Origin of the sequence: Hyphomonas oceanitis, from assembly GCF_036964545.1 — a bacterium.
GTDB classification, from domain to species: domain Bacteria; phylum Pseudomonadota; class Alphaproteobacteria; order Caulobacterales; family Hyphomonadaceae; genus Hyphomonas; species Hyphomonas oceanitis.
In genome coordinates, this window is sequence record NZ_JBALTL010000004.1 from 57,672 (window position 1) to 115,342 (window position 57,671).

Below are 57,671 nucleotides of genomic sequence, written 5' to 3' on the forward strand. Positions count from 1 at the left end.
TGAAACCGGTCTCGCCACCACAGAGCGCCTTGAGCGCAACAGTGCCGCCTGGCGCATGTTGATCGAGGCAGCGCAGGCCGAAGGTCTCATCAATGCCAGCTTCGCGTCCGAGGCGCTGGAGCGCACGCTCTCCTACCTCGCCAATGGCGTCATGCTCTCCTGGGTCATGGGCACGCTCGAGACGCGCCACCTGCGCGCCGCTGGCGCCCTCGGCTATGCCATTGCCCTGCGCGGTGTCGCCACCGGCAAGGGCATCGCCCTGCTGGATGAGCGCATCCGCACCTTTGAATCCCTCCTGCACGACAAAACCGCCCCCGAAGCCCCGATCAAACAGGCCGCCCGCGGCGCCTGAGCCCGCTTTCCGGTCGCCCCGCGCCTGCACAAGCCGAACACACGCATTTCGCTTCACGCCCGCCGCACCCATGCGCTAACGTCGCCCGAGGAAAACCGACCCGGGGGACGACCATGCCACACCGCTGCCGCAGCCTGCTGCTCCTGGCCTGCCTGCTGCTCGCCGCCTGCGTCACGCCCCTCCAGCGCGACCTCGATACCACGCTCAACCCGCCCGAGACCGCCGGCATCCGCTGGGGCCTCCTCGTCACGGATGCGCAGGGCCGCGAGATCGCCGCCATCAACCCCGACCAGCGCTTCCTCCCCGCCTCCAACACCAAGCTCTTCACCACAGCCGCCGCCTTCCGCTGGCAGGACGATCTCGCCGCCATGCTCCCGCGCCTCGCCACCTTCGTCGCCCTCGAGGATGTCGGCGAGACCGGCGCCCCCACGCTCGTCCTCCACGGCCGCGGCGACCCCCACCTCACCGACACGCCAGATTGCGAAACCCGCTGCCTCGCCACGCTGGCCGACGCCGTCGCCGCCATCGGCCTCACCAGCATCACCCATGTCGTCGGCGACGACACATGGTTCCCGGACGCGCGCTGGGGCCCCGGCTGGAGCTGGGATGACCTGCAAACCGCCTACGGCACCGCCACATCCGCCCTCACGATCAATAACAACACCGCCACGCTCACCGTCGCCCCCGCCAGCGAAGGCGCCCCGGCCACCGTCACATGGGCGCCCGGCGACGCGGCCTATACAATCATCAACGTCACCGTCACGGCACGGTGGCCGGGGCAGGGCGGTGAGGCGCCCGAAGACGATCTCATCGTCTCCCATCTGCCCGGTACCGCCATCGTGCACGTCGCCGGCCACGTCCCGCCCGGCAGCGCCCCGCGCGCTTTCCACCTCGGCCTCGACGATCCGGCCCTCGCCGCCGCCACGCGCCTCACCGCCCTGCTGCAGGCACGCGGCATCACAGTCGAAGGCCCGCCTATGGCCCGCCACCGTCCGCCCGGCACACCGCCCGAGGCCGCCTTCACCGGCCTTGACGATGGCGACCCGCCGCTCGCCGCGCTGGCCCCGCCCGCCTTTCCTGAGGCGCTGACCGACATCTCCAAGGACAGCCAGAATCTCTATGCCGAACTCATGCTGCGCCATCTCGGCCACATTGATGAAGACGGCGCCGCCGAGGCCGGCCTCGCCCGGGTCGACGCCCTGCTGGAAGAGGCCGGCGCCGCCCCGAACGGCCACGACCTCTTCGACGGCTCCGGCATGTCGGTCTACAACCGCGTCAGCCCACGGACCATCGTCACCCTGCTCACCTACGCCGCCGCGCAGGACTGGGGCAGGGCATGGAAAGACACATTCCCCATAGGCGGCGTCGACGGCTCACTGCAGCGACGCTTCCGCGGCACAATCCTGGAAGGGAAAATCTTCGCCAAGACCGGCACCCTCAAAGGCACCAACGCCCTCTCCGGCTACCTGACCGCCGCCAGCGGCCAGACCCTCACCTTCGCCATAATCGCCAACGAACGCCCGCTCGCCATCTCATCCGCCACGCCAATGATGGACGCCGCCCTCATCCGCATCGCCGAAACCAACTAGCGCCCCCGCACCGCAGTTCCGGCGAAAGCCGGGACCTCAGGCAATTGAAGAGGGGACCACCCGCATGAGACCCCGGCCTGCGCCGGGGATGCAGCCATGGCTGAACGCTCCGCTTCCAAAGCCACCGGGCCCCCGCAGACCCCTGCGAAGGCAGGGGTCCATGACCCGCCCCCTCCAAACAGCGCCTAGGCAGAGTTCCGTCCATGGATACCTGCCTCCGCAGGTATCCCCGGGAGGAAATCCAGATTCTCGGCAGGCCTCATCCCGAGCGCGCCTCACCCACCCCACATCCACAGTCCCGGCGAAAGCCGGGACCTCATGCAATAAAAGAAAGTCCCGTAGGGTGCATTAAGCGAAGCGCAATGCACCATCCGAACCCGGAATATTGGGAGCTCATGCTGAGCGAAGTCGAGGCGCGGGCGTGGGTGTTGTTGCGTTCATACTTCGACTTCGCTCAGGATGAGGACTGTTTGTGGGGCGAGGGCAAATGGTGGGTATCGCTCGGCGTGGACCCACCCTACGGTTTGCTGAAACGTCCATGCTACATGGGCTTTTTCCAGTACGGTCTGGAATATCTATACCGGCTTTCTTCTATGTCGAGCGCGGGAGTGCTGAATGTATCGTCTTTCCGAACCTCTGCGCGTAGCTGATGACGAACTCTACCTAGAGCTTGAAACGCGGCGATCTCGCTGGCGATACTTCGAAATGCCACGCGGAAGGCACGCCTACTGCTTGCACCCTGGCCAAAGTCAGGCAAGGAAAAGTCCTTCGATATGCTAACGCCGATACCCGCGGGGATGCTCGCAGAAGCTGATATCGAAAAGCGGCTGCCGGATGAGTCCCCAAACTTTGCCACAATACTTGCGCTTTCTTTTTGAAGTGCCGTTTTGAGTCGATTCACTTCTTTCTTTGCTTTGAGCGCGTCCCCTTCGGCGAACAGTGAGTGAATTTCATCGAACTTTTGGCGAATGGCGACAAAGTCGTTGTGTTGTCTACGTTCGTACAGAAGCTCCAATGCGCTCGACACTTTGCCCGTTTTCCCGACTGCCCATGCTGCGAAGGGAGGCAGTTCTAAGCCAATCTCTTGTGCGTCAATCTCGGAGTTAACTTCATTGACTACCTCTGCTAGCTTACCTGAGAAGTAGCGGCGCATCCCATTGGCCCATGTTTTAGATGGTTGAAATAATCCTTTTTGTCCCCCCCAAGCCGCCAAGAAATTGTGCCTGATTGGGTGAAGACAAAGCTGTGCATTCGCTTGACTTGCTACAAGCGCATAGAAGATTGCGCGCCGAGCTAGCCAGTTGATGGAGTTGGAGAACTCGAGAAGATCTTCGCTAACTGCTTCAATTTTACCGTTCCCCATATTCCGTGAGCTTGGGATCGGGTTTCCCTTCGAATCTATAAGAGTTGGGAGAGGCGCGTCTTGAGCATTTTCACGCCCTATGAGCTGTTGGAAGATTGCGGCTGTCAGGGGACTGTATTTATACTTTTCGTTTGAGGCGCCATCCTCTTCTCGTAGTATTTTCAATGTCAGAAAATAGTTGCTCGACTGCATATGCCATGCTGCGGTGAGCATGAGATTCATGTTTTCAAGAAACTCTTGGACAATGCCTTCGGGCATCTCTCCGCCACGAAGATCGAGAGCGAACTCTTTGGATAGTTCGATAGAGTCTACTTCAAGCGCATCATACTTACTGATTCCAATAAACCGTATTGGCGGAAAGGCTGCGGCTCGAGACGCTCTATATTCCGGTTTATAGTCGTCAAGAGCGTAAAATGCGTCGTTGAATAAGATGGTCTGTGCATAGCCTTCTAATGCACTGTAATCGCCTTCCATATCGTAAGAACGCGGCGCCGGCGCCTGTCCCGTCAATCTCTGCACCGATGTCAGAGTGGAATTATCTATTAGCGCAATCGGCATGGTCTTCTGCCCTCCGTGGAGCATTCCCGTTTAAATCGAATTTATCTTGATTGTGTAAACTTCCACAGCATGAGCACCCACCGCTCGCTGGCGGCCTCTCTCCCCCACCTTATCCAACCTGAATCCCGCCCGGCCTATACTGGCCGCCATGACCAATCCGTCCGCCTTCGTCACCCACGGCATCGCCCAGGCGCAACGCGCTTTGAGCGCCGTCGCCGCGATGACGAACGCGCACCTCAATCCCACCACACTGAAGCGAACCCTCGCCCAGCGCGCCCGCGCCGAACTCGCGCGCCTCGAAATCATTATCCGGCGGCTTCTCACTTTGATGGCCCTCGGACTCGTGCTGCCGCCGGTCCCTGTTCGGACATCGTCCGGGCATCATCCGGATACCGAGCGCGTCGAGACGAAAGCCTCGGGCCGCCTCACCGGCCTGTCGCCCCGCGTCTTGGGCCCGGACATGGACAGGGACGGGTTGGCGACGACGGCACGGCCTTCCGGCCCTGTTCAGGCCGCCCCAATCCTCGCCCGGCTCGCGGCGCTGCAAGAACTGCTAGCGGCCCCTGAAGCTCACGCCAAACGCCTCGCCCGCACGCTGGAACGCCAGCGCAAGGCCGGTGAAGCCGCACCCATCGCGCTTCCCATGCCACGCACCCACCGCATGCCGCCAGAGCTTGGCGCCATCGCGACCGCCCTGCCGGAACTCCTCCGCGACGCCTTCAAAAGCTGGGAAACATCCGGCTAAATCTCCACCACAATCAGACCCCCATGCCGGGCGCCCCAAAGGGCGTTTCCGGTCGCACGTGCAACAGGCTGTACAATCTCACCAGACTTTGACAGTCTGACCTTTCCTCCCGGGATTTGCCAGTCGCGACACATGCGACGCGCAGGAATCCAATTCGGCCGCTCGACCGGCCGGCAATCGCAAAGGGGCCTCGCGCCCTGATGCAGGCATAAGGACACGGCGCAGAGCGTCGTGCCAAAAGGGGGAAGAATGAGACAATCTGAGCGGCGCCAGCAGTCGTCGAACAAGCTGATCAATGCCTATCTCGAACTGGCCGCCGAAGAGGGCGTTTCGGCGCTGACCTTCGACAATATCGGCCTCAGGGCCGGCTATAGCCGCAACCTGGCCTTCCACAAGTTCGGCTCCAAGAGCGGCCTTCTGGATGCGGTCATCAACCATCTCCACGATTCGATGGAGGAAGTCCGCCACGAAGCCGACCTTGAGACCCTGACCGGCCTCGATGCGCTGCTGCTCTATTGCGCGATCCATTTCGAATCGCTGGAAGAGCAGGCCGAGATCCGCGCCTATTTCGTGCTGATGAGTGAAGCCATCGCCACGCTGTCGGATGTCCGGCCGCTCTTTGCCCAATCGCACGTCCGCTCGAACACCGAATTGCGCCGCCTTTTTACCCGCGGACTCGCCGATGGATCCCTGCGCAAGGACGTCGATATCGAGATGGCCGTGATGATGATAACGACCCAGCTGATCGGCATGTCGTGCCAGTATCTCATCGATCCCGCCTTTCCGCTGAAGGCGGCGGGCGCCGAATTGCAATCCCTCATCCGCAATGCCTATGGCACAAGCATGCGCATAGGAGTCCGCAATGAAGCGCCTCCCAGGGCTGGCGCAACGGCAACCCGGCTCCGACAAAGATAACACTATACAACTAGATTAATCGATACTAGCTTCCCAACGATGCTGCACCGGAGAGTGCGGTCGATAAAAATATTCTGGGAGGAATAATCGATGAGACAGTCTTTGCTGCTGGCCGCTGCCAGCGTCGTTGCCCTTACTGCCGCTGGGCATGCATGGGCGCAGGAAGCCGACGATACGACGGAAACCCGCCGGCTCGATCAGGTCACGGTAACCGCCGTGAAGCGCGAGCAGGATCTGAACGAAGTTCCGGTGTCCGTCACGGCTTTTACCGCCGATACGCGCCAGGAACTCGGCCTCAACAACTTGTCCGACTTCGCGCGCTTCACGCCAAGCTTGGCCTTCTCCGCCGGTGACGATCGCGTTTTCGTCCGCGGTGTCGGTCGCCAGACCAATACCAACGGTTCCGATCCGGGCGTCGCGACCTATTCAGACGGCATCTATGACGCCTCGACCTCCGCTGTTTCCAAGAGCGACTTCTTTGTCGACCGCGTGGAAGTCCTGCGCGGGCCCCAAGGGACACTTTATGGCCGTAACTCCATCGGCGGCGCGATCAACGTCGTTTCCAAGCGACCGACCGATGTCTTTTCGGCCGACAGCCGCCTGACAATTGGCAATTTCGAAACCACCGCCATCGAAGCGAGCGTTGCCGGTCCTCTGAGCGACAAGGTCCGCGCCAAGCTCGCGGGTTCATTCAGGAATCAGGACGAAGGCTATCTCGAAAACGTCGCCGGCGGCCCCAGCGAGGCTGGCAAGGGAGAGTCCAGTTATCTCGAACTCCAGCTCGAAGCAGACCCAACCGACAATCTCTCCCTCTGGTTCAAGGCGGATACATTCGGCGCAGATACATATAACCGTGCGACGAACTCTTCCGGTTCCTACGATTACTCGCCTTTCCCCACTGGAAACCTGACACCGGGCGCGGCCTTTGGCTATCTCCTGCCGACCTACAATCAGGAAGGCACAGCCACGGAAAACCCTGGCATCAACGATATCCGGAAGTTCAGCACCAACACACCGACCAGGTCCAAGCTCGACGACAGCCTGGGCCTCTCGACCGTGGCGACGTGGAGCCTGCCGACGGTCGATGTCAAATACATGGGCGGCTACCGTACGTATGTTTATGACTCCTACCGGGACGATGACGAGACCAGCATGGTCTCCTACACATACCCGCTTGATCCGGCGAATATTGCTGCAGGCGAAGTCTTCACAGGTGGACCAAACTGCCAGTGGTACTTGGAGAATGTCGGGCCGATCTGTAGCGCTGCCACGATATATCCGTCGCTTACGTTTGGATATATCGAGGACAAGTCCTTCTGGAGCCACGAGCTCAACGTCCAGTCCACGGAAGACTCGGATTTGTGGTGGATCGTCGGCGCCTATTATTTCGAAGAGGATTTCCATCAGGAATCCCACTTCGGCAACAGCGCTCAACCCGAAATCATGGAGCCTTTTGGTGAAGCGCCAAATCCAAGTGGCGACTACATCACAGCGCTTTCGGATTTGACCACCAAGTCCTACGCCCTCTTCGGCCAGGTTGACTATGATCTGACCGATACGCTCACCCTGACGGGTGGCCTGCGCTATTCGTCCGATGAAAAGGCAGGCTCCGAACAGATCCGGGTGATTGGCTATGGCATCGTCCCGGGTTTCACGCTCGGCGGTTCTGGAAATCTCGCGCCAGCGCTTGATTTGACGGCAGCTTCAATCTCGTTTGTTGATGCCCCCGGCGTTGCGAGCGGTGTTACAATCGACCCGGCCACAGGGCTCGCCAGACGTGAGCTCTCGAACGAGTGGAACGCCATTTCCGGTGTTGCCGGAATTCAGTGGCAGCCAAATGCGGATCAGAATTACTTCTTCCGCTATAGCCGTGGTTACAAGTCTGGCGGTTTCAATGCCGGCGGTATCAGCCAGTTCCCGCAGACCGACGAGGAATTGCTGGACTCGTTTGAATTCGGCGCCAAGCGCACGTTCGGCGACGAGCTTCAGCTGAACGCAACAGCCTATTATTATGCCTATGACGGTCTGCAAGTGCCGCTGGATTCCGTTGAAAATGGTCTGACCCTGACGCGCTTCTTCAACATTGAAGACTCACGGGCTATGGGTCTGGAACTGGAAGCCATGTGGACTCCTACGGACGACCTGCGCTTCATGTTCAGCTATGCCTATAATGACTCCGAAGTGCGTAGCGCTTGCTGCTTCGTAGATAATGTCGATCCAACGGCCAGCCAGCCGGGCGCTCAGCCGTCCGGTCCGGTCAATGCCAGCGGCAGCCAGCCCCAAAACCTCAAAGGCGAAATGCTTCCGCGCACCGTGCCTAACAAGGTTGGCCTCAATGTCAGCTATGATGTGCCCCTTGGCGAAAATGGCGACCTGACTCTTTCGGGTAACTATTCCTGGCAGGACGCGACCTATCACGGCATCTTCAACCGGCCATACACGCAGACGCCGACCTTCGATCAGGTTGACTTTATCGGCGTCTGGAGAAGCGCGGATGAGACCTATGTGGTGACGGCCTATGTCAAGAACGCATTTGACGAACAGGGCTATGATGGCGCCCGGGGCGGCTTGCTGTCATTCCCGCCGGGGATTGAGCAGACCTATTATCTGACACCGCCGCGCACAGTCGGCGTTCAGCTCGAACTACACTTCTAACCTGTGGAAAAGGCTGCCAAACTCCCTTGGTCCACGAAGGCCGTATACGGTCTCGGAACGGTCGCTTTCGGCATCAAGGATAACGGGTTCAACGCGCTGCTGATGATCTACTATAACCAGGTCATCGGCTTGCCGGCGGCCTGGGTCGGCGCCGCGATCATGATTGCCATGGTCGCGGATGCTGTACTCGATCCGGTCGTGGGGCAGTGGTCTGACAGTCTGCGGACGCGCTGGGGACGGAGGCATCCATTCATGTATGCTGCCGTGCTCCCGGTGGGTCTTTTCTATCTTCTGCTCTGGATGCCGCCGGCAGTGGAGTCGCATGCCCTGCTGTTCAGTTATCTATTGGTAATGACAAGCCTGACCCGCATAGCCATCGGCGTCTATGAGGTCCCGTCCACCGCTCTGCTTGCGGAGTTCACGCAGGACTATGACGAGCGGACGGAGCTTGTCGCCTATCGCTTTTTCTTTGGCGTGGTCGGCGGCATTCTTATGGGCATCTCTGTATTCGCGTTCATATTCGCGAACGACCCTGCTGCGCCGGGAGGGCTGCTCGATAAGGTTGGTTATATCAAGTACGCGTGGATTGCGGCGCCCTTAATGGCGCTGGCGATATTCATATCCAGCATAGGGACACATAGCCGTGTTTCGTCGCTGGTCCATTCCCCTCCGCCCCCACGGAGAGGTGCGCTGGCCGTGGCGAAGGAAATGTTCTCCACGCTGTTTCACAGGGTCAATGCACCCATCCTGTTCTCGAGCATGCTTGGCGCCATGTCGGGAGGTCTTTACGCGGCGCTGGGTGTTTATATCCAGACGTACTTCTGGGGCCTTTCCGCGAATAATATCGCCACGCTGACTGCGGGTAACCTTGTCGGCGTAATACTCTCCTTTGTCATTGTGCTGCCGCTATCCAAATCGTTTGGCAAGAAATGGACGACGCTCGTCCTCTACATGGTTACGTTGATCGCGATGGTTGCGCCGATACTGTTGAGCCTGGTGGGGCTATTTCCGGCGGTAGGGAATCCCTTGCTCATGCCACTGCTCTTCGTCTTTGCCATGATTGTTGCTGCCGCTGTGATTGCAGCCGCCATTCTGAATGTGTCTATGGTGGCGGATGTGATCGAGCAGATCGAGCTCTCGACAGGACGACAATCCGAAGGGCTGATCTTTTCAGCCACCTCAATGGTCAACAAGACAATTTCGGGTATGGGCGTGCTCGCGTCCGGTTTCCTGTTGGCCCTTGTCGGGTTTCCGGACGATGCCAAGCCGGGCGCTGTTGATATCGCGACGGTCAACCATCTGGCGCTCTATTTCGTTCTGACCATCATATTCTTCACGCTCGCTGCCCTCTTGAGTCTGACGTTCTATCCGGTCACGCGTAGCGACCACCAATCAGCGGTCGACGAACTCGCGCGACGTCGCGCCACGAACGAGTGAGCCATGTTATGAAGTATGCTTGTGAAGTACTCGTCACGCAGCTCGCTGCAAAAATAATATATGAATGGGGTGTGTCAGGCCCCAATCATGGCGAGAGAGGTGACCGCATTTCTTTGACTAGGCCCATGAGGGCCAATAAACGTTCATTTTAGATAAGAGGTCCCTTTTTTGAACGGGGCCGAGAGACTTGCAATGCCAAAACCTCCCCGGTTGGACGAAACATCGAAGTCAGGCGAAAGCCCGGACACTGTTGTTTCCGAAGAGATCAAATATCCAAGACGCACAGCGCGGCGTAAACTGACACGCGAGAAGATCATTCGCGCGGCTGCCCGGCTCTTCAATGATTCTGGATATGCTGCGACGACAATGCAAAATATCGCGGATGCCGCAGACGTTCACGTCACAACATTGTTCATGCATTTCAATTCCAAAGCCGATCTTGCGACTGAATTCGGCATCGCGGCGACGGATGAATTGCGCAAGCGCGCTTTTGCTGCGCGGGACAGTGTGTCTTTTCTGGAATTCTTCCGGGCCGAGCTCGAGAGGGCCGTCATCGTGTCCAAGAAGCAGTCGAGTCAGAGCTTGATGCTCTGGCACGGATTGCGGGAAGAGAAAGACCTCGCTTACGCGCTCGCGGCTTACGAGCAGGCGCTAAGGGATATTTACGCCGAATATGTCTCTCATGTGTACAGTCTTGATCGCGCCACTGATTTCCGTCCGGATATTGTTGCGGCCATTCTCGTTTCGAGCGTCAGTCTGGCCAATGACAAATGGGTTGAAGCGCCAACAGTGGTTGACTTAGGCGCAGAATTGTCCCGAGCGGTGTCGATCGCCGAGACCGCCGTTTTGGCGATTCTGGATAAGATGGACTAGCTCAGGTCTGCGGCGTGCTATCTGTGCAGCATTTCCAATCTATCAAGGGTCACGCGCATGGAAGGTTGCCGATTTCATGCTTTGCTTCATATATGAAACGCGTGATGAATTTTCCGGGGATGCGATGTGATGGCCGATAACACTTACAAGGCGCCAGCTCTGGAGAAGGGGCTCGACATACTTGAATGCCTTGCCAGCTTGAGAACGCCGCAGTCGGTCTCTGATATCGCGCGCAATCTCGGCCGGTCTCGTAGTGAGATTTACCGCATGGTGATCGTGCTCGAGATGCGGGGATATGTCGAACGCACGGATGACCCCGAAAAGCTGCAGCTTTCAAATCGGCTCTTTGAAGTCGGCATGCGGTCGCCGCCCAAGCGGGACCTGCACGAAGCGGCTTTGCCGGAGATGTCTGCCCTGGCGTCGACGATGAAACAGTCGATCCAGCTGGCCGTTGTCAGCTCCGACCAGATCGTTGTCATTGCGCGCACGGAGAGCCCCGATGATGTCGGTTTTAGTGTCAGGCTTGGTTATCGCCGGTCGATCATGAAATCAGCCTCGGGTCTTGTCCTATTTGCCTTTGCCTCGCCCATGCACAAGGCGAAGATGATCGAGGACCTTCACGCAGCTGACGTAGATGATGCCGCTATCGCGCTGCTTGAGACGGAAGCCGCCATTGTACGCGAGAACGGATTTGCGCGTATGCCGTCTCGTATCGTCGATGGCGTAACCGATATCGGCGCTCCGGTCTTTGACTCAACGAGTTCGGGCGCTGTGGCCAGTCTGACCGTCCCGTTTGTTGTTACGCGCGGCTCGCGTGTCTCCCTGGATGAGGCGCCTGGCATGGTTGCGGGCGCAGCCGGCCGCGTTTCATCCGTACTGGGGCACACGCTGCCGCTCGATAACTAGTCGTGATGGAAGACCTCTTCGAGGGGGACCCACCATTCTCCCGGCGCGGCTGATTCAAATGCGGCCTGGCAGGGATCAGTAAGCGCCCACCATTTCTGTGTTTCCGTGTCGTCTGCCATCAGTTTCATGTCAGCGTCGATATCGGTGCCGTGGTATTCATAGATGCCGAACAGGATATTCTCCGGTTCACGCAGGAAGATGCTGTAATTACGAATATTGCAGGCCGTGATCTGCTTCAGGATAGCGGGCCAGGCATTGGCGTGGAGTTCCTTGTATTCGTCTTTCTTTTCGGGCTTCAGATAAATAGCCCAGGCCTTGCGTTGCATTTGGATTTCCTCTCCGTTTTCATTTTCATTCGCCTATGACGCGGACGCTGCGTGCCGATGTCGCGGACTTTCCAGTCCAGATAAAACTGCCGAACCGCGCGCGATCATAGTGGTCGGCATTTGGTTCTGAATTCCGCGCGTCGACAACGATCATCAAAATAATGATGTTCATATGCAATCATAATGCTTGCATATGAAACGTCCATTATCTATCACTTTCTGAAAGCGGCCCATCCAGAGGCTGCGGATTCGGGAGGAAGTAGATGACCTTCAGCGTGAAGCGCTGGTGCGCCATCGTATGGACTGGTCACCAGTCATACGAGGTCTCCGTCAATGACTAAGCAAAAATCAGATTACGCCGCGACAGAGGCGAGCCTCAGCACGCACGCGGTTCCGGAGTGGTTCCGTGATTCCAAGTTCGGAATATTTATCCACTGGGGCCCTTACTCGATTCCCGCGTTCGCGCCGCTTCAGCAGGACAAGCCGGATGGCCCTGCGGACAACATCATGCAGGGATTCAAATACAATCCCTATGCAGAGTGGTATCTCAATACCATGAAGTTTGAGGATGGTCCGACAGCGCAGTTCCATCGCGAGACCTATGGCGAGGACTATTCGTATGATAATTTTGGCGAGGCCTTTAATGCCTCGCTGGAGAACTGGGATCCCGTCGCCTGGGCGAAACTCTTCAAGACGTCTGGCGCGCGTTATATCGTGCTGGTCAGCAAGCACCATGATGGCTTCCTGCTATGGCCGAGCAAAACACCTAATCCGCACAAGCCAAACTGGCAGACGGAGCGCGACGTTGTCGGTGAGCTGGCAGATGCGGTGCGCGCAGAGGGCCTCAAGTTCGGAATCTATTATTCAGGCGGCATCGACTGGACGTTCAAGAGCAAGTGCATTGAAACGATTCAGGATCTGATGGCCATGCCAGGAGAAGCCGAAGGCTATATTGAATATGCCAATGCGCATTATCATGAGTTGATCGAGCGTTATCAGCCCGATTATCTCTGGAACGATATCGGCTATCCGAGCCAACAGGCCTCGTTCGATATTCTCGCCGACTATTACAATACCGTGCCTGAAGGCCTGACCAATGATCGCTGGATATCGCCGGATGGCGACCTGAAGGCTGATGCCTTTGAGCGGCCGGAGGGGATGACGGGAGTCCTGCCTCCGAAGCCCCCAGTGTGGGATATCCGTACACCGGAATATGGCATGTTTGACCACATCCTGCCTTTTCTTTGGGAGACGACGCGCGGCATGGGGCATTCCTTTGCTTACAACCATCGCGAAGTCGATGCGGATTATCTTTCTCCCGGCGCCATCGCCACCATGCTGGCGAGCTCGGCCTGCTTTAATGGCAATGTCCTTCTGAATGTCGGCCCGCGCGGCGATGCGCAACTGGATCCAGCGCAGGCTGGTCGTCTGGAATCAACCGGCGGGTGGCTCAAAGCCAAGGGGCAGGCCATTCAGGATACCCGACCGGTAGCCCTGCCGGACAAAAGCGTCGACGGCATCAATATTGGCGCCACACGCAATGCGGACACGCTTTACCTTCACATATTCGGGAAACCCGGTCTGGGCACTTTGGAAGTACAGCTTCCAGCGGGGCTCGGAACCGTAATGTCCCTTGAGCAGCTTGGCGGAGAGGTGGGTGACTGGTCGATTGATCAGGCCACACTTCGCCTGACGATCAATGAGTGGGCCGATGAGGCCGTGCAAATCTTCAAACTTGGACTTTCTGTATGATAATCGACCGTATCGAGGCGCGTGATATCCGCTTTCCGACATCGCGACAAAAGCATGGTTCCGACGCCATGAATTCGGACCCGGATTATTCATGCGCCTATGCAACGCTGGTCATGAAGGACGGCGAACCGGGTGGTAACGGACTGACATTCACGATTGGACGCGGGAATGACCTCTGCGTCGCTGCAATCCAGGGCCTTGGCGCCCATCTTGTCGGCAGAAGCCTGGATGAATTCGAGGAGGATCTCGGTCTAGCTTCGCGCCTCTTGCTCAATGACAGCCAATACCGCTGGCTTGGGCCCGAGAAGGGCGTTGTGCATCTGGCGGCTGCGGCATTGATCAATGCCGTATGGGATGCCCTTGCAAAGCGGGCTGGCAAACCCCTGTGGAAATACGTGAGTGACATGTCACCAGAGCGTATTATCTCTGCGCTCGACTTCCGCCATATATCGGACTTCCTTTCCAAGGATGAAGCGCTTGCGCGCCTTAAGCAACAAGCTGACGGCAAGGCGAAGCGCATCGCGACGCTCCTTCAGGACGGCTACCCGGCCTACACGACATCGGCGGGCTGGCTGGGATATACCGACGAAGCGATCGTCAGCCTCTTGAAGCAGGCCTATGCGGATGGCTGGCGCCATTTCAAGATCAAGGTCGGTGGCGATATCGCGATGGATGTGCGCCGCTGTGCCCTGTTCCGTGATACACTGGGCAGCGATGTCCGCCTGAGCGTTGACGCCAATCAGGTCTGGAGCGTGGATGAGGCCGTTGCTGCCGTCAAAGCGATGGAGCCCTATGACATCTATTGGGTGGAAGAGCCGACCAGCCCTGATGATGTACTGGGCCATAAGGCAATTGCTGATCGCGTCGCGCCGGTTCTGCTGGCGACCGGCGAGCACGCGCACAACAAGGTCATGTTCAAACAATTCCTGCAGGCCGAGGCAATTGGATTCTGCCAAATCGACTCATGCCGTCTGGCCGGCGTCAATGAAGTCATCGCTGTGATGTTGATGGCGGACAAGGCTGGCATTCCTGTTTGTCCGCATGCGGGCGGTGTTGGCCTTTGCGAATATGTCCAGCATCTCTCGATGATCGACTATATATGCATTTCAGGGACAATGGAGGGCAGGGTGATTGAGCATGCTGCCCACCTTCATGAGCATTTCAAGAACCCGATCGAAATCCGCCAGGGCCGCTATATGGCGCCACTCGCACCTGGCTATTCCGTGGACATTCTACCGAAAAGCCTTGTGGATCACGAATTCCCGAATGGTAGCGTCTGGGCGGAAGAGCCTGTCGCATGATCTGGACCCTTAATCTCAAGCGGAGACCCCTATGACCGCAACTGAAAAAACATATCTTCCCACGCGCGCCAGCCTGAACGAGCACGAAGTGCCGGAATGGTTTCGTGATGCAAAATTCGGGATCTTTATCCACTGGGGGCCATACTCCATTCCGTCTTTTGCGCCGCACAGCAAACAGATTGACCAGCTGGCGGCAGAGTCGGAGGCGACTGCCTTTGCTCACACGCCCTACGCGGCCTGGTACCGGAATACGGTTCTCTTCGAGGATGGCCCGACGGCGCAGTTTCACCGCGAGACCTATGGGGAAGATTATTCCTACGATAATTTCGGCGAGGCCTTTAACGCATCGCTGGAGAACTGGGACCCTGTCGCTTGGGCGAAGCTATTCAAGAAGTCAGGTGCACGCTACGTGGTCCTCGTCAGTAAGCACCATGATGGCTTCCTGCTATGGCCAAGTGCGATACCCAACCCGCACAAGCCAAACTGGCAGACGACCCGCGATGTGGTTGGTGAACTCGCCGATGCTGTCCGTGCAGAAGGGCTCAAGTTCGGCATCTACTATTCAGGTGGCATCGACTGGACGTTCAAGCACGTTCGCATCGAGAGCCTTGGGCACCTCGGCCTGAACATTCCAGGCGAAGCCGAAAATTATACCGAATATGCCAACGCGCACTATTATGAGCTGATTGAGCGCTACAAGCCGGACTATCTCTGGAACGATATTGGTTATCCGAGTCAGCAGGCCACATTCGAAATCCTCGCCAAGTATTACAATTCCATTCCCGAAGGCCTGACCAATGACCGTTGGTTCCCGATCGATGGCGAACTTCTGGCTGACGCCCTGGAACGGCCGGAGGGTATGACAGGCGTACTGCCTCCTAAACCGCCAGTGTGGGATGTACGCACGCCGGAATACGGCATGTTCAATCATATTCTGCCGTTCATCTGGGAGACAACGCGTGGGATGGGGCATTCTTTCGCGTATAACAGGAATGAAACCGAGGCTGATTACATCACCAAAAACGGCATTGCGACCATGCTGGCCAGTTCAGCCTGTTTCAACGGCAACGTTCTCCTGAACGTCGGACCGCGTGGCGACGCGCAAATGCCGCCTGCTCAGGCTGAGCGCCTGGAAGCCGTCGGCGAATGGCTTGAGACGCGAGGCGAAGCGATTAAAGGCACGCGGCCTGTTGAATTGAATCAGAAGAGCGTCGATGGCGTCAGCATAGGCGCGACCCGCAATACGGAAGCACTCTACATTCACATGTTCGGCAAGCCTGCTGAAGGCGTACTGGAAGTCACCCTTCCATCCGAGCTGGAGCGTGTCACATCCGTCGAGCAGATTGGCGGACAGGTTGGAGACTGGTCAATTGAGCAGAACACGCTTCGTCTGACCGTCAATGAATGGGCCGATGAAGCCGTGCAGATATTCAAGCTCGGTCTGGCCAAGTAAGGTTCTGATGAATGACTGATCACGCTGCCCCTCAACTGCCAGAATACGGTCTTGGCGCCGCAGGGCTGGGTAATCTCTATACGGCTATAACCGACGACGAGGCCAGCGCTGTTCTCGCCGCAGCAAAGGATGCTGGCTTCGACTATTTCGATACCGCGCCTTATTACGGGCACGGCCTCAGCGAGCAGCGTATTGGTGCATTCCTTGCTGAGGCCGGATACCGGCCGGCGCTCTCCACCAAGGTCGGACGTCGGCTTGAGCCGGCGGGATCAAATCCTGTCCCGGATAATGGGTTCGCTTCGCCCGCACCCTTCATCCCGTATTTCGACTATTCGGCGCGCGGAATCAGGGAGGGCTTTGCAGGCAGTCAGGCTCGTCTCGGAGTCGACAGCGTTGACATGCTGCTTCTCCACGATGTCGGGGCTATGGTCCACGGCGACGCCCACCCCAAAATTCTCGCGCAAGCCGTTAATGAAGCACTCCCGCAAATGGCCACCTTGAAGGCCGAGGGTAAGACAAAGTGGATAGGGCTGGGCGTAAATGAGATCAGGGTGTGCGAAGAAATCCTCGCTCAGGTCGATCTCGATGTTCTCCTCCTCGCGGGGCGCTACACGCTACTCGAACACGAAGCTGCTTTGCCTTTCCTGAACGCATGCCACAGGCGCGGCGTATGCGTCGTCATCGGTGGCGCTTTCAATTCCGGGCTTCTGGCAGCGTCTGCGGGCGAGCCACTGCGCTATGATTATGATACCGCGCCGGAATGGGCCGTCGAACGGGCTGCCCAGCTCCGGAAAGTCTGCGCCGATTTCGACGTGCCGCTGCCTGCTGCCGCGCTCCAGTTCTGTAAAGCACATCCGACCGTTGTGTCTGTCATTCCGGGTGCCAAGTCAGCGGAACAGGTGCGCCAGATCAGCGAATGGACCCGCCATCCTATCGATAGCGGCCTGTGGGCCGCTCTCAAGGAGCGCCAACTTATTTCAGCCGACGCGCCGGTGTCATGATGGAGAAACTGGATTGCCACATGCATATCTGGCGCCTGCAGCGGGGCGATTATGATTGGCTGACGCCGGATCTCGGAAGCATTTATCGCGACTTTGATATCAAGGATGTGTGGGGCGAAGCGGAAACTTGCGGTGTTCGGCAGGTCATTCTCGTTCAGGCCGCCGCCAGTGCAGCAGAGACAGACTTTTTGCTTGATGTCGCCGACACGGACCCACGCGTTGCCGGTGTTGTTGGCTGGGTCGACTTCGAGGCAGGTGATGCGGCAGAACAAATCGCTCGCCGTGCAAAAAACCCACACTTGCTCGGTCTGAGACCCATGATCGCGGACCTGTCAGACCCGCTCTGGATATTGCAAGACGCCTGTGCGCCCGCCATGGAATCCATCCAGGCCAATGAACTTGTGTTTGATGCCCACGCCCACCCAGACCTTGTACCTGTCATGACGCGTCTGGCGGCCCGCTATCCAAATCTACCTATAGTGCTTAATCACGCAGGCAAGCCGCCCATCGCCTCAGCAGAGCTGGATGTATGGCGGGACGATATCTCAGAGCTTGCCCGGCACGAAAATGTTTCCTGCAAGCTGTCCGGTCTTCTGACGGAGGCTGGCGCACGCACTGATGATTCAGCGATCGGCGAAGTCGCCGAACATATTGGCGCATGCTTCGGTCCGGAGCGGTTGCTTTGGGGCAGCGACTGGCCGGTGCTGACGCTGGCGGGAAACTACAAGGGCTGGGCCGCGCAATGCGAGCGCTTGGTCGATCAATATTATCCTGATCATTCCGACGCGATCTTCAGCGGTAATGCCAAACGGATTTATTCCAGAAATGCAGGAGTTTGATATGGGCAGGCTGGCAGGCAAGACAGCATTGGTGACGGCGGCAGCTGCGGGTATCGGGCGAGCCGCCGTAGAGGCTTTCGCGCGAGAAGGGGCCACGGTCATTGCAACTGACATCGACAAGGCTGGCCTGGCGAACTTAGGCGGGCAGCCCGGCGTCGAAACGGCGGTTCTGGACGTGACCGACCGGGATGCAATTGCGGCCCTTATTGGAGATCATTCTGACCTCGATATCCTCTTCAATGTCGCCGGTTGGGTTCATCATGGCACAATCGAGGAGTGCGAGCGGGTGGACTGGGATCGGTCCCTGCTCATCAACCTGACTTCGATGTACGAACTTTCACGCGCTGCATTGCCGAATATGGTTGCGCGAGGTGGTGGCGTGATCCTGAACATGAGTTCGGTCGCATCAAGTGTCGTCGGCGCGCCCAATCGCTTCGCATATGGCGCCACCAAGGCTGGGATCATCGGGCTGACCAAGGCGATTGCCGCCGACTATGTCGGCAAAAACATCCGTTGCAACGCGATCTGCCCCGGGACAGTGGATACGCCATCACTTCACGGGCGCATGTCAGCTCAGGGAGACTATGAAGCTGCGCGCGAAATGTTCGTCGCACGCCAGCCGATGGGGCGCCTCGGCACGGCAGAAGAGATCGCAAATCTGGCACTCTATCTCGTATCTGACGAAGCAACATTCACCACTGGCGCGATACACGTCGTCGACGGCGGCTGGACAAATTAGGAGCTGAAGACATGAAACTTTTGCGGGTCGGCCCAAAGGGACGGGAAAAACCAGGCGTTCTGGATGCAAACGGTAACATTCGGGATGTAAGCGGGCTGGTTGATGACTGGGACGGTATGGCCCTGGCAGATTCCGTCCTGACGAGACTGAAAAAGACAGATCTCTCTGGCTTGCCCAAGCTTGATGGCAAGAGCCGCATTGGGCCCTGTGTTGCGGGCGTCGGAAAGTTCATTTGTATCGGCCTGAACTATGCGGACCATGCGGCAGAAACGGGCGCCGACGTACCAACCGAGCCTGTCATCTTCTTCAAGGCCACGAGTGCCATTTGCGGTCCAAACGACCATCTTGAGATTCCCCGGCGCTCAAAGAAGACGGATTGGGAAATCGAGCTTGGCGTCGTCATCGGCAAGGAAGCGAAATACGTTTCTGAAGAGGATGCTCTGGACCATGTCGCAGGCTATTGTGTGGTTCATGACGTGTCGGAGCGGGCCTTCCAGCTTGAAGGCACTGGGCAGTGGGTTAAGGGAAAAAGCGCCGACACATTCGGCCCAATCGGTCCCTGGCTTGTGACGCGCGATGAGGTGAGTGATCCGCAGGATCTTGCAATGTGGTTGGATGTGAATGGCGCTGCGAAGCAGCGTGGGTCAACGTCGACAATGGTTTTCGGGGTCGCTCATCTGGTCAGCTATCTCTCTCAATACATGAGCCTTCAGCCAGGTGACGTGATCTCGACCGGTACGCCGCCTGGCGTCGGCCTCTCCATGTCTCCTCAGCAATTCCTGCAAGCAGGAGATGTCGTGACGCTCGGCATCGCTGGGCTTGGTGAGCAGAAACAGATCTGCGTTAACGCCTGATATCCAGCCGAGTCAGATAAGGACCAGATGATGCATGAGGATCGGTCGATTCTGCCGAATCTGTTCCTTTATCTGTCGACGATGCGGTTCGTTTTGCATCTGCGCTGAAGTCTTCTTGTCATCGGCGCGTCACATATCGACGGTATCGCGCCTAGGTAGTGCGAACGTGACGGTTTTACTTGACGCTTGTCCCTTAAATATCCCGTATCCTGTATGATTTGATGCAGGTTCGTGAGGTCGTAAAACATTCATTTGATGCGAATGTGTCCACCTCGTAACGACCCGCCAAGCGTCGAATTGTGCGACGCAGCAATAGGCGGGAAGTCAATGAAAACCAGTTTTCTCTGCGCGACAGCAGTCGCTGCACTCAGCATGTCCGGGCAACTTACAGCACACGCACAAACTGTCGATCAAGAGGACGCGCGCCGGCTTGATGTTGTGACGGTTACAACTCAAAAGCAGACGCAATCTCTTATCGATGTTCCGATCAACATTTCTGTTACCGATCAAACGACGATCGACAAACTCGGCGCTGACGATATCGAAGATCTCGCCAACTTCATTCCGGGCCTTCAGGTCCAGGCCCAAAGCTTGAACGCGCCTAGCTATTCGCTTCGGGGTGTTGTGTCTGATGGTGGTTCGCCACGCGTCGCGCTCTTCCAGAACGGTGTATCGATCGGTACGCCTGGCTACGCCACGAACGTGGCGATCTATGACATGGAGCGCGTGGAGGTGGTTAAAGGTCCACAGGCGACTCTATTCGGTCAGGGCGCTCTCGTTGGCGGTATCAATTTTATTCAGAACCGCGCATCGCTTGAGGGCAATTCAGGCCAAATCACGCTGGAAGGCGGTGACTACAGCTCCGTTCGCGCTGAGGGCTTCTACAACTTTGCCGTCAGCGACACGCTGGCTGTTCGCCTTGCTGGTCAGATAAAGAACATGGACGGCTATGTTCCCAACACGGCCAACTCGCCGGACCTGATGGGCCAGGACACGACGGCCCTGCGCAGCGCCATTCACTGGGAGCCTACTTCCCAGCTTACGGCTGATGTCTTCCTGAATTATCAAAACGATGACTCGACCGGCACGCAGTTCACGTCCGGCTTCTTTGAAGTGAATGGCAAGGTCGATCCCTACGGCGCGACGGCGATGAACATCAACGCCGATCAGGTCCGTGACAAACTTGGTAATGACCGCGAGATCTTCGACGCGACGGTCAACCTCGAATACAGGTTCAATGACGCCTGGACCCTCACATCGCTCACTGACTACCGCGATCTAAGCTCGAACGAAGCGTGGGACTCCGATGGCGCGGCCTTCAACCTGCTGCAATTCTATCAGGCGCGCGAAGGCGAGACCTTCAATCAGGAACTGCGCTTGAACTATGATGACGGTGGTCGCCTAACAGCCTTCTTCGGCGCGAACTATTTCGATTACGAGACGCGGGATTCGCTCATCTTCTCGACCGATGAGCGCTATGCGCAGACACTCTTCCTGCCGCAGATTGCTGCCGGGGCAGGTCTCACAGTAGCTCAGATCCGCGGCTTGCTGATGGCGCAAAACATTCCCGGTGCGGAGAACGTAGGAAGCTTTGACAATCCGTTCGACTACTCTGTGGTGGGTCTGCTGACCCAGGGGGCACTTATTCCTTTGAACCCTGCACACGCCGAACGGTCCAATACGACGGACGCGCGCACGAGCTACGATCTCTTCGGTGACGTTACGTATGATGTTACAGACCGCTTCACCCTTACAGGCGGTCTGCGCTATACGATCAACGAGTTGTCGGCCTCCAGTGAAGCTGAACTCATCAGAGGCAACCCAGCGCTGGGCGGTACCTTGAACGCGGTCACGTTCGCACCGGGCTTCCTGATCAACGCGGCACTTATCGGTAATAGAGCTAGCTACTCGGCTGATCCTGACGGCGCTTTCACGTGGCGTTTGAATGCTTCTTACCGCCTCACAGACAACATCAATACGTGGCTTGCCTATGGCCGTGGTCGTCGCCCGGAAGCACTCACTGCCTCTGGTACGACCTACACTGTGCTGGATTCCGAAAAGCTTGATAACGTGGAAGCTGGTATGTTCGGTCGGTTCTTCGATGATCGGGTCCAGATGACCACATCTGTCTATTACGGACAGTACAAGGACTTCCAGACATCGCGCTTCGATCCCATCAACGGTGTCTTCATTACCGAAAACTCGGGTAACGCAACGCAGTACGGGTTCGAGTTTGATGGTCAGGCGCTTGTGACGGATAACATTCGCCTTCTCGCGACGTATGGCTACAACTTCTCTGAATACGATGACGAGGACGATGACGGAAACGCACTCCAGTTTGCCGGCAATACGTTCCGACTGAGCCCGGAAAACAGCTTCTCGCTGGCAGCTGACATGACGGTGCCGCTTGGTGCGCGTGGCGATATCTCGATCGTGCCGAGCTATATCTGGAAGAGCGGGCACTTCTTCGAGGATGATAACGGTTACGACTATGCCGCTGACGGCAATGGTGGCTTTGTTCGCATCCCTGAAATGTATCCCAACGGCGAAGTCGTTGATGAGCACCAGGATGCTTATGGAGTCGCCAACCTGCGGGTGGCTTTTGATAGCGCGGACCAGCGTTGGGGCGTCTACGTCCTCGGCGAGAATGTGTTCGATGAGGAATACCTGATTGACGTTGGTAACACGGGCGGTGCGTTCGGCCTGCACACCATCATCCGCGGCAAACCGCAGATGCTGAAAGCTGGCCTGTACGTCAAGTTCTAGTTCGGCGTCACCTTCAACAAGGAATTTCTTGTAATGAAACATCTCGTTATCCTGGTGGCAGCCTGCCTTGCCGCCTGTGCGGCACCCAGCCAGAGCCAGTCAGCGAATACGCTGGCTGGTTCGGAAGGGGCACTGGAAGCTGCATCCGCCACTTCGCCGCGCGCACCCACGCTTCACGGAGACAAGCCTATCGTTATCGCCCACCGCGGCGCCAGCGGCCTTTATCCGGAGCACACGGCTCCAGCCTACAAGGCGGCGATCGAGCAGGGGGCCGATTTTATCGAGCCTGACCTGGTCGTCACCTCGGATGGAGTACTCATCGCGCGCCACGACCATTTCCTGGCGGCGACAACCAATATTGCCGATCATCCCGAGTTTGCCGACCGCAAGAAGGTCAAGGTGACGCCCCTCGGCGAGCAGGACGACTGGTGGGTCGAAGACTTCACGCTTGCCGAGATTAAGACCCTAAAGGCGATCCAGCAGTTTGAAGGACGTGAGACAAAGTACGATGGCAAGTACGACATCCTGACGTTCGATGAGGTGATAGATATCGCTCTCGAGGCAGCAAAATCTGGCCATCTTGTCGGCTTGCATGTCGAAGCGAAATGGCCGGGCGAGTTTGCTGCTCTCGGCTTTGACATGCCCGATCTCATGATTGCGGCCATGGACAAGAAGGGCCTCAAGGCGGCTGGAATTCCTGTTTATATTCAGTGCTTTGAGCCGCCATTCCTCGCCGAGTTTGCGACCAAGAGCGACCTGCCGACAATCCAGAACATGGTCGGGCCGCCTTATGCCGCGATGCTTGGGCTTGATTACAAGCTGGAGGATATCCACACGACAGGCGTTGGTGCAGAAAAGTCGATGATCCTGAATAAGGACGGCACAACGTCGGACTTTGTCGATCGTGCACACAAGCTGGGTCTTCTTGTTCACGTTTATACAGTGCGTGACGACCATCCGGGTGAGGGGTTTGCAGATTCCCGCGCCGAATTCCGCGCTTTGTTCGACGCTGGCGTTGATGGCGTCTGGACTGACTATCCAGCAACCGGCCTATCGGTACGCGATGCCGAATAGGTTCAGACGGGCACATCCGCCTGTCTATCTGAGTATTTTCAAGGGGCTTCCGTGGTCATACGGGGGCCCCTTATTGTGTCCCGTGTGTCCCTTTATGGGTATCCGTCGGACCACTCGCGGACCACTCGTGGACCGTTCCTGCGCGGTAGACTGACACGGCGTGCCATATCTGTTAGGCTGTATCCCATATTCCGGTACGTTTAGTGTTCGGAACCACAAGGTGGCATCACAGTCCATCAAGACGGGCAGGAGCGGGCTGACAGTATGAGTTTTCGCACGACCAGTGTCCTCTTCGCCCAGGTCAGGCCGATTCTCGTGTCCGCTGCCGAAAGCGGCGTCGACGTCGAGGGCATTCTCGAACGATTAGGTCTTGTGGACGGCATGCGTGCAACGGATCCTGAGCGCCGGTTGGAGTTGAAGGATTATTACCGGATCCAGCGCGACATTGCCCAGTCGCTGGACGACCTTACGGCGCGCCTCTCCGAGCGAACGCTGACCTACAAGACCGGCAATTTCGTGATCGCCCAGGCGCAGCAATCGCGCACGCTTCAGGATGCGATGGTGAGCCTGGCAGAGCACTTCAACATGATGCACGGCGCACCGTACAACTCGGTACGGGTTGGTGCGGGACACTCGGCCTTCGTGGTGGACGATTCGACGTTTCCCTACCGTTTCCGGCACGATACCGAACTGATGCATTTCGTTGGCGACTGCCTCCTGATCAAAGTGCATTGTCTGCTCGACAGTCTCAGCAACGGCCTTGCGACACAGGCTATCCGGCGTGTTCGTCTGCAGCGCACCCGGTCGGGTACACCGCACACCCAGAACGAATTCTGGGACGTGCCCCTGGAGTTCGGCCGCCCGGCCTATGAACTCGTTTATGACTATGACATCGCCTGTCAGACGATCCCCAATATTGATCGGATTGACCTGAGCACTGACGGGATATTTGCGCGCGTCATCAGTCATCTTGAGCGCAAATCACCCAGTAGGGACAAGCGCAGCTATTCGGCGCGCATTCTCGAGCTCGTAGCAGAGGATTGCGTCGATCAGAGCGAGGTCGCCGAACGTCTTGGCGTCAGCGTGGCGACGCTCAGGCGACGGCTTGAGGATGAAGGCGTGTGTTTCCGTGACCTTGTCCGCCAGTCCCGATTCAACAAGGCCGAGCAGCTTCTGAGCCATGGGCGCTCGGTCAGCCAGGTCTGCGAGACGCTCAATTATTCCGACATCCGGGCTTTCAATCGCGCCTTCAAGAAATGGAAGGGGCTGACACCGGCCGAGTTTGCGAAACAGGCGAAACTGCTGAAGGCCGACTAGCGTGTGAGCGAAAGTGTTCACTCTGCCTGACGATTCCGGTCGTAGTTACATCCCCCTAAATCGATATCTTCCTGCTCAAACAACAAACAATCCGCGGGAGGATAAAATGAAGACTCATATCGCAGGACCAATCCGTCTTGGGCTCGTCTCGGCTCTGGCCATCAATGCCGGGCTGTGCGTGGCTCACGCTCAGGAGAGCACAACGGATGAGGATGGTGCCAAGCGTCTCGGGGCGATCACCGTCACCGCGCAACGCCGCGAACAGAACCTTATTGATGTGCCCCTGTCGGTCACCGCTTTCGATTCCGAACAGCTGGAGCTGACGGGCGCTGTCGATATCACGTCAATCCAGCGGACCACGCCGAACGCGACCATCGAAGTGGCGCGCGGGTCCAACTCCACACTCGTCGCGTTCATTCGCGGTGTTGGCCAGCAGGACCCGCTCTGGGGCTTTGAGCCCGGCGTTGGCCTCTATGTGGACGATGTCTACGTGGCCCGTCCGCAAGGCGCGATCCTCGACATCTTTGATATCGACCGTATCGAAGTCCTGCGCGGCCCGCAGGGAACCCTGTATGGCCGCAATACAATTGGCGGCGCGATCAAATACGTCACCAAGCCACTCAGCAATGAGCCCGAACTCAAGGCCAAAATGAATGTCGGCAGCTATGGGCAGCTGGACGGTATCCTCTCCGGCTCGACGCCAATCGGCGACACGCTCGCGATTGGCGGCGCCATCGCGAAATATACACGTGACGGTTACGGCAAGAACCTCAATACGGGCGCTGAGCACTATAACAAGGATGTGCTGGCCTATCGCCTGAGCGCTGACTGGAGCCCGACAGACGATTTCTCGGTTCGGTTTGCCTATGATCGTTCTGAAGATGATTCCAATGCGAAGCACGGCCATCGGCTGTTGCCAAGCGCGGACGGCACGATCCCTGTTACGGGCGATATTTATGACACGCGCGCAGGCATCGGCGACAAGAACTCCGTGACGACCGAAGGCTACTCACTGACAGCGCAGTGGGACGTCAATGATGCGGTGACCCTGAAGTCGATCACGGCTTATCGCGAAGGCGAAACCGTAACGCCGATCGACTTTGATGCCCTGCCGCAGAACGACTTTGATGTTCCGGCCGTCTATTACGATGACCAGTTCAGCCAGGAATTCCAGCTGCTGCTGGACAATGGTCCATGGTCTGGTGTGATGGGCGTCTATTACCTGGACGGCAATGCAAACGGCGCGTTCGATGTGATCCTGGGCGGCCTCGGCCTGACGGTCTATCAGGCCGGTGACCAGAGCAAGGAAAACCTCTCCGTCTACGGCGATTTCACGTATGAACTGAACGACCAGTGGAGCATTTCGCTCGGCGGCCGTTACACCGAGGACAAGACGACGGCGGACGTGACGCGTGAGTTGTGGCTGGGCGCCGGTTCGGGCTCATTCGATCCCACGAATACGTCCATCTTCTTTGCCACGCAGACGAGCTATAACGACGTCTCCCGCGATGATAACCAGTTCACGCCTCGCCTGTCGGTTTCCTACAAACCAACGGACAACCTGAACCTCTACGCAACCTATTCGCAGGGCTTCAAGGCCGGTGGCTTCGATCCGCGGGCCCGCGAAGACCTTGATCCGACAGGTCTGTCTGAACAAGGTTTCGGACCTGAGACAGTCGATAGCTACGAGATCGGCCTGAAAGGCGTGTTCCTCGATGGTCGCCTGACGATGAACTCCGCGATCTTCCTTGCCGACTATAAGGACCAGCAGATCACGGTGCAGAGTGGCGCGGATTCTGACAATGACGGCGTCAATGACACGTTTGTCTCCTCCGTCTTCAATGCGGGCGAGTCTCAATATACGGGCTTCGAACTCGAAGGCGCGCTGCTGCTGACGGATCAACTCACGCTGTCCGGCAACCTTGGCTATATCGACGCCGAGATTCAGGAAATCCTGTCTGGTGGCGTCAATGTGGCTGCCCAGTTCGTCACCCAGAACACGCCGGAACTGCAGGGGCAGGTTGCGCTGAACTATACCAACAGCCTTGGCGCAGACAAAGGCGAGATCTCCCTGACCGGATCGCTGTCCTATCGTGATGAATACTATCTCTTCAACGTCGCGAACCCCGGCTTCCCGGCGGGACAGAGTGCGATCTTCCCGGCGGGCGGACCGGCACTGGATCCGAAATCCTACAGCCTGCTTGATCTCAGCGCTGTCTGGACATCGCCATCGGGCAAGTACCGGCTTGGCCTGCATGGACGTAACCTGACGGACGAAGAATATCGTGTTGCGGCCTATAACTTCGTGACGCCAAGCCAGCTGGGTGTCGACAGTGCTTACTCGGCTTTCTACGGCCCGCCGCGTACCATTACGGCCTCCTTGTCGGTCGAATTCTGATCGGCTGAAAAGGCCAGCGGGTCTCCAAACCTCCCGGAGACCCGCTGGCTGCCTCTTTAAAACCACAAGGTATATGTCCCGATGGCGCGAGAGATCACAGAGCCACACAGCCCCGCATTGCCGGTGCCCAAACAGTCGCGGACATATGTTCTGGCGCTCCTGACACTGGTCTATACGTTCAATCACATCGACCGTCAGATTCTCGTGATCCTGCTGGAGCCGATCAAGGCCGATCTCCATCTGGATGACTCCCAGCTTGGTCTATTGTCAGGCCTGGCCTTTGCGGCCTTCTACGCCACGCTCGGCATCCCGATCGCCATGTGGGCGGATCGCGGGGATCGTCGCAAGATCATCGCGCTCGCCCTGATGGTCTGGTCTGGCATGACGGCGCTTTCAGGCTTTGCGCAGAACTATTGGCAGCTCTTGCTCGCGCGTATGGGCGTGGGTGTCGGCGAAGCGGGTGGTACGCCGCCGGCGACCTCCATCATTGCCGATCTCTATGGGCCGAAGGAGCGCGCCATGGCGCTCGGCATCTATACGACGGGCATTGGCCTCGGCATCCTGGCGGGCTTTATCATTGGCGGCCTGGTCTACGAGACGCTGGGCTGGCGGGCGGCGTTTTTCATCGCCGGCATTCCGGGACTGCTTCTGGCTGTGCTTGTGCGGTTTACGCTTCGTGAGCCGGTGCGGGGCGCAGTCGAAGAGCGCTCGAGCAAGGCCGAGGCGCCACCGCTTGGCGTGACGTTGAAATTCATCGCTGGGCAGACGTCTTTCCTGTGGCTGTTGGCCGGGTGCTGCCTGATCTGCATTTCGGCGAATGCGTTTCTTGTTTTCACTTCGAGCCATTTGCAGCGGACGTATGGCGTCGGGCCGGGGCAGGTGTCGGCGCCGCTCGGGCTGCTGATCGGTGGCATCGGCGGCATTGGTGCCGTCGCAATCGGGCGCCTGTGCGACCGGCTGTCGGTGAACAGCCAGAAGTGGCGACCGTGGACGATTGCCATCTGCTCGGCTGTTGCACTGCCCTTTGCCTGGATGTTCCTGCAGGCGGACAGCCTGATGGCGGCTTATGCGTGGAATATCGTGCCGAGCTTCGTGGGCCTGATCTATGCCAGTATCGCCTATACGGCAGCGCAGGAACTTGTCGGGCTTCGCATGCGGGCCTTCGCATCGGCCTTCATGCTGTTCTGCCTGACTTTGATCGGCATTGGCGGCGGGCCGACTTTGGCGGGCGTGATGAGCAATGTGTTCCTGCTGCAGGGCCACGCGGATTCGCTGCGCCTCGCTCTGCAAGCCATGCTGGCGTTCAATGCGCTCAGCATAGGATGCCTGCTGATGTCGGCACGTCATTATGATCGGGATGCGCTGCGGGCGGCGGCGATGCCATGACCGGCGACGACATTTTCTACACATCGTCAGACGGTCTCGCGCTTCACGCCAGGAGCTACGGCGCATCCAATGACGGCTCTGCGATTGTTTGCCTTCACGGCCTTACGCGTAATCACAAGGATTTCGAACCGATGATTGCCGGGCTGGGCATGTCGGACCGATTCATTTCCGTTGATATCAGGGGCAGGGGCCAGTCGGAACGCGATCCAGACCCGGCCAACTACAATCCGGCTATTTATGCGGGCGATGTGTTGGTGTTGCTCGATCAGCTCAAGCTGGAACGCGTCCATCTTATCGGGACATCGATGGGCGGCATCATCTCGATGATCCTGATGACCATGATACCGGATCGGATCAGCAGCGTCGTCTTGAACGATGTCGGTCCGGTTGTGGAGCAGGCCGGGCTGCGGCGGATCATGGCGTCGGCTGCGCCCTCGGCAGGATATGGCAGCTGGAGCGCTGCTGCCGAAGCTGTAGCGCGTTCACAGGCGGTGCCGTATCCCCGTCTCACTCCCGAGGACTGGATAGCTTTCGCGCGCCGAACGCATCGCGAAGAGGACAATGGGCAGGTTGTGCCTGACTTCGACCCGGCGATTATCACACCGGTGCCTGACAAGCCCCCCGGCTTGGCGGCGCGTCTCGGCATGTGGCGTCTCTTTGCCAAAATGAAGACTGCGCCATTGCTCGTGATAAGGGGCGAGCAGTCCGACATTCTCTCGGCCAAAACAGCCGACAAAATGGTGAAGCGCCATAAGCGAGCCTCGCTGGCGACCATTCCGGGGGTGGGGCACGCACCGCTCCTGAATGAGCCAGAATCCCTAAGCGCCATTCGGCATTTCCTCGGTGAAACGGCTGCCTGAGGCTGGTTCGCGAGGCAGTTGCCCGCCAATCTGCGCGAATGTCGCGCAGATTGTTCAGCTTTGCTCTTGATATTATTGAGGGGATTGTCCTTGCGCTCCTTGTCAGTTTTGTGTCGACTGAGTTTGGTTTGGGAGCGGGTTGATCGTGGGCGATTATTCCTTGAGAGCACATCTGACGCGATCTGATGGGACCGGTGTCCACACAGATCGCCCCCGTGTGATTGAAGGGACATTTGACGACCTCTATCGCAGCCACTGGAAAGATCTTTGCCAGCAGTTGCGGAAAGCCTTTGGCTCCGGGCCGCCAGAACCCGAAGATGTCGCGCAAGCGGCCTTTGAGCGGCTGGCTGCACTGGAAGACCCGGGTCGGGTGCGCAACCCCAAGGCCTTTCTGCTCGTTACGGCGCGTAATATTGTCTACGATCACAAGCGGCGCTCCGGTCGCCATTTCGAGTATGCGCGCACGGTTCTCGCGGAATATTCGGGTCCGACGCTGGACGATCTTTCACCCGAACGCCTACTTATCGAGAAGCAGCGGTTCCAAAACATTCGCGCTGCGGTGGAAAGTCTGCCATATAAGCAGAAGGTGGTTCTGCGGCTCCATCGAGAACTTGGATACACATACAAGAAGATTGCAGAAGAGACGGGCTGGTCTTACGGGGATGTTTACCGGCAAATGGAATACGCTCTTGCTGCACTTTCCGGCGCACTCAAGCGCTGAAACATATAATTGAAATGGTCAGCGGGACGTGACGAAGAGCACTGTAAAACAGGATCAGATTGAAGCCGTCACGCGCGGTTGGGTTGTCTACCTCCATTCGGGAGAGGCGACGCCCGACAAGGTGGCTGAGTTTGAATCCTGGCTGGTGTCGGATCCTCGCCACTTGCTGGCCTATCGTGACATGGAGCAGCTGATGGGCGATCTCTCGCTCGTCATGGAGACCGATGCAGACGAGCCAGTGGTTGAGGCGCCTGTTGCTGCAAAACCCGCATGGCGGGATGTGCGCCGTCTCAGCGCGGGGCTAGCCGGCGTTGCTGTGGTTGCTATCGGATTCATTCTGGCGCTGTCGCGTGTCGATGGGGCTGCCGGACCGACCGTTCCGATTGCGCCCGTTCAAACACAGATCGCTGAGATAAGGGATATCGAGCTTCCCGATGGTACCCGCGTCACACTTGGCGCCCGGTCCAGAATTGAGTCGCGCTTCACAGATGATTTGCGCATTGTCAGGCTGAGTGAAGGCGAAGCCTTCTTCGATGTCAGTCATGATGCGACCCGGCCCTTTTATGTTGAGGTCGGCGACAAGCTCATTCGTGTCGTGGGCACGCAGTTCGATGTTCGCCAGCGCGCCGATTCCGTGAAGGTGTCAGTTGTCGAAGGCGTGGTTGAGGTGCTGCAGGCGGAAGATCCGGTTCGGGCGGAGAGACATCGTCCCGATGTTTCCAAGGATGTGCTGCGGGCAGGGGATGAAGTCACGGCAAAGATCGGTTCCGTGAAGCGCGAATTCGGAATGGTGGAGCCTGATACGGCAGCAGCCTGGAGACGTGGCTGGCTGGCTTATGAGGACGCCAGCCTCGGTGAGATCGTTTCAGACACAAACCGTTACAACAATCAGCAGATCATTCTTGAATCGCCCGGCATGGAAAATCTGCGGGTCACGGCGGCATTTGGTGTCGATAATGTTGATCAGTTCATCATCGGCCTTGAGGCCTCATATAATATCAAGGCTGATTACACGGCGTCCAACGAGATCATCCTGCGCACCGAGCAATAATCACCAGGTGCAGGCTTGAGGCGGGCGTTTGGCTGGCCGCGCGTGCCCAAACCCCTTGCGTCGGTTGACCAAAATTCGCGCACGCGGGCGCCATCAACTGCCAGAAATTAAAATAAATGATTCTTTTGGATAATCGCGGTGCGTGGGTCGTCAGGGTTATCAGGAGCATTCGTTTGAGGGGCTTCTGTTGAGGCAGGCGTGGACTGCCGAAACCGGATCTGACGACATTAGGGGTTATATAATGCGCAAGAAGTTTCACCCAATCGCAAAGGGCGGGCTCGTTGGAGCCGTTTGCCTGACTGCCTTGCAATATCAAGCCGCACTGGCTCAGGTATCTGAGCCAACGCTCGCGAGCTTTGAAATCGAGTCCCAGCCGCTTGCGAAAGCGCTGATGAAGTATTCCGAGCAGTCGCGCGTTGTGATCGTGGCACCTTCCAACCTGGTCAAGGGAAAGACCTCGTCGGCTGTCGGCGGTTATCTCGAGCCAAGCATGGCGCTTGACCAGTTGCTGAAAGGCACGGGGCTGACCCTTCAGTCGGGCAATAACGGTGCCCTGACGCTGAAAGTGGATGCTTCCGCCACACAGGAGCAAGAGACACAGCGCCCTTTTTTGATGGCACAGCTGGAGACAGAGCCAGCGCCGGCCTCCGCTCCAGCGACTGAAGCGGTTGAAGACGAACGTAGTGTCCAGGACACTGTCATCGTCACCGGTGTTCGCGGCGCGCCTCGCTCGGTGATCGACAGCCCGACGCCGATCGATGTGTTCACTGCCGACGAAATCTCTCAGGGCAGCCCTTCCGGCGTGTTCGAGGCGATCCGTTACCTTGTCCCATCCTTCAACCTGCCAACACGTGCAGGCGGTGGTACTGCAACCGTGATTGCCACGGGCGGCCTGCGCGGCCTCAACCCGGACCAGACGCTTGTTCTGGTCAACGGCAAGCGCCGCCACAAGACGGCCCTGATCAACTCGGTGTCCTCGCTCTATAATGGTGCGGCCGGTGTTGACCTCAACATGATCCCGTCTTCGGCAATCGCACGTATCGAAGTTCTGAGGGACGGCGCAGCAGCGCAATACGGCTCGGATGCCATTGCAGGCGTGATCAACGTCATCCTGAAAGAAGATGCGGAAGGCGGCGAAGCGACCGCTTCCTACGGCCAGAACTTCGACCGGGGTGACGGCGAAGCGCTCACGGCGTCTGCCAACCAGGGCATTGCTCTCGGCGACAAAGGCTTCCTGAACCTGTCCTACAGCTACATGGACCGCGACGAGTCAAACCGTGCCGTGCCGATCTCCGAGAATATCAACCTCTATCCATTGCTCGGTGATGGCAGCCGTGATCCACGCGAAGCCAGCATCGACCGTATGGTCACGCAGAACTATGGCGCTTTCCCGCAGAAGTCTGACATCTTCTCGGCAAATATGGCGTATGATTTTGGTGGTTTTGAAGGCTATGCCTTCGGAACTTACGGCGCTCGTACATCAATCCTCAACTGGTCGTTCCGCGCGCCAAACCGGGATGTTGCGCTTCCGGAAGTCTATCCGAACGGCTTCCGCCCACGTCTCACGATCATCGAGGATGACTATGAAGTTGCGGGTGGTTTCCGTGGTGAAACAGGTTCGGGCTGGGCATGGGATGTCTCGTCCAATTACGGCACAGACATAACGGACTGGGAAAACTCGAACGGTCTCAACGCCAGCCTTGGTCCGACGAGCCCGACCTTCTTTGAAGTCGGTCGCCTCATCGCCACGGAATGGACCAACGCGCTCGACATTACAAAGGCGCACCCCCTGTCCAGTGGCGGCGAACTGCAGACATCCTTCGGCGTCCAGCACCGTTGGGAAAACTACAAGGTCGAAGCCGGCGATCCGGCCAGTTATGCGGCTGGCACCTATGTCCGACCGGCAGGCCAACCCTTTGCCGGACAACTCCTCGCCCCGGGCTCCCAGGCTACACCTGGCTTCCGGCCGGATGATGAGGCTGATGCCGAGCGCAACAACCTCAGCGCCTATGGCGAACTTGGGTGGACTCCAACCCAGAAGCTCTTCCTTGGCGCAGCACTGCGGTACGAGTATTTCGACGATGACTCCGGCGATACGACGATCTTCAAGGTCAATGGCCGTTATGAGCTGAACGACTGGTTCGCTCTCCGCTCGTCCTACAATACCGGCTTCCGGGCCCCGACGCTGGCACAGCAGAGCTATTCGTCGACAACCAGCCAGTTCCGAGATCTCGACGGAGATGGCGAACAGGAATTGCTGCTCCTGAAGAACCTTCCGGTTAATTCGCCAGCTGCCAGAGCACTTGGATCGTCACCTCTTACGCCTGAAAAATCGAAAAACTTCAGTGTCGGCTTTACCGCCACACCGTTCGAAAACTTCACGCTGACCGTCGATGCCTATCAGATTGACGTAGATGATCGCATTGCGGTGACGACGACGTTTTCTTCCGTCGACGTACGCATCCGCGATATCCTCGTTGCCAACGGACTTTCGAGCGACATCAGTGGCCAATACTACACCAACGCCATTGATACGCGCACGAAGGGTATCGATGTTGTGGCCACCTATCGCCTTGCGACTGATTATGGCGACTTCCACTTCAATGCAGGTTTCAACAAGAACGAAGCCAAGATCACGGGCATCGTCGACAACCCACCTGAACTCGAAGCTCTTGGCGACTATGAAATTTTTGACCGCAGCAAGCGTGCCGCCATCACGGATTCCTTGCCGGACTCCAAGATTACGCTTGGTGCAAACTGGGATATCGGCAAGTTCACCGCGAATGCACGTGCAACACGCTTCGGCTCATACACTGTTCGCAACGCCTCCAATCCTGCGGCCGACTATGACGTCGATCCCGCATGGATCTCGGACCTCGAAATTGGTTACGAGTTCACGGAAGCGTTCAGCCTCTTTGCGGGTGCGAACAACATCTTCAACGAGTATCCGGACCAGATCCGGGAACCGGGCGCGACCAACGGCTCCAACATGTACGATACGTTGGCTCCGTTTGGCTTCACGGGCGGCTCCTGGTTCGTTCGCGGCGCCTACAAGTGGTAGTCTGACATCCAGGCGGGCCGGGGAGGGGCAACCTTCTCCGGCCTGCCTTCTTTTTCAAAAGATTCTGAAGGGAACGACATATGAGGTGGATTGCATTAACCTGCATGGCCGTCGTCCAGCTAGCGGTAGCAGGCTGTACAACACAGACGGAAGAGGCGGCTGTCACTGAGACACTCGTCGTGGAAGCGCCCGCCGCAGACGCGGTAACGCCGATCCATGATGACCGTCCGGCCGTCGTCAAGAACGAGATCCTGTGGGACACTTACGGCGTTCCCCATATTTACGGTACGGATGCCGAGAGCGTCTTCTATGGCTATGGCTGGGCCCAGGTGCACAGCCATGCCAACACGGTGCTGCGCCTGTATGGTGAAGCCCGCGGCAAGGGCGCCGAATACTGGGGCCCGGAATATGAAGAGACCGCCAAGTGGCTCGTCATGAACGGCACGCCAGAGCGCGCGCAGGTCTGGTATGACGCCTACTCGCCGGAATTCCGGGCGAAGCTCGATGCCTTTGCAGAAGGCATGAACGCCTATGCCGCAGCGCATCCTGAAGCGATCGACGAAGACCTGAAAGTCGTGCTGCCGGTCAGCGGCGTGGACGTTGTGGCTCACGCGCACCGCCTGATGAATTTTGTCTATGTCGCGTCACCGAACCGTACCATCGGTGAAGGCGATCCGCCCGAGCTGGAACAGCAGGGCTCGAATACATGGGCTGTCGGTCCGTCGAAGACCGAAAGCGGCAACACGATGCTGCTGCAGAACCCGCACCTGCCCTGGACAGTGCCTTTCTTCATCTATTATGAAGCTCACCTCGTCGGGCCTGACTTTGAAGTCTATGGCGCAACGCAGATCGGCCTGCCGGTCATCCGCTTTGCATTCAACCAGCAGATGGGCATTTCCAACACGGTCAACGGCATGGTCGGCGCGACGACCTATGAACTGACCCTCAAGGACAATGGCTACCTGTTCGATGGTGAAGTTCTGCCCTTTGAAGTGAAGGAGACATCCTACAAGGTGAAGCAGCCGGACGGTTCCGAACTCGAAGTGCCGCTAAGCATTCGCTACACCGTTCACGGACCTGTCTTTGATCGTCCTGACGGCAAAACGGTTGCCCTGCGCGTTGCCGGTCTCGACCGGGGCGGCATGCTGGAGCAGTATTTTGACATGGTGACCTCCGAGAGCCATGACGATTTCACCGAGGCCATGTCACGCCTTCAGGTGCCGACCTTCAATATCAGCTATGCTGACCGCGATGGTCATATCGAATATATCTTCAACGGCATCGCGCCGAAGCGTTCGTCTGGAGATATCGAGTTCTGGAAAGGCCTCGTTCCCGGTGACACATCTGAGTACTTGTGGACCGATATCCACCCGTATGAAGACCTGCCGCGCGTGACTGATCCTGAAAGTGGCTTCGTGCACAACTCGAACGATCCACCATGGGAATCCACCCTGCCGGTCGCTTACAAGCCGGAAGATTTCCCGCCTTACTTCGCGCCCCGTACGCCTCTGTCGATGCGTGCACAGGACTCGCTGACCATGATGACCGAAGCGGAAGACATCACGCTCGATGATTTCGTGGAGCTCAAACTGGCCCAGCATGCCCTGATGGCGGAACGTGTCCTGCCGGACCTGCTGGCTGCTGCTGCAAACGATCCTGATCCGGATATGCAGGCCGCTGTAAAGCTCCTGTCTGATTGGGACCGGACCTTCTCGAAAGAGAACCGCGCCGGTGTCCTGTTTGAAGCCTGGGGCAAGCTGTTCGCTGGCCCGCGCATGACAGGTCTCGATGGCTTTGCCGTGCCGTGGTCTGCCGACGAGCCGATCACCACGCCATCAGGCCTGAAGGATCCGGAAGCGGCTGTTGAAATGCTGCGCAAGGCGATTGCCAGCACGAAGGCCAGCTATGGCCAGATCGATCCGGTCTATGGTGACGTTTCGCGCTTCATCCTGGATGGTCTCGATGTCCCCGGCAGCGGTGGCTACGGCAATCTTGGATCTTTCGACGTGATCACATGGTCCGAGCCGAAAGACGGCAAGCGTATCCCGACGCATGGGGAAACATGGGTTGCCATGGTCGAGTTCTCGACGCCCATCAAGGCTTACGGCCTGATGAGCTATGGCAACTCGCGCCAGCCGGGCACGACGCACTATAACGACCAGCTCCAGATGCTTTCGGACAACAAGTACCGCGAACTGTGGCTGCGCCGTGAACAGGTCGAGGCCAATGTCTCCGAAGTCACGCCGATCGATCGGTAGGACATATCATCATGAAAGCCAGATACATGCAGTCTCTCAGGATATTGCCTTCCCTCGGCGTGCTGGCCCTTGTGGCCGCATGTGCGACGACGCCGGAAGAGCCGGTTGTGTTCGAGACGCCATCCTTCACGTCCGTACAGCCAGAGCTGTTCGGCGTGGTCGGGTCCCTCTCGAACGTGTGGGGTGACTTTGACAATGACGGCGATCTCGATTTCGCCGTATCCCTCAAGGGTGGCGAGATCCGTCTCTACATTCAGGACAATGGTGTGTTCACCAGTGTCGGGGAGTCCTATGGCTTGCCGGTATCAGGCCCCGAATTCCGGGGCCTGAGCTGGGGGGATTATGATGGCGACGGGGATCTTGATCTCTTTGCCGGGGCGACCAGTCCGAAAGAACTCACCCGCGTCTTCCGCAATGATGGTGGCACCGGCTTTACCGATGTTGCCGCGGAAATCGGGCTGACCATTCCCGGACGCTCAGCCCGTCAGTCCAACTGGGTCGACTATGACAATGATGGCGACCTGGATCTCTATTCGGGCGACCGCATGGTTCCTGACCAGGCCTTCCCTGGCATGGATGCCAATCCGGACGCCTCCAACAAGCTCTTCGCGAATACGAACGCCGTGTTCTCCCAAGTATTCGCAGGAGAAGGACCAACAGACGCCCGACCAACCGTGGGCGTCTGTTGGTTCGACTACAACAAGGATGGCAGGCTGGATGTCTTCCTGGCCAACCAGTCCGGCGCAACCGATGCGCTCTGGCGCAATGACGGGGATGCCTTCGTCGATGTCGCGCCCGAACTCGGCCTGGATACAGCCGGTCGCACCAAGCAGGAGGGCGGCGTCGGCTGCGCCATTGGTGACTATGACAATGACGGCAATCTCGACATCTATCTGTCAGCCTATGGCCCGAACCAGCTCTATCATAACAATGGCGACGGCACCTTCACTGAGGTTGGCGAAGCGCTTGGTGTGACTGAGCCGGACCACGTCGTCAGCGCCGAATGGGGCGACTATGACAATGATGGCGATCTGGACCTGTTCGTTGTCGGCTATGAAGGACCGTCCGGCGAGCAAGAGCCGCACAACATGTTCTATCGCAATGACGGCGACGCCGGCTTCGTGAACATTCTTGCGCCGGGTGACATGCTGAATGCCGGAGACCACGGCGTCGTCTGGGTCGACTATGACCGCGATGGCGACCTCGACCTCTCGCTCACGGATGGTTACGGCCCTGAGGGCGGTCACTTCGTCTTCAGGAATGAGATGAGCGCGGCTGGACAGACGCGATCGCTGGAAGTCCTCCTGCTCGACAGCAAAGGGCATTTCACCGTGCCCGGCGCTGAAGTCCGTCTCTATGACAAGGCAGGCAAATTGCTCGCCACACGCATGGTCACGACAGGCGGGGGGTATAATGCCCAGAGCGCCATACCTGTGCATTTTGGATTGAAGTCCACTGGGGCCGTCACACTCGAAGTTACGTGGATGACGCCCGACGGCCGGAAGACCCAGACCATGAAGGGCGTAAAGCCCTCCGACTGGACCGGAAAGCTGCTCGAAATCCGCAAGCCGGTGGACTTCTAGGCGCCTGGGGTCACCCCCGTCCCCGGGCGCCCCTCATCTCGTATGAGGGATAATTGAAGCGAATGTGACGCGCTGGGGCTTGCCTCAGCGCGTCACGACATCCCGCTTCATGGGCGCAAGTTTGGCAATCAGCTTGTTCTGCGAAGGCAGGATTTGTCTTGCGTTGCCTTGCCTCGGATCTCCAGCACTTTATGCAGGCCCGCCTAGTTTAGTGAATAAGAAATCGGCACAGTAAACGTCAGCTCCGTCGCGTGTAGCGGCGCGGGCGGGGGCGGCACTGGTGAGGCGCGGTCGAGCAGGTCGAGCGTTGCCTTGTCGAGGATGCTGTAGCCCGAGCCTGTCTCGATACGCTTTTCGAGGACATTGCCGCTCGTATCCACCCGGAACCAGACATTTACGACGCCCTGCTGACGGCGCGACCGGGCGGGGTGCGGATAGCGCTTGTACTTCAGGAACCAGGCCTGCAGCAGGCCGGCATACTGGACCTGGCTTTTCTCCACACCATTGGGAATGCCGAACGGAGCGGCGGAAGCGGTGCCTTTCTTTCCGGAGGATTGAGCGGTCGGTCCTGAGGGTGCGCTGGCGGTGGAAGCGCTTGCGTTTGAGCTGCTGTCTGACGCAGCGGAGGGCGCCGCGACAGGGCTGGGCGCAGCCGACTCTGGCGCAGGTGCGGTCTGGACGGGCGCGGGCTCGACCGGGGCAGGTGTGGGTGTTGGAGGGGGCGGTGTGGGGCTTGGCGGGGTAGGTTTGGACCGTTCCGGGACCGGCTTAGGCCGTTCCTCGGTGGCTTCGGGTTCCCCTGGCTCTTCGAGCACGCCGTCCAGCCGACCTTTCGGGGCGAGCATGATTTCGTGCTCGCTCTCAACTTGGGTAGGCGCGGCAACCGGTTCCGATGTCAGTGTCATGCTCGCGAGGCCGAGGCCGTGCGCGGTCAGGGCGCAGGCGAAGGCGACGGGCCAGATGAGCGCCTTGCGGTTCATGGCGCGGCCTGCATCTGGGTTGTGAGTTTCACGCGGCTGGCACCAGCGGAACGCAGCGTTTCGAGCACGGTGATGACCTTGGTGGAGTCCACGTTGCGGTCGGCAACGATGCGGATGGCCTGTTCGGGGTCGGAGATGACCGCTTCCGTCACTGCGGCGTTGAACACGTCATCAGACAGTACGTCGTCTCCCAGAGCGAGATGGCCATCGGCGGAGACGTAGATGGTCAGCGGCGCGATCTCGCTTTCGGCTTCGACCAAGGAGCGGGGCGGGTCGACATCCACGGGTTCGACTTCGCGGATGACGCCGGCGACGAGGAAGAAGATGAGCAGCAGGAAGACGATATTGATGAGCGGCATAATCCGGTCATCAATACTGGCGAGCTGTGAGGCTTCCTGCCGGGCGGAGAGTTTCACGGCTGGGTCTCCGCATTGCGCAGGGCGATGGAGCGGGCACCCGATGCCTTGAGCGCGTCCATGACACTGACACTGGTTTCGAGCGGGATGCCTGCTGCGACTTGCAGGCTGACAGGGTCGCCGGTCGCAAGGCGGGTGTGCAGCGCGTCATCCAGTGCGTCGAGTTCCAGCGGTTCGCCATTGAAACGCAGGCCTTCGGCGCTGAGGTCCAGCACGATGACCTTGTCGGCAATATCAGGCGCAGAGGAAAGGGCGGGTGTCGCGAGGTCCATGCTTCGCCGGTCCGCGAAGGTCGAGGTCAGCATGAAGAACAATAGCAGGATGAACACCACATCGATGAGTGGCGTCATCCCGATCTTGCCGGTGGCAGACCTAGAGGCTTGCTGCGCGAATTTCATCGGCGGGGCTTTCAGTCCGGCGGGTGAGGTCTGGTGTGAAGATGCGGGTAACGGCATCTTCGGTGCGGCGGGCAACCTGGAGGATTGTGCGCTCAAACCAGCTGGCAATCGCGACAACCGGAATGGCGACAATGAGGCCTGCAGCTGTTGTCAGCAGCGCGGCCCAGATGCCGCCGGAGAGGATGGCCGGGTCAACATTGCGACCAGCCGCTTCCATGGCGCGGAAGGCCTGGATCATGCCGAGCACCGTGCCGAGCAGGCCGAGCAGGGGCGACAGCGATCCGATGATCTCCAGCAGGCCGAGATGCGATTTCAGGCCATTGATCTCGGCCGTGGCCACGCGCTCGACTTCCTCGCGCACTGCCGCTTCACTGACGTCACTGCGTAGGGAGCCGCGTATGGCCGTCGCGACCGTGATCGAGGCGGGATCCTTGGCGCCTTGAACGGCGGCAAGGGCTTCGCGGCGATTGCCGTCCCGGAAGAGTTTCACGGCCTTCTCGATATGGCCGGTGCGCCAGATGCCCGTCATCGCGAACTGGGCAAACTTGTAGAGAATGACGGTGAGCGCCACGATAGACATGGCGATCAGAAGCCACACGACTGGCCCGCCAGCGATCACGAGGTCGAAGGCGCCGCCTGTGCTGCCTGTCGCCGGGGCGAGGGTTGCTTGGGAATCCATGGTTCAGGCGCCTTTCAGGGCTTGATTACGCGGCAGGTCAGGCATCGGCCCATCTGCGGACAAGATTGTGGTAGACGCCGGTCAGGCGTACGACAGAAGCCTGGTCCGCGCCTGTGGCGGCGAGTGACTGGATGCTGCTGTCGAGTTCGAAAAGGAGCGTGCGCTGTCCGTCGTCACGCACCATGCTCTGCATCCAGAAGAAGGAAGACACGCGCGCGCCGCGCGTGACGGGCGTGACACGGTGCACGCTGGTGGATGGATAGAGGATCATGTCGCCGGCGGGCAGCTTGACCGAATGGGAGCCATACGTGTCGTCGATGACGAGTTCGCCGCCGTCATAGGACTCTGGCTCGGCGAGGAAGAGCGTGGCCGACAGGTCGGTGCGGATGCGGAAATCGCTGCCGCGCACGGGGCGGATCGCATTGTCGACATGGTTGCCGAAATTCTGGCCACCTTCATAGCGATTGAAGAGGGGCGGGTAGACCTTCAGCGGCAGGGCCGCCGAGATGAAAAGAGGATGGCGCTGCAGGGCGTCGAGCACCGCGTCGCCAGCCTTGCGGCATTGCGGGCTGGTCTCATCGAGTTGCGCATTACGCTTGGCCTGTGCTGCCTGAGCGCCGGATGTGACATTGCCATCGAGCCAGGGCCCAGAATCGATGAGGCCGCGCATGGCGGCGACGTCTGCCTTGGACAGGACTTCTGGAATTCGGATCAGCATGGCGTTCTGTGTTCTCGTGCAGGGAGGACGGGGCCACAGCCTTTCAGCTGCGGCCCCTTCCTGATGGCTAGTATTTGAATTTGAGGCTTCCGATGATCGACCGTCCCGGTGCGATCGTTGCCATATGGGTCGTGTAGACCCGGTCATAGTAGCGCTCGTCGGTCAGGTTGTTGACGTTAAGCTGGAAGTCGACGTTTTCCATGATGGCGTAGGAGACCATCGCATCATATTTCCAGTAGCTGTCGATGCTCTTGGCGTTGGACGTATCCCCGAAGCGTTCCGACATGTAGGTCGCGCCGCCGCCCACGGAGAGCTTCGGCAGGATGTCATACGTGGTCCAGAGCGAGACGCTGTGTTCCGGCGTATTCGGCAGCTTGTTGCCAACCGTATCCGTGTTGATCGGGCCCGCATCGATGATCTCGGAGTCCATGTAGCTATAGCCGACGAATACGTCCCATTGCGGCGTGATGGAGCCGGTGGCGCTGAGTTCGACACCCTGCACACGCTGCTCGCCAATGGCTTGCTGCGCGCCGCCACGGCCTGCTTCAACCGACACGTGACCATCGACGATCTCGTTGCGGAATACGGCGGCATTGACGGCAAGGTCGCGGCCCTCAGGCTCCCACTTCACACCGACTTCCATGTTGCGGTTCTTCTCGGGCTTGAGGTCTTGCTCAGTCACAGAGAGGTTGTCGCTTCCGTCACCTGCCGTCAGGCCGGACGGGCTCGCCGATGTGCCATAGGAGGCATAGAGGCTTGTATTGTAGGTCGGCTTGTAGATGAGGCCGGCCTGATAGCTGAAGATGAACTCGTGGTTCGACAGGTCGCTCGAGGTCTTCGTGCTGAAATCATCGCCGCGCACACCGAGGTTCACGATGAACTTGTCGTTGAGCGTGATGGAGTCGAAGAGGTAGATACCAGCCGTATCGACTTGCGTCTTGGTCGGATCATTGAGCGTGATCGTGCCGCTCCACGGATCGTTCGGGTTCGGGTTGTAGAGATCGGTACAGTTATAGCCGCTCGCGGCACCTGCGCCGAAGAGGTCACAACCACCGCGCGGGATCGAGACGTCGCCGGGGGCCAGATAGGTGACGGAATAGGTCGCGCGTTCCGTTTCCTCATGGCCAAGTTCGAGGCCTGCGGAGATGGAATGGGACACGCCGCCTGCATCAAAGAAGGCCTGCACATCCGTCTGGTTGACGATGGAATCGGTCTTGGAATTGTTGCTCTTCGTGTTGCGGAAGACGAGACCGTTAACGACGTTGCCCTGGCTGTCGTCCGGGTTGGTCGCGATATAGGCGTTTTCCGAACGGCCGATGCGCGTGATGTTGCGCAGGGTCATGAAGCTGTTCAGCTCATGCGAGAGTTCGAGTTGGGCGGAGTCCGTCTGCGTGTCGTGGAAATCGCGATTGAGCAGGCCGTAGAAATTGTCGGGATCGATACCTTCGACGGGCTGGCCGGTCGTCGTGTCGAGCGGGTGGCCGTAATCGATGATGCCGTCGCTCTCATAGTGCGAATAGCTGAGCGTCGCGCGGTCCGGGCTGTTGAGTCCCCAGGTGATGGTTGGCGCAAACCCCCAGCGATTGTCATAGACGCCATCGCGGCCCGGGATTTCGGATTCCTGCCACATGCCATTGACGCGCACACCGACGTTTTCGGAGAGGGCTTCGTTCACGTCCAGCGTGGCGCGTCTGTGCTCTGCATTGCCGAGGGCGATGGAGCCGGCGATGAAGTCTGTGGCTTTGGCGGTCTTGGTGACGAGGTTGAGGCTGCCGCCGGCGGCGCCGCGACCGGCCATCGTGCCATTGGCGCCGCGCGAGACTTCGATCTGTTCGAGGTTGAAGACGTCACGCGACTGGGCAGATGCATCGCGCACGCCGTCGACCATGATGCCGCTTGTTGATTCAGCGCCGCGAATGAACGGACGGTCTGCGAAGGGCTGGCCGCCTTCACCCATGGCCATCGTTATGCCCGGCACAGTGCGCAGCGCATCGACGAGCGTCGTGGCAGCCGTGTCTTCCAGAACTTTATCGGTGACCACAGTGATGGAACGCGGCGTGTCGATCAGGGGTGCGGTGTATTTCGGGGATTCCGGCTCGGCCTTGTATTCTGGCGCAGTCGCTTCGATCGAGACTTCGCCGACAGCGACGGGCTCTGAGTCCTGTGCTTGGGCAGTGGCCGTCAGCGGGAAGAAGACGAGGCCCAGCGCGGTGGTCGCCAGAAGGGCGTTCGCGGGGCGTCTCTCGCGATCGGCTTTGATGAATTCCATAGTTCTACCTTTCCTGTGTGGTCTGCGACTGCGAATTAATTGCAAATTTGACAGGTGGCAAGTGATTTTGAGAATTATTCTCAAAAGAGTCTGTGGGCGTCAGCGATGACAGGTGATCCGGCCTGTGATTCATCTCAGTCCTGCATCAGTTTTAGCGCATTGGAAGCTTCGGCCGCGCGGTCGCGGAACTGGAAGAGGGCGGCGATTCCGTGCTGTTTTGCGAGGGTGAGACCGGTTGCAGAGCCGCTGGCAAAGAGTCCGGTGGCCCAGGCATCGGCCATGGCGCAGGAGTCGTGGAGGACGCTTACACTGGCGAGGTCACCGGTGCCGGGCATGGCGGCAGGATGGGGGGTGATATGAGAGACGTGCTGGCCATGCTCTATGCGCATCTTGCGATAGTCGCCGGAGGTCGCGAGCGCCTTGCCGCAAAGCGCGACGCGCCATCGTGTGGCGGCGCTGAGCGTCTCGATGTCGACCCACCAGGGCAGGCTGTCGGGCTTCGGATCACCGCCGACAAACTCGCCACCAATCTCTGCGAGGAACCGCGTGATGCCTAGGCCCCGCAGGGCGGCGGCGAGGCGGTCAACGGCGTGGCCCTTGGCGATGGCGGAGAGGTCGAGCTGGTAGGGGGCGTTGCGGGTGAGCGTGGCGCCGGTGGGGGCCAGCGTACGCCAGGCGTCGCGCGCAGTATCGCGGGGCGCTGAGGGATCGGAAGCGGGGCCGAAGCCGAGACGCGATGTCTCGGCGCCCAGGCAGGGATTGAGGGCGCCGTCTGTGGCAGCTGCGACCTGTCGTGTGATCTCGAGGACATGGGCAAAGGCGTCGGGCAGGGTGATCGCGCCGCCAATCGGCAGGCGATTGAACTGGCTGATCAGGGAGGTGGGCTCCCATGTGCTCATCTGGCGGATGATGTCGGCGAATACGTTGTCCGCTGCATCGCGCACGGTGTCCGCTTGCATCGCGCGCGGCGCATGGCAGGTCACGGACCAGTCCGTTCCCATGGTTGAGCCCCCCAGCCGCAGGGGCTGGAGGGCTTGACCGGGACGCTCTGGCCGCGTCTGCGGCAGGTCGTGCGGGATGAGCAGGTTCAGCATGCTAGAGGGGCAGGGCCTCGAACGTAGCCGTATAGGACGAGCGCACTTTCATGGGCATGCCTTCAACGACCGTGTCGCCTTCCGAGCCGGTAGTGAACCAGTAAGGTCCGGGCAGTTCCGGTGTGAAAGTGAAGACGCCTTCGGCATTTGTCGTGGCCTTGATGACGCTCGGTGTGTCGCGGTAGCGGTCATTGCCGGGCAGGATTTCGACTTCGAGGCCGCTGGCGGGCTTACCGTCGAGCAGCAGCTTGAAGCTGACCGGCTCGCCGGTGAAGACATCATTCGGATGAGTGACGGGCTGGAATTCGAGGCCTTTGCCTGTGGGCGCGAAGACGTCAGTGGACGGTGCGCCGAGCGTGACGAAGGTTTCGACGCTGCGGCTGGACTGGGAGACCTGCACGTCGGGCTTCTTGTCGATGCCTTCGGCGCGCATGTCAGCCAGCGAACCGCGCCAGCGTTTGCGTTCGCCATTCTCTTCCCAGCTGGCGAAGTAGAAAGGCTCTCCGCCGCCCGTGGCGATACGGTAGGTGCCCTGCTGCGTGGCCTTGAAGTCCAGCATGGAGCGGATTTCGCCATTGGCGGCATTCTCGACCTCAACGGTGGAGCCGTCCGGCGCGGTGACCGTGATCGAGGCCGTGTCCATGCCATGATGGTTCGGGAAGAAGAGGTCGTTGGAAATGGCGGCGTCGACCGTCACCCATTGCTCGTCGCCCGACAGGGTGAACGAGGAGGGCAGGAGCCAGGCGCGGTGGGCGCTGGCCGTGCCAGCGACCGTGAGGAAGAGCGTGGATGCGGCGAGCATCCTGAGGGCGAGGCGTTTCATGGGATATATCTCCTATTTGTCGTCGACGAAGGTGAGGGTGACGGCGCCGAGTTCGGTTTCGCCGGAAACAGTGACGGGCGCGGCGCCATTGGCGGGCCATGTGAACGGGATCTGCACCATTTCGCGTCCGCCAACTTCGCGGACGGCTTCGACGGTGAGGACATAGTCGCCGGGCTCCAGCGCATTCAGCGCAGGTGAATCGGCGTCAAAGCTGAGCGTGTGGCTGCCGGGCGCTTGCGTAGGGCCGGAGACGCCGTCGATGGGCATGTCGAGGTCGCGGCCAGCGCGGCGCCACCACTGGCGCAGGTCCTTCAGCCAGGTCTCGCCTTCGCCCTCGGCGCCGCGCCCCTGCTGGTACCAGACAGCCAGATTGGCCGCGACCGTGTTGTCGGGGTTGGCGATCCAGGCGGCGAGGTAGGGGCGGTGATATTCCGCGACGTTGAGGCGGGGGATTTCGACACCGACCTCCATCGTGTCGGCGAGGGCGGGGGCGGAGATGATGGCCAGTCCGGCCAGGGTCAGGATTGCGCGCATGGGAGGCCTCAAAGGTGAACAAAAACAAGGAGAAGGAGGACGGGCACGGCGAGCCCGGCGAGGGTCAGCGGCCATGTGCTGGCGCGCCGGGCCGAGTGGATCTGCAGGAGCCAGAGGCCGGAGAGGCAGAAAAGCATCGTCGCGACGGCGAAAATGTCGAGAAACCAGGACCAGGCTGTGCCCGTATTGCGGCCCTTGTGGAGGTCATTGAGGTACGCGACCGGACCGCGTTGGGTGGCTTCATAGACCACTTCGCCGGTTTCGCGGTCGATGCTGACCCAGCCATCGCCGCCGGGACGCGGCAGGGCGACATAGACATCAATATCCGTCCACTCGGCCGTCTGGCCGGCGGCGTCGGCGCCGAGTTCACTCTTCAGCTGGCGGGCGACGGCGGTTGGCAGGGCAGGCGTCGTGCCGCTGTCCGGACCGTCGGCGAGCATGGCGGTGAGGGCGGGGGTGAGCGTTGTCTCGGCATCGGTGATGACGGGCTTGGCGGTCAGACTACCCGCATGGTTCAGCGTGATGCCGGTGGCGGCGAAGAGGAGCATGCCGATCAGGCAGACCGCACCGGACATCCAGTGGACCGTGCGGATCTGGCGCTTGATGAAAGCATAGCGCATGCGGCGTTGACCGGCTGCGGCTTGCGCATTTTGTATCTGGGTGTCGGTCATGAAGGGATCGGCAGCTGGCTCAAGTTCATGGGAGGATGGGCGTGCCTAACACAGTCGAGTGCGTTTGCAAGTCATTCTCAGTCTCAAATATCACGTACTCGTATACAGGCGCCTGATTGACCGGGCGGCATCGGCGGCTCATTTCGATAGTAATGGCGCGGCCAATGGCCGGGACGTCTTGAAATGAAAGGATGCGGCTGTGGCAGAGAAGACCGAGCAGGAGAACGCGTACAAGCTGGCGGCGCTGGATCAGGATTTCATCCTCAGTGATTCCATGCGCGGTGCGCGCTTCATGATGGAATATGCCAAGGCAGAGCAGCGTCTGCGGGCGCAGAAGATTCTCTCCACGATTGTTGTATTCGGGAGCGCGCGCATTCGCGAGGACGGCAATGAATGGCAGGCGCGCACCTATGCGGCGGCGCGCGAGTTCGGGCGCATTGCCTCGCAGCTTGGCGGCGCGTTGGCAGACACTGATGGCTGGCGCAGCAATGTAATTGCGACGGGCGGCGGGCCCGGCGTGATGGAGGCAGCCAATCGCGGGGCAAGGGACGCAGGGGCGGTGACGATCGGCCTGAACATTGCGCTGCCGCACGAGCAGGCGCCGAACCCCTACATCACACCGGACCTGTGCCTGCAGTTCCACTATTTCGCGATGCGCAAGATGCACCTGGCGATGCGGGCGCGCGGGCTGGTGATTTTTCCGGGCGGGTTTGGCACGCTGGACGAGCTTTTCGAGCTGCTGACGCTGAACCAGACCGGCAAGGCGCCGAAGCTGCCCGTCGTGCTCTATGACAGCGCGTTCTGGTCGAAGATCGTGAACTTTGAGGCGCTGGCGGAAGCGGGCATGATTGCCCGCAGCGATCTGGACCGGTTCGCGATGGCTGATGACCCGGAGCAGGCTTGGAAACTGTTGGTGGAACACGGCCTGTCGACAGATGAGCACGCGGAAAACGGGGCCGATATTGCTGTCCTGTCGGGTTGGGACGCTTCTGACATGTATTGATGCCCCAGCGGAGCCTGCGCGGGCGGCGCCGGGCTTCCGCAAGGGAACAGATTTGCAGGGCGCATTGATCGGCTACACTCCCATTGGAGAGAGGCGCCGCGCGGGCGGATGCTTCCGTAAAGTCCGGGCCAAAGTAGCCGGGACAGGCGCCATGGGAGTGAAACGCAATGAGTATCGACACGACAGCTGACAAACTGGGGCTGGACCCTGATGAGCTTCGCGACAAGTACCGCGCCGAGCGCGACAAGCGCGTCCGCGAGGACGGCAACGCGCAATACGTGAATATGGCCGGCGAGTTCGCCCACTATATCGAAGACCCCTATGTGAAGCGCGTCGAGCGGGCGCCGCTGACGGACCATACGCATGTCGTGATCATTGGCGGCGGCTTTGGCGGCCTGCTGGCGGGCGGGCGGATGCGCGATGCGGGCGTTCAGGACATTCGCGTGATCGAGAAGGGCGGAGACTTTGGCGGCACCTGGTACTGGAACCGCTATCCCGGCGCGGCGTGCGATATAGAGAGCTATATCTACCTGCCGCTGCTGGAAGAGACGGGCTATATGCCGGTCGAGAAATATTCGCGCGCACCTGAAATACTGGCGCACAGCCGCCGGATTGCCGAGCACTTCAACCTTTATGACAAGGCCTGCCTGCAGACCGAGATTACCGGGCTGAACTGGGACGATGACGCCAACGTCTGGGTGATCGAGACCGACCGTGGCGACCGGATGACGGCGGATCATGTTGTGATGTCGAACGGGCCGCTGAACCGGCCGAAGCTGCCGGGCATTCCGGGCGTCGAAAGCTTCAAGGGCCACAGCTTCCACACGAGCCGCTGGGACTATGACTATACCGGCGGGGATTCCATGGGCGGGCTGACCGGCCTGAAGGGCAAACGCGTTGGCATTATCGGCACGGGCGCGACGGCGGTGCAGTGTGTGTCGCATATCGCGGAAGGCGCCGAGCATCTCTATGTGTTTCAGCGCACGCCTTCCTCCATTGATGTGCGCGACAACAAGCCGACGGATGCGGACTGGGCGCAGAGCCTTGCGCCCGGCTGGCACAAGGACCGGATGGAGAATTTCAACACGCTGGTGTCGGGTGGCTTCGCGCCGGAAGACCTGGTGATGGATGGCTGGACAGATATCATCCGTAACCTGCTGTTCATTGCGCAGCAGGAGGGCAACAAGAACCTCGGCCCGGAGAAGCTGGCGGAGCTGGCTGAACTTGCTGATTTCCAGAAGATGGAACAGGTGCGCGGGCGCGTGGATTCGGTGGTGAAGGACAAGGCGACGGCCGATGCGCTGAAGCCGTGGTATCGCCAGTTCTGCAAGCGGCCCTGTTTCCATGACGGCTATTTGCCGACGTTCAACCGGGACAATGTCACGCTGGTGGACACCAACGGGCAGGGCGTTGAGCGGATTACCGAGAATGCGATCATTGCCAATGGCGAGACGTATGAGATTGACTGCCTGATCTATGCGACGGGCTTTGAGGTGGGTACGGAGTATACGCGACGGGCGGGTTATGATGTTGGCGGGCGCGACGGGCGCAAGCTGTCTGAGCATTGGGCGGACGGGTATCGCAGCCTGCATGGCATGCTGGTGAACGGTTTTCCGAACCTGATCGTGATGGGCACGACGCAAGCCGGGTTCACGGCGAACTATCCGCACCTGCTGGACGAGCAGGCGCGCCAGATTGCCTACCTCGTGACCGAGGCGCAGAAACGGCAGGCCCGTGTGTTCGAGGTGACGGCGGAGGCCGAAGAGGCCTGGGTGGACGAGATTGTTCGCAAGTCTGCGCTGCGCGAGAAATTCCTCGAGGAGTGCACGCCCGGCTATTACAATAATGAGGGCAAGCAGGGCGCGATTGCGCGGCAGAACACATCCTATGGCGCCGGGCCGAATGCCTATTTCGCGGTGCTGGAAGGTTGGCGCAAGGGCGGCGAGATGGAAGGCCTTGCCCTGCAGGCCTGAGGCGTGCGCAAATGAGGCAAGGAGCACGACATGGATTTTGAACTTGCCGAAGAGTACCGGATGCTGCGCGACCTGGTGCAGCGTTTCGTGCGCGAAGAGCTGATACCGCTGGAGCCGGGGGTGCTGGAGCGCGACGCCGAGGGCAAGGGCGCCTACCTGACCGCGAGCGAGCGGGAGCGGCTGGACAAGGTGTCCAAGGAGATGGGCCTGTGGAGCCTTGATGCGCCGGAGAATGCGGGCGGGATGGGCATGCCGCATGTGGCGCTGGTGGGCGTGAACGAGGCGCTGGGCTCGACCGTGGCGCAATATACGCTGCCACCAGATTCACCGAACCTGCAGATGCTGATGGCGACGGTGAACGACCAGCAGCGCGAGGCCTATCTGGAGCCCTATGCGCGGGGCGAGACGATTTCGGCGATTGGCATTTCGGAGCCGGGCGCCGGGGCAGACCCGGCGGGCATGTTGACCAAGGCCGTGCGCGACGGTGACGACTGGGTGATCAATGGTCGCAAGATCTGGATTACGCGGGCGGCGGAGGCGGACTTCACGATCCTGATGGCGATTACCGACCCGGTGAAGCGGGCGCGGGGCGGCATGTCGGCCTTCCTGGTGGATGGTGACAATCCGGGGTTCAAGGTGCTGCGGCGCATTCCGATGCTGGGCGGGGAATATACTTACGAAGTGGTGCTGGAGGATTGCCGGGTGCCCGGCTGGAAATTGCTCGGCAAGGAAGGCGACGGGTTTGGCCCGATGCAGATACGCCTCGGGACGCGGCGCATGGAGATGGCGGCCTGGTGCATCGGCGCGGCGCAGCGGGCGCTGGACATGATGGTGGACTATGCGCCGCAGCGGGTGACGTTCGGGCAGAAGCTGTCGCAGCGCCAGTCGGTGCAATGGTGGGTGGCGGACGGCGCGGCGAAGATTCACGCGGCACGCCTGATGGCCTATGATTGCGCGTGGAAGCTGGACAATGGCCGCGACGTGCGCACCGAAATATCGATGCTGAAATATTATGCGACCGAAATGGCGCAGGAGATGATCGACAATGCCATGCAGTGCTTCGGCGCGATGGGCATGACGAAGGAGATGCCTCTGCACCTGTTTGCCGGGCGTATCCGCAACATGCGGATCTATGACGGCCCTTCGGAAGTGCACCGCATGGTGGTGGCACGCAACCTGATGGATACGCGCTGACCGGCGCTTGGATTGAACGGAACAAGGACAGGATACTGACTATGAGTGATCGCATTACAATTTCGGTGAACAAGGGCGTAGCGGATGTGCGGCTGGTGCGCGCGGACAAGATGAACGCGCTGGACGACGCGATGTTCTCGCGGCTGATTTCAGCGGCGGAAGAGATCAACGCCAACAAGGAGATTCGCTGCGTTGTGCTGTCGGGCGAGGGGCGCGCTTTCTGTGCCGGTCTGGACATGGGCAATTTCGCCAAGATGGCCGAAGGCAAGCGCAGCGAGAACAGCGTCGCCGGTGGTGGCCTCGCCGCTCGGACGCATGGCATTGCCAACCGGGCGCAGCAGGCAGTGTGGGGCTGGCGGACATTGCGCGTGCCGGTGATCGCGGCGGTGCATGGCGTGGCGCTGGGCGGTGGTTTTCAGGTCGCCCTGGGCGCGGATATCCGGATCGTGCACCCTGACACCAAGATGTCGATCCTTGAAGTGAAGTGGGGCCTTGTGCCGGACATGAGCTCGACGGCGATCATGCGCCGACTGGTGCGAGACGACGTGATCCGTGAGCTGACCTATACGGGCCGCATCTTCACCGGCACGGAAGCCAAGGAGATGGGCTTCGTGACGCATCTTTCGGAGACGCCGTATGAGGACGCGATGAACCTGGCGCAGCTGATCGCGGAGAAGAGCCCGAGCGCGGTGCAGACGGCGAAGCAGCTGTATAACCGGATTGCGGACGGGTCTGATGCTGATGCGCTGATGGCGGAGTCGGAGCTGCAGGAGACGCTGATGGGCTCCAAGAACCAGATTGAGGCGGTTATGGCGGGGCTGCAGAAGCGCGTCGGCGACTTTATCGATTGATGTTTCTGCCAGAGGCTGCCCGATGATTGATTATGCTGGAAAAGTGGCGCTTGTGACGGGGGCAGGTTCCGGTATCGGGCGTGCCCTCGCTGAAGCGCTGGCGTGGCGCGGGGCCAAGGTGGTCTGCGCGGATATTGACGAGGCCGCTGCCAAGGCGACCGCGTCGGGCATTGGGCACAGTGCAATGGCGATCGCGTGTGACCTGGCGGACCATGACGCTGCGGGTGCGCTGATTGCGGAGGCGGCCGACTGGCAGGGGCGGCTGGACCTTGTCTGCTCGAACGCAGGCATCGGGTTTGGCAAGCGGCTGATCAAGCAGCAGCAGGATGCTGCGGCTGAGCGGCTGATGGAAGTGAACCTGTTTGCGAACCTGCGGATTGCGCAGGCCTATGCGCGGCTGATGCAGTCAACCGGGGCAAGCGGGCGGCTGATGATTACGGGCTCCGAGAACTCGCTGAGCCGGCCGGATGCGGTGCAAGGCAGCGGACAGGGCCTTTATGCCGTGACCAAGCATGGCGTGCTGATCATGACCGAGTGGATGCGCGACGAGTTCAGGTCCGGCAATGTGCCGGTGGAGCTGCACATATTGATGCCGGGCGCTGTTTATACCGGGCTGATCGCGCCGCTCATTCCGGACCCGGCCAAGGCGCCGGCGGGTCTGAACCTGATCATGCCGGAACGCTGCGCCGAGATCGCGCTGAGAGGCATGGACCTAGGCCTGTTCTATATTCCGACGCATGCCCACATCGCCGAGGACATGAAGCCGCGCACGCAAGGCGTGGCAGATGCGCTGGAGGCGCTGGGTCTGCGCTAAAGCCAGCACGGGCGCCCGCGCATGCGGGGCATGGCGGGCACCTGATTTCGATTGCAGAGGAGGACTCTAGCCCGGCGGGCATTTGGGCTGGAGGGCGAGGAGGCCGCGTGGGGCGTTTGGCGCTTTTGCGAGATCGTGTGGCAGGGCGATCTGGAGCGCGTACTGCATCACATCGGGTGAACTGACTTTGGCGGTTTCATCCATGTAACGGGCGACACGCTCGGCATAGGGGAGCGGATTGTCGAGGACGGCCTGCATGCGCGCGATGCGGCGCAGGAGGCTTTCCGTTGTGGGCTCTTGTGTCGGCGCATCTGTGCGGGGCGTGCGGACGGCTGTGGCGGATTTCGGGGCTTTAGCTGGAGCTTCCAGGGGGACGCACGGGTTAAAGACGCCGACACGCGTTGTGGGTGCGGTGGCGGCGGGTTTCGGCGCTGCGCGTTCGGCAGGCGGTTTGGCGGCCCGCTTCGGGGCGGGCGGCGGGAGGATCACGTCGACGGCCATCAAGTTGAGCGCGGCGCGCAGGGTGTCCTCGATATTTCGGAGTTCCTTGCTGGCCTTGCGGAAGGCGGCGCGCGGCATGGCGACGGCTGCGCCGCCGATCCGGCCGATGAAGTCATCCATCAGCTTGCGCGCGCGGGTGAAGAGAGAGGCGAGAAGGTCATCCATGGGCGCCAGTATAGGGGCGGTGCGCATGGGGGCAGATAAGGGGGCGGTTTTCCGACGGGGTTTGTGTGTGGGGATAGGGGATTTGGGGGTGTGTTTGCGGGGGATAAGTGGGCTTTGGCTGCATGAGGTCCCGGCTTTCGCCGGGACTGCGGCGTGTGAGGGCTCGTCCTTCGACTTCGCTCAGGATGAGCGTTCAATACAAACCTAGAGGAAGGCTTTCATGTCTGCGACGAAGCGGTCGAACTGGTCGTGGTGGAGCCAGTGGCCGGCGTTTTCGTAGACTTTGACTGTGGCGTCCTTGAAGTGTTTGGCGCGGCCGTCTTCTTCGGGGTTGGAGGCCCAGCTCTTCTCGCCGTAGAGGAGCAGCGTGGGACAAGTGATGGCTTCCCACAGGGCTTGGATGTCGGCGTAGGGGATGTCGTAGGGCGTCATCACGCGGAAGTAATTGTCGAATTTCCAGGAATAGGTGCCGTCTTCGTTCTGGCTGATGCCGTGGACGGTGAGGTGACGGGCCTGCTCGTCTGTCAGGTAGCTGTTCTCGGTTTTCATGCGCTGGTAGGCGTCTTCGAGCGTGGCGTATTTCTTCGAGGTGCGACCGGCGGCGGCGCGCTTTGAATCGATCCAGTCGCGCATGCGCTGGCCGGGCGTGTCGCTGAAGCGTTCCTTGATGACCTTCGGCGACGGGCCGAGGCCTTCGATGGCGACGATCTTGCGGACCTTTTCCGGGTAGATTCCGGCATAGCGCAGCGAGATGGCGCCGCCATAGGAGTGGGAGACGATGGTGACGGGATCGAATTTCAGCTGGTGGATCAGCTGGGCGAGATCGTAGACGCAGGCGCGGACGGAATATTCGCCATCTTCCGACCAGGCGCTGTCGCCATGGCCGCGCAGGTCTGGCGCGACGACGTGCCAGTCCTTGCTGAGTTCCTCGGCCACCCAGTCCCAGCTGCGGCAATGGTCGCGGCCGCCATGCACGAGGACGAGCGGCGGAGCGTCATGGTTGCCCCAGTCGACATAGTGGAGGCGCAGGCGCTGGGAGATGAAACTGTTCGAGGTCGGGCCGGAGAATTTTGTCATGGAGATGATTTGCCCGGCTTTGGCGGGCCCTGTCCAGACCCGGCATTAGATTGCCGTAGGGGCGACCCGTTTGGCGGCATTCCTGCGCCTCTCTGATAGGGAGGAAAATGCGTAATGATAGCGACGATTGAGGGCGATACGGTGCTGGACCGGCCGACGGCAGGCTGGGCTGGCGGTTACGTTGCGGCATTGGTGTTGGCGAGCACGGGCCTCTTCCTCGCGGCGTTGGTGCTGGCTTTGCTGTTTTCGGGGAATTGGGGGCCGGGGCTGATCCTGCTGGTGCTGCCGGTCTGGATGCTGGGGCTGACGGCCAATGTATGGCGAGACTGCGAGGCGAAGCGGCTGTGGCGGGTGCGCATCGCGCCGGGTGAGCTGGTGATGGACCTGCCGTCGGGGCGGTCGCTGATGGCGCATCAGGCACGGGTACGGCTCGCGCTGGACGTGAAGGATGTTGCGGCACTGGAGACGCGGCTGGAGGCGTTTCGCTCGTTCGGCATGGCGAACATGCAGCGCAATTATGGTCTGCGGCTGACCAATGGCGAGCTGATCGTGCTGGGCGAGGACCGGGCGCTGGCAACCGGCATGGCGGAAGAAACAATGGGGCAGATGGTGGACACGATTGTCCAGAAGACCGGCCTGCCGCTTGTGGACCTTGGCATGGTGGAGGGGCACGGTGGATTGTTTGGCCTGCTCTTTACGTCCGTGCCGCGCTGGGACACGGCCAGCATGTCGGTGGAACGCATGCGGGCGCTGTGGCAAAAAACGGCCATGACGGGCGGGTTGGCAACCGTGGTGATTATTGCCGGGCTGATCCTGTCGGTGATGTTCTGACTATTTTGTGCAGAGCGGGTATTGGGTGAAATAGTCTGCCATTTCGGGCCGGTCGCTTTCGAGCATTGTGCCAGCCTCTTCCATTATGTCGTTGAAGCGCTTGAGTTCGGAGAGGCGGAAGCAGCGTTCGGCTTCGTGACCGCCCCAGTTATTGTAGAACTCGTGGAGCTGGACGTTCTGGACCAGCATGTTGCGCTGGTAGGCGCCCTTGTCGGGGGACTTCTCGTAGCGGTCCTGGAACCATTGGGTGGCGCCGAGCAGGCTCTTCTCGGCTTCTTCCATGCGGCCGAGGTCGAGTAGCGGGTAGGCCATTTCGCCGAGATAGATGGCCTGCGATTCCTTCGCGTCCGCATCGTCAGCATCGAGCACGATGCGGCGGTCGAGCAGGGCGAGGGCGGCCTGGTAATCGGCGACGGCCTTTTCGGGCTCGCCAAGTTTGTACCAGGCAAAGGCGCGGCGCCAGTGGGCGAAGGTGACACCGCGCCAATAGGCCAGCGTTTCGGCCGGGATAAGCGCGTGGATTTTCTCCAGGGTTGCGAGCCCAGCGGTGGCGGCGTCGACGGCTTCCTGCGGATGGCCGGTGTTGAGCAGGACTTCCGACTGCATGCGCTGCGTGCGGCCGAGGCCGTAGAGGAAATCGACATTGTCCGGATTATCTACAAGGAGTACCTTGAGTTCCGATGTGACACGTTCGAGGCGCGCGACGGCTTCGTCTGACTGGCCGTTGCGATACAGCATTGAGCCCAGGTCGCCATCGATGGCGAGGTATTTGAAGCGCTGCTTGGTGTCTTCGGGGCGCTTGTCGAGATAGGCCTTGTAATAGTCGAGGCTGGTCAAATTCTCGGCGATGGCGCGGTCGGTCTCGAAATCGATGTAGAAGGAGGCGCTGGCGAGTTCGGCATAAAGCTCGCCGAGCGCGAGGAGGAGTTCCGGGCTCTTGTCTGGATTGGCTTCAAGCGGTTTCAGGAGGGCAGCGGCGCGCTGGCGGTTGGTTTCTGCAAGGTCGATGTCGCCGGTCGAGCTGAAGCTCGGCGAACCTTGTATCTCGGAAAGGCGGACGAAGCCCTGGGCGGTTTCGATCTTCAGCGCTTCGGAGGCGCGCGCGTCGGCGGCGAGGGAATCCAGATAAGTCTGCGCGGCGTCGGCGAGTTCGAGCTTGGCACCGGTGGAGCCGGGGACGAGATCGATCTTGTCATAGACATCGAACATCATTGATTTGGCGAGGGTGCGGACCTGCTGGAAGCGGTAGTCGGTTTCGCGGCGGGCGGCTTCGGCGCGGTTGTACTGGGCGAGCGTGACGCCGAGGGCTGTGGCGAGGCCGAGGAAGGCGAGCGTGGTGCCGGCGGCGACGAGGCGGCGGCGCTTGAGGAACTTGGCGACGCGGTAACCGGCGCCGCCTGCACGGGCCTCGACCGGCTGGTCGGTGCGGAAGTTCTGCACGTCCTCCATCATGGCATCGACTGAAGCGTAGCGGCTGTCGGGATCGATCTCGGTGGCGCGGGCGATGATGGCGGCGATGTCAGCCGGGGGCGACATGTCTTCCATCAGGGCGTCGAGCAGCTTGCCGAGGGAATAGACGTCCGAGAGCGTATTGGTGCCGGCGCCCTGCGCGCGTTCGGGGGCGGCAAAACCGGGCGTGAAGCTGAGACTGATGAGCGAGGCGGAGCCTACGCCGGGCTCGGCGGCCAAGGCATCAAGGTCGTTCGGCTTGGCGATTCCGAAGTCGATCAGCTTGACCTGCCCGCCATGGGTGACGAGCACGTTGGAGGGCGTGATATCGCGGTGGACGATGAGGTTCTGGTGCGCGTGGCGCACGGCGGCGCAGGCGTCACTGAAAAGCCAGAGCCGGTCGTCGATGCCGAGGCCCTGCTCATCGGCCCAAACCGTGATCGGCTGGCCGTCGATGTATTCCATGATGATATAGGGCGAGCCGTCTTCCAGTTCGCCGCCGTCGAGGAGGCGGGCGATGTGGGCGTGGGTCAGGTCTGCGAGGATCTGCCGCTCGCGGCGGAAGCGGGCGATGAGGGCATCGGAGAGGACGCCGGGGCGAATGATCTTGATGGCGACCTTATGGGCGAAGTCACCGGAATCGCGTGTGCCTTCGAAGACGGCGCCCATGCCGCCCTGGCCGATCTGGCCCGTGATGCGGTAGGCGCCGATGCGCTCGGGGGCGGGCGGTTGGGCTGCGTCGGCCCCCGCGCCGCCCGTTTTGAGGGACATGTTGCCGGAGCCGTCGGCGTCCAGCAGCTCCAGCGCGCGGTCGCGCAGCGCGGTGTTGGCGCCCGCCTGCTGAGCCACCCAGCCGCGCCTTGTATCCGATGGTTGGTCCAGCGCCTCGGAGAAGAGCGCCATGGCCAGCGTGTCCAGGTCAGGCGTGCTCATCGTCATGTCCCCACATGTCTAGTGTCCCGGCGGAGACTGTTGCCGATAGCGGGCCGCGACGCAACGGGGACGGTGAATTCAGGAAAATTTCAACCGGTGTGACCCGGCCTGCCGGATTTGCGCGCCTTGTGTATTGAGGCCCCGGGGATAAGTGCCAGGGCCGAA

Annotated in this window: 47 protein-coding genes (1 of these 47 only partly in view); 32 read left to right on the forward strand and 15 right to left on the reverse strand. The window is 59.9% G+C overall.

The annotated features are described in order from the left end of the window. Both V7651_RS12025 and dacB read left to right on the forward strand, forming a co-directional pair. On the forward strand, positions 1–352 hold the end of the coding sequence (locus V7651_RS12025; protein WP_156950529.1) for a TetR/AcrR family transcriptional regulator. The gene continues 371 nt to the left of window position 1, outside the view; only the last 352 of its 723 coding nucleotides appear in the window; its start codon lies beyond the left edge, outside the window; the stop codon is at positions 350–352. A 113-nt stretch (positions 353–465) separates the two neighbouring features. Beyond that, positions 466–1,941: a D-alanyl-D-alanine carboxypeptidase/D-alanyl-D-alanine endopeptidase gene (gene dacB, locus V7651_RS12030; RefSeq protein WP_035541056.1), complete on the forward strand. Its 1,476-nt coding sequence runs from the start codon at positions 466–468 to the stop codon at positions 1,939–1,941. A 541-nt stretch (positions 1,942–2,482) separates the two neighbouring features. On the opposite strand, the gene V7651_RS12035 is transcribed toward dacB, so the two are convergent. Further along, positions 2,483–3,862: a hypothetical protein gene (locus tag V7651_RS12035; RefSeq protein WP_156950530.1), complete on the reverse strand. Its 1,380-nt coding sequence runs from the start codon at positions 3,860–3,862 to the stop codon at positions 2,483–2,485. Between the two features lie 148 nt (positions 3,863–4,010). Here V7651_RS12035 and V7651_RS12040 point away from each other — a divergent pair, with 148 nt between their 5' ends. From V7651_RS12040 to V7651_RS12065, 6 genes are all read left to right on the forward strand, one after another. Continuing rightward, entirely contained in the window at positions 4,011–4,607 is a 597-nt protein-coding gene (locus V7651_RS12040; protein WP_035541059.1) for a hypothetical protein, read from the forward strand. 249 nt (positions 4,608–4,856) lie between these two features. Continuing rightward, complete coding sequence (locus tag V7651_RS12045; RefSeq protein WP_335613339.1) at positions 4,857–5,522, forward strand: TetR/AcrR family transcriptional regulator; 666 nt, start codon at positions 4,857–4,859, stop codon at positions 5,520–5,522. A 90-nt stretch (positions 5,523–5,612) separates the two neighbouring features. Beyond that, positions 5,613–8,177: a TonB-dependent receptor gene (locus V7651_RS12050; RefSeq protein WP_335613340.1), complete on the forward strand. Its 2,565-nt coding sequence runs from the start codon at positions 5,613–5,615 to the stop codon at positions 8,175–8,177. A 3-nt stretch (positions 8,178–8,180) separates the two neighbouring features. Beyond that, positions 8,181–9,614, forward strand: coding sequence for an MFS transporter (locus V7651_RS12055; RefSeq protein WP_335613341.1), 1,434 nt, complete (start codon positions 8,181–8,183; stop codon positions 9,612–9,614). Between the two features lie 192 nt (positions 9,615–9,806). After that, a complete protein-coding gene (locus tag V7651_RS12060) occupies positions 9,807–10,487 on the forward strand; it encodes a TetR/AcrR family transcriptional regulator (RefSeq protein ID WP_335613342.1) in 681 nt (226 codons plus the stop codon). A 129-nt stretch (positions 10,488–10,616) separates the two neighbouring features. Continuing rightward, positions 10,617–11,393 carry an IclR family transcriptional regulator gene (locus tag V7651_RS12065; protein WP_335613343.1) on the forward strand — a complete coding sequence of 259 codons (777 nt, stop codon included), beginning with the start codon at positions 10,617–10,619 and terminating at the stop codon, positions 11,391–11,393. On the opposite strand, the gene V7651_RS12070 is transcribed toward V7651_RS12065, so the two are convergent. Next, on the reverse strand, positions 11,390–11,719 hold the full coding sequence (locus V7651_RS12070) for an L-rhamnose mutarotase (RefSeq protein ID WP_335613344.1): 330 nt from the start codon (positions 11,717–11,719) through the stop codon (positions 11,390–11,392). The genes V7651_RS12065 and V7651_RS12070 overlap by 4 nt on opposite strands. A 333-nt stretch (positions 11,720–12,052) precedes the next feature. Between V7651_RS12070 and V7651_RS12075 the strand changes: the two genes are divergently transcribed. From V7651_RS12075 to V7651_RS12160, 18 genes are all read left to right on the forward strand, one after another. Continuing rightward, positions 12,053–13,471 (forward strand): alpha-L-fucosidase, encoded by a 1,419-nt coding sequence (locus tag V7651_RS12075; RefSeq protein WP_335613345.1) that lies wholly within the window; start codon positions 12,053–12,055, stop codon positions 13,469–13,471. Further along, positions 13,468–14,772 carry an enolase C-terminal domain-like protein gene (locus tag V7651_RS12080; protein ID WP_335613346.1) on the forward strand — a complete coding sequence of 435 codons (1,305 nt, stop codon included), beginning with the start codon at positions 13,468–13,470 and terminating at the stop codon, positions 14,770–14,772. The genes V7651_RS12075 and V7651_RS12080 overlap by 4 nt, the downstream gene beginning before the upstream one ends. A 31-nt stretch (positions 14,773–14,803) precedes the next feature. Then, positions 14,804–16,225: an alpha-L-fucosidase gene (locus V7651_RS12085; RefSeq protein WP_335613347.1), complete on the forward strand. Its 1,422-nt coding sequence runs from the start codon at positions 14,804–14,806 to the stop codon at positions 16,223–16,225. Positions 16,226–16,236: 11 nt separating this feature from the next. Further along, a complete protein-coding gene (locus V7651_RS12090; RefSeq protein ID WP_335613348.1) occupies positions 16,237–17,226 on the forward strand; it encodes an aldo/keto reductase in 990 nt (329 codons plus the stop codon). A 20-nt stretch (positions 17,227–17,246) separates the two neighbouring features. Then, entirely contained in the window at positions 17,247–18,065 is an 819-nt protein-coding gene (locus V7651_RS12095; RefSeq protein WP_335613349.1) for an amidohydrolase family protein, read from the forward strand. A 1-nt stretch (position 18,066) separates the two neighbouring features. Further along, a complete protein-coding gene (locus V7651_RS12100; protein ID WP_335613350.1) occupies positions 18,067–18,804 on the forward strand; it encodes an SDR family oxidoreductase in 738 nt (245 codons plus the stop codon). An 11-nt stretch (positions 18,805–18,815) separates the two neighbouring features. Beyond that, positions 18,816–19,658, forward strand: coding sequence for a fumarylacetoacetate hydrolase family protein (locus V7651_RS12105; RefSeq protein WP_335613351.1), 843 nt, complete (start codon positions 18,816–18,818; stop codon positions 19,656–19,658). Positions 19,659–19,985: 327 nt separating this feature from the next. Beyond that, positions 19,986–22,424 carry a TonB-dependent receptor gene (locus tag V7651_RS12110; RefSeq protein WP_335613352.1) on the forward strand — a complete coding sequence of 813 codons (2,439 nt, stop codon included), beginning with the start codon at positions 19,986–19,988 and terminating at the stop codon, positions 22,422–22,424. Between the two features lie 33 nt (positions 22,425–22,457). Further along, positions 22,458–23,498, forward strand: a complete 1,041-nt coding sequence (locus V7651_RS12115; RefSeq protein ID WP_335613353.1) for a glycerophosphodiester phosphodiesterase family protein — start codon at positions 22,458–22,460, stop codon at positions 23,496–23,498. A gap of 264 nt (positions 23,499–23,762) precedes the next feature. Next, positions 23,763–24,815, forward strand: a complete 1,053-nt coding sequence (locus V7651_RS12120) for a helix-turn-helix domain-containing protein (protein ID WP_335613354.1) — start codon at positions 23,763–23,765, stop codon at positions 24,813–24,815. Positions 24,816–24,921: 106 nt separating this feature from the next. Continuing rightward, positions 24,922–27,213, forward strand: coding sequence for a TonB-dependent receptor (locus tag V7651_RS12125; protein ID WP_335613355.1), 2,292 nt, complete (start codon positions 24,922–24,924; stop codon positions 27,211–27,213). 81 nt (positions 27,214–27,294) lie between these two features. Then, positions 27,295–28,599, forward strand: a complete 1,305-nt coding sequence (locus V7651_RS12130; protein ID WP_335613356.1) for a spinster family MFS transporter — start codon at positions 27,295–27,297, stop codon at positions 28,597–28,599. Beyond that, positions 28,596–29,459 carry an alpha/beta fold hydrolase gene (locus tag V7651_RS12135; RefSeq protein ID WP_335613357.1) on the forward strand — a complete coding sequence of 288 codons (864 nt, stop codon included), beginning with the start codon at positions 28,596–28,598 and terminating at the stop codon, positions 29,457–29,459. The genes V7651_RS12130 and V7651_RS12135 overlap by 4 nt, the downstream gene beginning before the upstream one ends. A gap of 145 nt (positions 29,460–29,604) precedes the next feature. Then, positions 29,605–30,180 carry an RNA polymerase sigma factor gene (locus V7651_RS12140; protein ID WP_335613475.1) on the forward strand — a complete coding sequence of 192 codons (576 nt, stop codon included), beginning with the start codon at positions 29,605–29,607 and terminating at the stop codon, positions 30,178–30,180. Positions 30,181–30,208: 28 nt separating this feature from the next. Further along, on the forward strand, positions 30,209–31,231 hold the full coding sequence (locus tag V7651_RS12145; protein ID WP_335613358.1) for a FecR family protein: 1,023 nt from the start codon (positions 30,209–30,211) through the stop codon (positions 31,229–31,231). 241 nt (positions 31,232–31,472) lie between these two features. Continuing rightward, on the forward strand, positions 31,473–34,292 hold the full coding sequence (locus tag V7651_RS12150) for a TonB-dependent receptor (RefSeq protein ID WP_335613359.1): 2,820 nt from the start codon (positions 31,473–31,475) through the stop codon (positions 34,290–34,292). A gap of 80 nt (positions 34,293–34,372) precedes the next feature. Then, positions 34,373–36,550 (forward strand): acylase, encoded by a 2,178-nt coding sequence (locus tag V7651_RS12155; RefSeq protein ID WP_335613360.1) that lies wholly within the window; start codon positions 34,373–34,375, stop codon positions 36,548–36,550. Between the two features lie 11 nt (positions 36,551–36,561). Further along, positions 36,562–38,133 carry a CRTAC1 family protein gene (locus tag V7651_RS12160; RefSeq protein WP_335613361.1) on the forward strand — a complete coding sequence of 524 codons (1,572 nt, stop codon included), beginning with the start codon at positions 36,562–36,564 and terminating at the stop codon, positions 38,131–38,133. A 203-nt stretch (positions 38,134–38,336) separates the two neighbouring features. Here the strand turns inward: V7651_RS12160 and V7651_RS12165 are convergent, their stop codons facing one another. From V7651_RS12165 to V7651_RS12210, 10 genes are all read right to left on the reverse strand, one after another. Then, a complete protein-coding gene (locus V7651_RS12165) occupies positions 38,337–39,113 on the reverse strand; it encodes an energy transducer TonB (RefSeq protein WP_335613362.1) in 777 nt (258 codons plus the stop codon). Next, positions 39,110–39,529, reverse strand: coding sequence for an ExbD/TolR family protein (locus tag V7651_RS12170; protein ID WP_335613363.1), 420 nt, complete (start codon positions 39,527–39,529; stop codon positions 39,110–39,112). The genes V7651_RS12165 and V7651_RS12170 overlap by 4 nt, the downstream gene beginning before the upstream one ends. Then, the gene (locus tag V7651_RS12175) at positions 39,526–39,927 is read right to left on the reverse strand and encodes an ExbD/TolR family protein (RefSeq protein WP_335592243.1); all 402 of its coding nucleotides are present in this window, start codon (positions 39,925–39,927) and stop codon (positions 39,526–39,528) included. The genes V7651_RS12170 and V7651_RS12175 overlap by 4 nt, the downstream gene beginning before the upstream one ends. Further along, positions 39,902–40,606 (reverse strand): MotA/TolQ/ExbB proton channel family protein, encoded by a 705-nt coding sequence (locus V7651_RS12180; RefSeq protein WP_335613364.1) that lies wholly within the window; start codon positions 40,604–40,606, stop codon positions 39,902–39,904. The genes V7651_RS12175 and V7651_RS12180 overlap by 26 nt, the downstream gene beginning before the upstream one ends. 37 nt (positions 40,607–40,643) lie before the next feature. Then, positions 40,644–41,324, reverse strand: coding sequence for a Fe2+-dependent dioxygenase (locus tag V7651_RS12185; protein WP_335613365.1), 681 nt, complete (start codon positions 41,322–41,324; stop codon positions 40,644–40,646). A gap of 67 nt (positions 41,325–41,391) precedes the next feature. Beyond that, entirely contained in the window at positions 41,392–43,593 is a 2,202-nt protein-coding gene (locus V7651_RS12190) for a TonB-dependent receptor (protein WP_335613366.1), read from the reverse strand. 134 nt (positions 43,594–43,727) lie between these two features. Then, complete coding sequence (locus tag V7651_RS12195; protein ID WP_335613367.1) at positions 43,728–44,687, reverse strand: FAD:protein FMN transferase; 960 nt, start codon at positions 44,685–44,687, stop codon at positions 43,728–43,730. Position 44,688: 1 nt separating this feature from the next. After that, a complete protein-coding gene (locus V7651_RS12200) occupies positions 44,689–45,510 on the reverse strand; it encodes a DUF4198 domain-containing protein (RefSeq protein WP_335613368.1) in 822 nt (273 codons plus the stop codon). 12 nt (positions 45,511–45,522) lie between these two features. Further along, entirely contained in the window at positions 45,523–46,044 is a 522-nt protein-coding gene (locus tag V7651_RS12205) for a DUF2271 domain-containing protein (RefSeq protein WP_335613369.1), read from the reverse strand. 8 nt (positions 46,045–46,052) lie between these two features. Then, a complete protein-coding gene (locus tag V7651_RS12210) occupies positions 46,053–46,715 on the reverse strand; it encodes a PepSY-associated TM helix domain-containing protein (RefSeq protein WP_335613370.1) in 663 nt (220 codons plus the stop codon). Between the two features lie 274 nt (positions 46,716–46,989). Here V7651_RS12210 and V7651_RS12215 point away from each other — a divergent pair, with 274 nt between their 5' ends. The 5 genes from V7651_RS12215 (at position 46,990) to V7651_RS12235 (ending at position 52,550) form a co-directional block, all read left to right on the forward strand. Next, positions 46,990–47,718, forward strand: coding sequence for an LOG family protein (locus V7651_RS12215; protein WP_418887247.1), 729 nt, complete (start codon positions 46,990–46,992; stop codon positions 47,716–47,718). Between the two features lie 167 nt (positions 47,719–47,885). Further along, entirely contained in the window at positions 47,886–49,691 is a 1,806-nt protein-coding gene (locus V7651_RS12220) for a flavin-containing monooxygenase (protein ID WP_335613372.1), read from the forward strand. A 30-nt stretch (positions 49,692–49,721) separates the two neighbouring features. Further along, on the forward strand, positions 49,722–50,885 hold the full coding sequence (locus V7651_RS12225) for an acyl-CoA dehydrogenase family protein (protein WP_335613373.1): 1,164 nt from the start codon (positions 49,722–49,724) through the stop codon (positions 50,883–50,885). A 41-nt stretch (positions 50,886–50,926) separates the two neighbouring features. Then, the gene (locus V7651_RS12230; protein ID WP_035539189.1) at positions 50,927–51,736 is read left to right on the forward strand and encodes a crotonase/enoyl-CoA hydratase family protein; all 810 of its coding nucleotides are present in this window, start codon (positions 50,927–50,929) and stop codon (positions 51,734–51,736) included. A 22-nt stretch (positions 51,737–51,758) separates the two neighbouring features. After that, positions 51,759–52,550 (forward strand): SDR family NAD(P)-dependent oxidoreductase, encoded by a 792-nt coding sequence (locus V7651_RS12235; RefSeq protein WP_051624843.1) that lies wholly within the window; start codon positions 51,759–51,761, stop codon positions 52,548–52,550. A 66-nt stretch (positions 52,551–52,616) separates the two neighbouring features. Here V7651_RS12235 and V7651_RS12240 read toward each other — a convergent pair whose 3' ends face one another. Both V7651_RS12240 and V7651_RS12245 read right to left on the reverse strand, forming a co-directional pair. Continuing rightward, positions 52,617–53,216 carry a hypothetical protein gene (locus tag V7651_RS12240; protein ID WP_035539192.1) on the reverse strand — a complete coding sequence of 200 codons (600 nt, stop codon included), beginning with the start codon at positions 53,214–53,216 and terminating at the stop codon, positions 52,617–52,619. A 204-nt stretch (positions 53,217–53,420) separates the two neighbouring features. Then, positions 53,421–54,293 carry an alpha/beta fold hydrolase gene (locus tag V7651_RS12245; RefSeq protein WP_035539196.1) on the reverse strand — a complete coding sequence of 291 codons (873 nt, stop codon included), beginning with the start codon at positions 54,291–54,293 and terminating at the stop codon, positions 53,421–53,423. A gap of 114 nt (positions 54,294–54,407) precedes the next feature. On the opposite strand from V7651_RS12245, the gene V7651_RS12250 reads away from it, so the two are divergent. Next, positions 54,408–55,124, forward strand: a complete 717-nt coding sequence (locus V7651_RS12250; RefSeq protein ID WP_035539199.1) for a hypothetical protein — start codon at positions 54,408–54,410, stop codon at positions 55,122–55,124. Here V7651_RS12250 and V7651_RS12255 read toward each other — a convergent pair whose 3' ends face one another. Then, positions 55,125–57,506, reverse strand: coding sequence for a serine/threonine-protein kinase (locus V7651_RS12255; protein WP_162174844.1), 2,382 nt, complete (start codon positions 57,504–57,506; stop codon positions 55,125–55,127). Positions 57,507–57,671 lie beyond the last annotated feature (165 nt).

Excerpts from the sequence above, each read along its gene's own strand:
- V7651_RS12100 (WP_335613350.1), top strand. The coding sequence starts at position 18,067 with ATGGGCAGGCTGGCAGGCAAGACAGCATTGGTGACGGCGGCAGCTGCG.
- V7651_RS12220 (WP_335613372.1), top strand. The coding sequence starts at position 47,886 with ATGAGTATCGACACGACAGCTGACAAACTGGGGCTGGACCCTGATGAG.
- V7651_RS12205 (WP_335613369.1), bottom strand. The coding sequence starts at position 46,044 with ATGCGCGCAATCCTGACCCTGGCCGGACTGGCCATCATCTCCGCCCCC.
- V7651_RS12115 (WP_335613353.1), top strand. The coding sequence starts at position 22,458 with ATGAAACATCTCGTTATCCTGGTGGCAGCCTGCCTTGCCGCCTGTGCG.
- V7651_RS12135 (WP_335613357.1), top strand. The coding sequence starts at position 28,596 with ATGACCGGCGACGACATTTTCTACACATCGTCAGACGGTCTCGCGCTT.
- V7651_RS12240 (WP_035539192.1), bottom strand. The coding sequence starts at position 53,216 with ATGGATGACCTTCTCGCCTCTCTCTTCACCCGCGCGCGCAAGCTGATG.
- V7651_RS12180 (WP_335613364.1), bottom strand. The coding sequence starts at position 40,606 with ATGGATTCCCAAGCAACCCTCGCCCCGGCGACAGGCAGCACAGGCGGC.
- V7651_RS12215 (WP_418887247.1), top strand. The coding sequence starts at position 46,990 with ATGCGCGGTGCGCGCTTCATGATGGAATATGCCAAGGCAGAGCAGCGT.
- V7651_RS12175 (WP_335592243.1), bottom strand. The coding sequence starts at position 39,927 with ATGAAATTCGCGCAGCAAGCCTCTAGGTCTGCCACCGGCAAGATCGGG.
- V7651_RS12040 (WP_035541059.1), top strand. The coding sequence starts at position 4,011 with ATGACCAATCCGTCCGCCTTCGTCACCCACGGCATCGCCCAGGCGCAA.
- V7651_RS12200 (WP_335613368.1), bottom strand. The coding sequence starts at position 45,510 with ATGAAACGCCTCGCCCTCAGGATGCTCGCCGCATCCACGCTCTTCCTC.
- V7651_RS12245 (WP_035539196.1), bottom strand. The coding sequence starts at position 54,293 with ATGACAAAATTCTCCGGCCCGACCTCGAACAGTTTCATCTCCCAGCGC.
- V7651_RS12065 (WP_335613343.1), top strand. The coding sequence starts at position 10,617 with ATGGCCGATAACACTTACAAGGCGCCAGCTCTGGAGAAGGGGCTCGAC.
- V7651_RS12195 (WP_335613367.1), bottom strand. The coding sequence starts at position 44,687 with ATGCTGAACCTGCTCATCCCGCACGACCTGCCGCAGACGCGGCCAGAG.
- V7651_RS12230 (WP_035539189.1), top strand. The coding sequence starts at position 50,927 with ATGAGTGATCGCATTACAATTTCGGTGAACAAGGGCGTAGCGGATGTG.
- V7651_RS12235 (WP_051624843.1), top strand. The coding sequence starts at position 51,759 with ATGATTGATTATGCTGGAAAAGTGGCGCTTGTGACGGGGGCAGGTTCC.
- V7651_RS12080 (WP_335613346.1), top strand. The coding sequence starts at position 13,468 with ATGATAATCGACCGTATCGAGGCGCGTGATATCCGCTTTCCGACATCG.
- V7651_RS12210 (WP_335613370.1), bottom strand. The coding sequence starts at position 46,715 with ATGACCGACACCCAGATACAAAATGCGCAAGCCGCAGCCGGTCAACGC.
- V7651_RS12070 (WP_335613344.1), bottom strand. The coding sequence starts at position 11,719 with ATGCAACGCAAGGCCTGGGCTATTTATCTGAAGCCCGAAAAGAAAGAC.
- V7651_RS12060 (WP_335613342.1), top strand. The coding sequence starts at position 9,807 with ATGCCAAAACCTCCCCGGTTGGACGAAACATCGAAGTCAGGCGAAAGC.
- V7651_RS12225 (WP_335613373.1), top strand. The coding sequence starts at position 49,722 with ATGGATTTTGAACTTGCCGAAGAGTACCGGATGCTGCGCGACCTGGTG.
- V7651_RS12075 (WP_335613345.1), top strand. The coding sequence starts at position 12,053 with ATGACTAAGCAAAAATCAGATTACGCCGCGACAGAGGCGAGCCTCAGC.
- V7651_RS12095 (WP_335613349.1), top strand. The coding sequence starts at position 17,247 with ATGCATATCTGGCGCCTGCAGCGGGGCGATTATGATTGGCTGACGCCG.
- V7651_RS12045 (WP_335613339.1), top strand. The coding sequence starts at position 4,857 with ATGAGACAATCTGAGCGGCGCCAGCAGTCGTCGAACAAGCTGATCAAT.
- V7651_RS12150 (WP_335613359.1), top strand. The coding sequence starts at position 31,473 with ATGCGCAAGAAGTTTCACCCAATCGCAAAGGGCGGGCTCGTTGGAGCC.
- V7651_RS12090 (WP_335613348.1), top strand. The coding sequence starts at position 16,237 with ATGACTGATCACGCTGCCCCTCAACTGCCAGAATACGGTCTTGGCGCC.
- V7651_RS12105 (WP_335613351.1), top strand. The coding sequence starts at position 18,816 with ATGAAACTTTTGCGGGTCGGCCCAAAGGGACGGGAAAAACCAGGCGTT.
- V7651_RS12085 (WP_335613347.1), top strand. The coding sequence starts at position 14,804 with ATGACCGCAACTGAAAAAACATATCTTCCCACGCGCGCCAGCCTGAAC.
- V7651_RS12250 (WP_035539199.1), top strand. The coding sequence starts at position 54,408 with ATGATAGCGACGATTGAGGGCGATACGGTGCTGGACCGGCCGACGGCA.
- dacB (WP_035541056.1), top strand. The coding sequence starts at position 466 with ATGCCACACCGCTGCCGCAGCCTGCTGCTCCTGGCCTGCCTGCTGCTC.
- V7651_RS12130 (WP_335613356.1), top strand. The coding sequence starts at position 27,295 with ATGGCGCGAGAGATCACAGAGCCACACAGCCCCGCATTGCCGGTGCCC.
- V7651_RS12185 (WP_335613365.1), bottom strand. The coding sequence starts at position 41,324 with ATGCTGATCCGAATTCCAGAAGTCCTGTCCAAGGCAGACGTCGCCGCC.
- V7651_RS12125 (WP_335613355.1), top strand. The coding sequence starts at position 24,922 with ATGAAGACTCATATCGCAGGACCAATCCGTCTTGGGCTCGTCTCGGCT.
- V7651_RS12110 (WP_335613352.1), top strand. The coding sequence starts at position 19,986 with ATGAAAACCAGTTTTCTCTGCGCGACAGCAGTCGCTGCACTCAGCATG.
- V7651_RS12165 (WP_335613362.1), bottom strand. The coding sequence starts at position 39,113 with ATGAACCGCAAGGCGCTCATCTGGCCCGTCGCCTTCGCCTGCGCCCTG.
- V7651_RS12160 (WP_335613361.1), top strand. The coding sequence starts at position 36,562 with ATGAAAGCCAGATACATGCAGTCTCTCAGGATATTGCCTTCCCTCGGC.
- V7651_RS12190 (WP_335613366.1), bottom strand. The coding sequence starts at position 43,593 with ATGGAATTCATCAAAGCCGATCGCGAGAGACGCCCCGCGAACGCCCTT.
- V7651_RS12035 (WP_156950530.1), bottom strand. The coding sequence starts at position 3,862 with ATGCCGATTGCGCTAATAGATAATTCCACTCTGACATCGGTGCAGAGA.
- V7651_RS12255 (WP_162174844.1), bottom strand. The coding sequence starts at position 57,506 with ATGAGCACGCCTGACCTGGACACGCTGGCCATGGCGCTCTTCTCCGAG.
- V7651_RS12050 (WP_335613340.1), top strand. The coding sequence starts at position 5,613 with ATGAGACAGTCTTTGCTGCTGGCCGCTGCCAGCGTCGTTGCCCTTACT.
- V7651_RS12120 (WP_335613354.1), top strand. The coding sequence starts at position 23,763 with ATGAGTTTTCGCACGACCAGTGTCCTCTTCGCCCAGGTCAGGCCGATT.
- V7651_RS12155 (WP_335613360.1), top strand. The coding sequence starts at position 34,373 with ATGAGGTGGATTGCATTAACCTGCATGGCCGTCGTCCAGCTAGCGGTA.